At 33.7% G+C, this 57,671-nt stretch carries 43 protein-coding genes and 1 tRNA gene (2 of these 44 running past the window's edge); 30 read left to right on the plus strand and 14 right to left on the minus strand.

Translation table 11 applies throughout. The features are described from left to right. The 3 genes from HNP35_RS21065 to HNP35_RS21075 form a co-directional block, all read right to left on the minus strand. Window positions 1–1,974 carry the 5' portion of a protein-disulfide reductase DsbD family protein gene (locus HNP35_RS21065; protein ID WP_184166924.1) on the minus strand. The gene continues 108 nt to the left of window position 1, outside the view, so only the first 1,974 of its 2,082 coding nucleotides appear in the window; the start codon lies at window positions 1,972–1,974; its stop codon lies beyond the left edge, outside the window. Next, window positions 1,974–3,284: a tRNA lysidine(34) synthetase TilS gene (gene tilS / locus HNP35_RS21070; RefSeq protein ID WP_184166940.1), complete on the minus strand. Its 1,311-nt coding sequence runs from the start codon at window positions 3,282–3,284 to the stop codon at window positions 1,974–1,976. Before tilS ends, HNP35_RS21065 begins: the two co-directional genes overlap by 1 nt. A gap of 160 nt (window positions 3,285–3,444) precedes the next feature. Then, window positions 3,445–4,731 carry an anthranilate synthase component I family protein gene (locus HNP35_RS21075; protein WP_184166943.1) on the minus strand — a complete coding sequence of 429 codons (1,287 nt, stop codon included), beginning with the start codon at window positions 4,729–4,731 and terminating at the stop codon, window positions 3,445–3,447. Window positions 4,732–5,007: 276 nt separating this feature from the next. Here HNP35_RS21075 and HNP35_RS21080 point away from each other — a divergent pair, with 276 nt between their 5' ends. Next, the gene (locus HNP35_RS21080) at window positions 5,008–5,382 is read left to right on the plus strand and encodes a DoxX family membrane protein (RefSeq protein WP_184166946.1); all 375 of its coding nucleotides are present in this window, start codon (window positions 5,008–5,010) and stop codon (window positions 5,380–5,382) included. A 57-nt stretch (window positions 5,383–5,439) separates the two neighbouring features. Here HNP35_RS21080 and HNP35_RS21085 read toward each other — a convergent pair whose 3' ends face one another. After that, window positions 5,440–5,982 (minus strand): lipocalin family protein, encoded by a 543-nt coding sequence (locus HNP35_RS21085; protein WP_184166949.1) that lies wholly within the window; start codon window positions 5,980–5,982, stop codon window positions 5,440–5,442. A gap of 176 nt (window positions 5,983–6,158) precedes the next feature. Between HNP35_RS21085 and HNP35_RS21090 the strand changes: the two genes are divergently transcribed. Then, window positions 6,159–6,812, plus strand: coding sequence for a hypothetical protein (locus tag HNP35_RS21090; protein ID WP_184166952.1), 654 nt, complete (start codon window positions 6,159–6,161; stop codon window positions 6,810–6,812). A gap of 52 nt (window positions 6,813–6,864) precedes the next feature. Here HNP35_RS21090 and lpdA read toward each other — a convergent pair whose 3' ends face one another. Next, window positions 6,865–8,268 (minus strand): dihydrolipoyl dehydrogenase, encoded by a 1,404-nt coding sequence (gene lpdA, locus HNP35_RS21095; RefSeq protein ID WP_184166955.1) that lies wholly within the window; start codon window positions 8,266–8,268, stop codon window positions 6,865–6,867. A gap of 388 nt (window positions 8,269–8,656) precedes the next feature. Continuing rightward, window positions 8,657–9,115: an Lrp/AsnC family transcriptional regulator gene (locus tag HNP35_RS21100; RefSeq protein ID WP_012024199.1), complete on the minus strand. Its 459-nt coding sequence runs from the start codon at window positions 9,113–9,115 to the stop codon at window positions 8,657–8,659. A gap of 316 nt (window positions 9,116–9,431) precedes the next feature. On the opposite strand from HNP35_RS21100, the gene HNP35_RS21105 reads away from it, so the two are divergent. Then, window positions 9,432–10,664 carry an aminotransferase class I/II-fold pyridoxal phosphate-dependent enzyme gene (locus HNP35_RS21105; protein ID WP_184166959.1) on the plus strand — a complete coding sequence of 411 codons (1,233 nt, stop codon included), beginning with the start codon at window positions 9,432–9,434 and terminating at the stop codon, window positions 10,662–10,664. 102 nt (window positions 10,665–10,766) lie between these two features. Here the strand turns inward: HNP35_RS21105 and HNP35_RS21110 are convergent, their stop codons facing one another. Continuing rightward, window positions 10,767–12,701 carry an amino acid permease gene (locus HNP35_RS21110; RefSeq protein ID WP_184166962.1) on the minus strand — a complete coding sequence of 645 codons (1,935 nt, stop codon included), beginning with the start codon at window positions 12,699–12,701 and terminating at the stop codon, window positions 10,767–10,769. A gap of 390 nt (window positions 12,702–13,091) precedes the next feature. Here HNP35_RS21110 and HNP35_RS21115 point away from each other — a divergent pair, with 390 nt between their 5' ends. Beyond that, complete coding sequence (locus HNP35_RS21115) at window positions 13,092–14,252, plus strand: Gfo/Idh/MocA family protein (RefSeq protein ID WP_184166965.1); 1,161 nt, start codon at window positions 13,092–13,094, stop codon at window positions 14,250–14,252. A 125-nt stretch (window positions 14,253–14,377) separates the two neighbouring features. Here the strand turns inward: HNP35_RS21115 and HNP35_RS21120 are convergent, their stop codons facing one another. The 6 genes from HNP35_RS21120 to HNP35_RS21145 all read right to left on the minus strand — a co-directional run bounded on the left by HNP35_RS21120 (window position 14,378) and on the right by HNP35_RS21145 (window position 24,420). After that, window positions 14,378–17,281, minus strand: a complete 2,904-nt coding sequence (locus tag HNP35_RS21120) for an FAD-binding and (Fe-S)-binding domain-containing protein (protein ID WP_221433485.1) — start codon at window positions 17,279–17,281, stop codon at window positions 14,378–14,380. 245 nt (window positions 17,282–17,526) lie between these two features. Continuing rightward, window positions 17,527–18,822 carry a serine hydrolase domain-containing protein gene (locus tag HNP35_RS21125; RefSeq protein WP_184166968.1) on the minus strand — a complete coding sequence of 432 codons (1,296 nt, stop codon included), beginning with the start codon at window positions 18,820–18,822 and terminating at the stop codon, window positions 17,527–17,529. Window positions 18,823–18,832: 10 nt separating this feature from the next. Continuing rightward, window positions 18,833–20,314: a glycoside hydrolase family 10 protein gene (locus HNP35_RS21130; protein ID WP_184166971.1), complete on the minus strand. Its 1,482-nt coding sequence runs from the start codon at window positions 20,312–20,314 to the stop codon at window positions 18,833–18,835. Window positions 20,315–20,516: 202 nt separating this feature from the next. After that, window positions 20,517–22,352: a PQQ-binding-like beta-propeller repeat protein gene (locus HNP35_RS21135; protein WP_184166976.1), complete on the minus strand. Its 1,836-nt coding sequence runs from the start codon at window positions 22,350–22,352 to the stop codon at window positions 20,517–20,519. 295 nt (window positions 22,353–22,647) lie between these two features. Continuing rightward, window positions 22,648–23,544 carry an alpha/beta hydrolase gene (locus tag HNP35_RS21140; RefSeq protein ID WP_184166979.1) on the minus strand — a complete coding sequence of 299 codons (897 nt, stop codon included), beginning with the start codon at window positions 23,542–23,544 and terminating at the stop codon, window positions 22,648–22,650. 126 nt (window positions 23,545–23,670) lie between these two features. Further along, on the minus strand, window positions 23,671–24,420 hold the full coding sequence (locus HNP35_RS21145) for a DeoR/GlpR family DNA-binding transcription regulator (RefSeq protein WP_184166982.1): 750 nt from the start codon (window positions 24,418–24,420) through the stop codon (window positions 23,671–23,673). 247 nt (window positions 24,421–24,667) lie between these two features. On the opposite strand from HNP35_RS21145, the gene HNP35_RS21150 reads away from it, so the two are divergent. The 26 genes from HNP35_RS21150 (at window position 24,668) to HNP35_RS21275 (ending at window position 56,948) form a co-directional block, all read left to right on the plus strand. Next, window positions 24,668–27,946, plus strand: a complete 3,279-nt coding sequence (locus tag HNP35_RS21150; RefSeq protein ID WP_184166984.1) for a SusC/RagA family TonB-linked outer membrane protein — start codon at window positions 24,668–24,670, stop codon at window positions 27,944–27,946. A gap of 32 nt (window positions 27,947–27,978) precedes the next feature. Continuing rightward, a complete protein-coding gene (locus HNP35_RS21155) occupies window positions 27,979–29,715 on the plus strand; it encodes a RagB/SusD family nutrient uptake outer membrane protein (RefSeq protein WP_184166987.1) in 1,737 nt (578 codons plus the stop codon). Between the two features lie 238 nt (window positions 29,716–29,953). Continuing rightward, complete coding sequence (locus HNP35_RS21160) at window positions 29,954–31,153, plus strand: exo-beta-N-acetylmuramidase NamZ family protein (protein WP_184166989.1); 1,200 nt, start codon at window positions 29,954–29,956, stop codon at window positions 31,151–31,153. Window positions 31,154–31,284: 131 nt separating this feature from the next. Further along, window positions 31,285–32,106, plus strand: a complete 822-nt coding sequence (gene murQ, locus HNP35_RS21165) for an N-acetylmuramic acid 6-phosphate etherase (protein ID WP_184166993.1) — start codon at window positions 31,285–31,287, stop codon at window positions 32,104–32,106. A gap of 24 nt (window positions 32,107–32,130) precedes the next feature. Then, complete coding sequence (locus HNP35_RS21170; RefSeq protein ID WP_184166996.1) at window positions 32,131–33,636, plus strand: sodium:solute symporter; 1,506 nt, start codon at window positions 32,131–32,133, stop codon at window positions 33,634–33,636. Window positions 33,637–33,687: 51 nt separating this feature from the next. Further along, window positions 33,688–36,687 (plus strand): glycoside hydrolase family 3 N-terminal domain-containing protein, encoded by a 3,000-nt coding sequence (locus HNP35_RS21175; RefSeq protein WP_184166999.1) that lies wholly within the window; start codon window positions 33,688–33,690, stop codon window positions 36,685–36,687. A 210-nt stretch (window positions 36,688–36,897) separates the two neighbouring features. Beyond that, the gene (locus HNP35_RS21180; RefSeq protein WP_184167002.1) at window positions 36,898–38,103 is read left to right on the plus strand and encodes an anhydro-N-acetylmuramic acid kinase; all 1,206 of its coding nucleotides are present in this window, start codon (window positions 36,898–36,900) and stop codon (window positions 38,101–38,103) included. A gap of 39 nt (window positions 38,104–38,142) precedes the next feature. Further along, window positions 38,143–39,414, plus strand: coding sequence for an acyltransferase family protein (locus HNP35_RS21185; RefSeq protein ID WP_184167005.1), 1,272 nt, complete (start codon window positions 38,143–38,145; stop codon window positions 39,412–39,414). Between the two features lie 93 nt (window positions 39,415–39,507). Then, window positions 39,508–41,076 carry a glycoside hydrolase family 10 protein gene (locus tag HNP35_RS21190; RefSeq protein WP_184167008.1) on the plus strand — a complete coding sequence of 523 codons (1,569 nt, stop codon included), beginning with the start codon at window positions 39,508–39,510 and terminating at the stop codon, window positions 41,074–41,076. Next, window positions 41,063–42,376 (plus strand): MFS transporter, encoded by a 1,314-nt coding sequence (locus HNP35_RS21195; protein WP_184167011.1) that lies wholly within the window; start codon window positions 41,063–41,065, stop codon window positions 42,374–42,376. The genes HNP35_RS21190 and HNP35_RS21195 overlap by 14 nt, the downstream gene beginning before the upstream one ends. Before the next feature lie 30 nt (window positions 42,377–42,406). Beyond that, complete coding sequence (locus tag HNP35_RS21200; protein ID WP_184167014.1) at window positions 42,407–42,748, plus strand: hypothetical protein; 342 nt, start codon at window positions 42,407–42,409, stop codon at window positions 42,746–42,748. 151 nt (window positions 42,749–42,899) lie between these two features. After that, window positions 42,900–43,349: a GNAT family N-acetyltransferase gene (locus HNP35_RS21205; protein WP_184167017.1), complete on the plus strand. Its 450-nt coding sequence runs from the start codon at window positions 42,900–42,902 to the stop codon at window positions 43,347–43,349. Between the two features lie 2 nt (window positions 43,350–43,351). Continuing rightward, window positions 43,352–44,965 (plus strand): glycoside hydrolase family 3 protein, encoded by a 1,614-nt coding sequence (locus HNP35_RS21210; RefSeq protein ID WP_184167020.1) that lies wholly within the window; start codon window positions 43,352–43,354, stop codon window positions 44,963–44,965. Window positions 44,966–45,090: 125 nt separating this feature from the next. Beyond that, entirely contained in the window at window positions 45,091–45,729 is a 639-nt protein-coding gene (locus HNP35_RS21215; RefSeq protein ID WP_012024184.1) for a peroxiredoxin, read from the plus strand. 187 nt (window positions 45,730–45,916) lie between these two features. Then, the gene (locus HNP35_RS21220; protein ID WP_007805605.1) at window positions 45,917–46,225 is read left to right on the plus strand and encodes a thioredoxin family protein; all 309 of its coding nucleotides are present in this window, start codon (window positions 45,917–45,919) and stop codon (window positions 46,223–46,225) included. Window positions 46,226–46,248: 23 nt separating this feature from the next. Continuing rightward, window positions 46,249–46,506, plus strand: coding sequence for a DUF6952 family protein (locus tag HNP35_RS21225; protein ID WP_008462029.1), 258 nt, complete (start codon window positions 46,249–46,251; stop codon window positions 46,504–46,506). Window positions 46,507–47,158: 652 nt separating this feature from the next. Next, complete coding sequence (tpx, locus tag HNP35_RS21230; RefSeq protein ID WP_184167023.1) at window positions 47,159–47,656, plus strand: thiol peroxidase; 498 nt, start codon at window positions 47,159–47,161, stop codon at window positions 47,654–47,656. 14 nt (window positions 47,657–47,670) lie between these two features. After that, window positions 47,671–48,045, plus strand: coding sequence for a diacylglycerol kinase (locus HNP35_RS21235; protein ID WP_184167027.1), 375 nt, complete (start codon window positions 47,671–47,673; stop codon window positions 48,043–48,045). An 18-nt stretch (window positions 48,046–48,063) separates the two neighbouring features. Continuing rightward, window positions 48,064–50,520 (plus strand): DNA translocase FtsK, encoded by a 2,457-nt coding sequence (locus HNP35_RS21240; protein ID WP_184167030.1) that lies wholly within the window; start codon window positions 48,064–48,066, stop codon window positions 50,518–50,520. 7 nt (window positions 50,521–50,527) lie between these two features. Next, window positions 50,528–51,220, plus strand: a complete 693-nt coding sequence (locus HNP35_RS21245) for a LolA family protein (RefSeq protein ID WP_246453630.1) — start codon at window positions 50,528–50,530, stop codon at window positions 51,218–51,220. Window positions 51,221–51,228: 8 nt separating this feature from the next. Further along, window positions 51,229–52,683: an LptF/LptG family permease gene (locus tag HNP35_RS21250; protein ID WP_184167033.1), complete on the plus strand. Its 1,455-nt coding sequence runs from the start codon at window positions 51,229–51,231 to the stop codon at window positions 52,681–52,683. 2 nt (window positions 52,684–52,685) lie between these two features. Continuing rightward, the gene (gene ribB / locus HNP35_RS21255; RefSeq protein ID WP_184167036.1) at window positions 52,686–53,819 is read left to right on the plus strand and encodes a 3,4-dihydroxy-2-butanone-4-phosphate synthase; all 1,134 of its coding nucleotides are present in this window, start codon (window positions 52,686–52,688) and stop codon (window positions 53,817–53,819) included. A 1-nt stretch (window position 53,820) separates the two neighbouring features. After that, window positions 53,821–54,219 carry an acyl-CoA thioesterase gene (locus tag HNP35_RS21260; protein WP_184167062.1) on the plus strand — a complete coding sequence of 133 codons (399 nt, stop codon included), beginning with the start codon at window positions 53,821–53,823 and terminating at the stop codon, window positions 54,217–54,219. A 151-nt stretch (window positions 54,220–54,370) separates the two neighbouring features. Continuing rightward, window positions 54,371–54,458: transfer RNA gene (locus HNP35_RS21265), tRNA-Ser, on the plus strand. A 260-nt stretch (window positions 54,459–54,718) separates the two neighbouring features. Continuing rightward, complete coding sequence (locus HNP35_RS21270; RefSeq protein ID WP_184167039.1) at window positions 54,719–55,942, plus strand: site-specific integrase; 1,224 nt, start codon at window positions 54,719–54,721, stop codon at window positions 55,940–55,942. Window positions 55,943–55,961: 19 nt separating this feature from the next. Continuing rightward, on the plus strand, window positions 55,962–56,948 hold the full coding sequence (locus HNP35_RS21275; RefSeq protein ID WP_184167042.1) for a PDDEXK nuclease domain-containing protein: 987 nt from the start codon (window positions 55,962–55,964) through the stop codon (window positions 56,946–56,948). Between the two features lie 334 nt (window positions 56,949–57,282). Here HNP35_RS21275 and HNP35_RS21280 read toward each other — a convergent pair whose 3' ends face one another. Further along, window positions 57,283–57,671, minus strand: the 3' portion of a protein-coding gene (locus HNP35_RS21280; protein WP_184167045.1) for a hypothetical protein. 547 nt of this gene lie beyond the right edge of the window; only the last 389 of its 936 coding nucleotides appear in the window; its start codon lies beyond the right edge, outside the window; its stop codon occupies window positions 57,283–57,285.

Raw genomic sequence — 57,671 nt, forward strand, 5'->3', positions numbered from 1 at the left:
AATTACGTATAAAGGCTGTGTATTCGTTTTATATTTTGAAATCATAAAGTCTGTCCATTTATCGCCAGTCGTAATGATTTTGTCACCTGAAGCTGTTGTAAATTGCTCTTCTTTTGGTAATTCACGTTTATCATCAACATAAAGAGAAATCAAAACGACATCATTTTTTAGAATCGGTAAAATCGCTGGCTCAGACCAAACGTTGTTTTCCATTTTTCTACAATTTACACAAGCATAACCTGTAAAATCAAGCATAATTGGCTTCTTAATTTCTTTCGCGTAAGCCAAACCATCTTCATAATCGTGGAAAACCATAATTCCATGCGGACCTAATTCTGCTCCTTTTGGAAGACCTTTTCCTGCTTCTGAAGAAACAGCTCCGTTTCCAGATCCTCCAACTCCAAATGGACTTTCACTATATGTTGGAGGCGGCGGGAATGCACTAATTAATTTTAAAGGCGCTCCCCATAAACCAGGAATTAAATACATTGTAAACACCAAAGTTAATAAACCTAAATAAAGTCTTCCAACAGAAATATGATGCGTAGGACTATCATGAGGCAATGTTATTTTTCCAAATAAATACAAAGTCATAGCCGCAAAAATAGCAATCCAGATTGCGATAAACACTTCTCTTTCTAAAAAGTGAAGCTGTAAAACTAAATCGGCATTCGATAAAAATTTAAAAGCAAATGCTAATTCTAAAAATCCTAAAACAACTTTTACCGTATTTAACCAGCCTCCAGATTTTGGCAATGAATTCAACCAGCCTGGAAACATAGCAAACAACATAAACGGAAGCGCCAATGCAGTAGAAAACCCTAACATTCCAACAGCTGGAGCAATACCTCCATTTGTTGCAGCTTCAACCAGAATTGTTCCTACAATTGGCCCAGTACATGAAAAAGAGACAATTGCCAATGCCAATGCCATAAATAATATACCGATAATTCCACCTTTATCAGCTTGTTCGTCTGCTTTATTTGCCCATGAATTTGGAAGCATAATTTCGAATGCGCCTAAAAATGAAGTAGCAAAAACAACCAAAATCACAAAGAAAATAAGATTAAACCAAACATCTGTAGACAAAGCATTTAAAGCATCTGCACCAAATATTTTAGTAACAATTAACCCTAGACCAACATAAATTACAATAATAGAAACACCATAAATAATGGCATTTCTTATTCCTGCAGCTCGCGTTTTGCTTTGTTTTGTAAAGAAGCTTACTGTCATCGGAATCATTGGGAAAACACAAGGTGTTAATAATGCAGTAAATCCAAATAAGAAGGCTACAAAAAAGATAGACCACAAACTTCTAGATGATGCAGCAGCGGGAATTTCTTCTTTTGCTACTGTTGCAGTTTTCTCAACTTTAGCTTGAGTTGGTTCTTCTTTTTTAACCGTATCTACTGCAATACCTTCTACTTTTGTTTCGTCAGCTTTTGCTTCTGCAACAACAGGAACTTCCTCTATTTTAAAAGTTGAAGGAACGGCGATTGAAAACTTTTTACTTGAGTTGATACAAACTTCTTTACAAACTTGAAAATCAAAGTCTACATCGACTGTTTTTAAGTTTGGATTTATAATTTTAATCTCTTGTTCGATATGTGCTTTTCCTTCAAAGAAAGTTTCATTTACTTCAAAAACATCGTTATAAGCTGTCCTTGTTTTTCCTTCTTTTGCTTTTCCAATCAGCTCATAATTTCCTTTTTGATTCTTAAAAGAAATTTCTAACGCCAATGGTCCGCCTTCTGGCGTAAACTGCGAATACATATGCCAATCTTTTTCGATAACGGCATCAAAAATTAAAACGGCATTACTTCCTTTTTTTTCAATTTTAGAAGTCCATTTTACTGGTTCTAAAATTTGTGCATTTCCTTTTGCAAAAGCAAAGAAAAACAAGAAAAGTAACAGTAATTTAGTCCAAATATTTCTTGACAAACTTGTCTGAGGATTTTGAGTAAAGTTCATTATTGTAATTCTATTTTATATATTTTATTTGTGGCTTTTTCTATTTTAAAACGTTCATCTTGCCTAATTCCAGCGACCCAAACAATTTGATCGTCCGAACACAAAATCCATGTTTTTTCTTTTTCTATTAATGATAGTTTTTCGTCTTTAAAAAGTTTGCTTACTTTTTTTGACTTTCCATGCATTCCAAATGGCTGAAAACTATCACCTTCTTTCCATTTACGCAATAGCAAAGGAAAACGGATTTTATCAGCGTCGACAAATATAACTCTATTTGAATCATAAGTTGTGTGACCTACGTTACAAAGACTTATTTTTAAGGGAAAATTAACTTCTGTATCGTTTTCATTGATCTGATATTCTTCCTTTTCTGGCGTTTCAGAAAACGGACTTAAAATTAAAGTTTCTCTGTTTTTCAACAATCTAAACTCTTCAGCAAATACTTGTTTTCCAGATTGCCCTTCAACCAAATCGTAAATATCATTCCAAGCCGAAAAACCAAATTCATTTAACCATTGATATAAATAAGACTTGTAATTGGGAAGTTTTTTTAATTGATTTAAATCGAAATGAATATCTTCTCCAACTTCTTTCGCTACTTGCTGATAAATCATAATCGAAGCATCTTCAACCATTTCTTTTGATTCTTGAAGAAAAGATTGCGTTTTTCTAAAAGCATCAATAAAATTCGGATTGATTTCTTTTAAAACCGGAACCAAATTATGGCGAATTTTATTTCTCAAATATTTTGTCGAAGCATTGCTGCTATCTTCTCTCCAATCTATTTTATTTTCTTCTGCATATTTCAGAATTTCTTCTCTCGAAAAAGGCAGAAGCGGACGAATAATTTTATCGTTTTGTTCTGGAATTCCCGTTAAACCTTCTAAACCAGTTCCGCGAGTTAAATTGATAATGAAAGTTTCCAGATTATCATCGGCATGATGAGCGGTTAAAATATAATCGAAGTTTTTTTCTTCTAAAAGCTCGTAAAACCAATTATATCGAAGTTCTCTTGCTGCTACTTGAGTAGACAATTTAAAATCTTTAGCGAAAGCTTCAGTGTCAAAATGAGTAGAAAAAACAGGAATATTATTTTGGCCGCAATAATTCTGAACAAAATCTTGATCTCCAAAACTTTCCAATCCTCGAAGTTGAAAATTACAGTGCAAAACCGCAATTTCATAAGGTAATTGATGAAGCAAATGAAGCAAAACCATACTATCAATTCCACCGCTAACAGCCAGAAAAAGTTTTTTTTCTGCTAAGAAAGGAAATCTAGAAACGATATGATTTTGAAATTTTGAAAACATTTTATAAAAGTAAAAAATTAAATCCGATCTATTTTTAAACGAAATGTTAAGCATCTTTTTTCGCCACGAATTCACGAATTATCTCTGCGAAACAGATTAAAATAAATTCGTGGCTCGAACGATAGCGAACAGGCGAAGCAAATTCGTGGCAAAAAAGAAATTATCTCAAAACTTCGTGCATTGCTTTGGCTTTCAACAAACATTCTTCGTATTCTTTTTCTGGAATTGAAAGCGCTGTAATGGCGCTTCCAACCGAAAAAGAAACATATTTATTTTCCTGATTGTACAAAATACTTCTAATTACGACATTAAAATCAAAATCTCCATCGGGTGTAAAATAACCAATTGCGCCGCTGTATAAGCCTCTTTTCGTTTCTTCCAAATTCTCCACAATTTCCATTACAGAAATCTTCGGTGCGCCCGTCATACTTCCCATCGGAAAAGTTGTTTTCAAAACATCTACAGCAGAATATTGAGGATCTAATTTTGAAGTTACTGTCGAAATCATTTGATGGACCTGCAAAAACGAATATATAGCGCAAAGCTCTTCAACTTCTACAGAGCCTTTTTGTGCGGTATGCGACAAATCATTTCGAACTAAATCAGTTATCATGATATTTTCTGCACGTTCTTTTTCGTCAGAAAGCAAATAGGCTTTCGATTTTTCATCTTCAACAGGATCAGCAAATCGTTTTGAAGTTCCTTTTATTGGCTGTGAAATAATTTTATCTCCAACTTTTGTCAAATAACGCTCTGGCGATGCAGAAAGCAGATATTGTTTGTTATTTTTAAAGAAAACTGTGAATGGCGCTTGCGAAATCTCGTTCAGTTTCTGAAATTTCTCTAACGGATTTATAACCGCATTTTCTGCATAGAATTCCATACAGAAATTGGCCTCATACATATCACCAACGTGAATATGCTCAAGCATTTTATTCACTTTTTGAATATACAATTCTTTAGAAATTCGTTGTTCAATTTCTAAAGATTGATGACTTTCGACTTTTGACTTTCGACTTTCGACTATTGTATTAAAATCTTCTTCAACTTCATCATCACACATCATTAAATATTGGATTTCAAGTTGATTCCCTTTCAAAATAAAAATCTTTTTAGGTTGAAAGAAAAACAAATCAGGAAAATTTAAACCGTCAAAATTATTAGAATTAAGCTTTTCGATATCATTTTTCAAATCGTAAGAAAGATATCCAAAAAGCCAATCTTTTGTATTTTGCTGATACTGTTTTAAATCTTCAAAAGCATTGTAATAATCTGTTTTTAAAGAAGTAAAAGCATCTACAGCCAATACACAGTCAAAGTTGGAATAGTGTTGCGGATATGAATTGCTATCTAAAAAAATGACTTCGCGAAACTGTTGCGCCCAACTTAAAAGCTGCTCTCTAAACAGTTTTGGATTGGCAATATTTTTATGAATGGAAACTCTCAAAAATGGTAATTTTAAACGTCAAAATTACGACAAAATTTTTGGATAAGATGATCCCATAAAAATTATTAAAACTGTTAAAAACTCAACTGTTTAATAAGAAAAAATTCGTTATATTTGATATACAATTAGTTTAATCCCAAAATTGATTTAATTTGATTGTAGAATTCTCAAAAACAGTCTCGGAAATTTGAATTATTTTCCTCATTAGAATCTGTAGAATTGCATCTTTTCCAATAGCTTAATTATATTTTTTAACCTTAAAAAATCCTAAGTATTATGAAAATTGCCACAATTATTGTCCGCGTTTTAGTTGGTCTTTTGTTACTTTTTGCTTCTATCAGTTACTTTTTTCATTTAATGCCAGAGCCTGAAACTACAGGAAATTTCAAAGCTTTTAATGTTGGTTTAATGGCTTCAACTTATTTAATGCCTTTAGCAAAATCTATTGAGTTGCTTTGCGGAATTGCATTTGTAACTGGGCGTTATGTAACTTTAGCAAATATTTTGATCTTACCGATTACGGTAAACATCTTGTTCATCAATTATTTTCTTGCCCCAGAAGGACTGCCGATTGCAATTTTATTATTTCTGGCAAACTTATTCTTGATTTACAGATATTGGAATAATTACAAAAGTGTATTTACAGCATAATTTATTTTCAATTTAGAAATAAAAAACCCGATAGTTTTATAACTATCGGGTTTTTCTTTAATTCATTTTATCGTGTTTTACCCAAACTAAATCGGTTACATTATAACCGATTTCCTGAGCTTTAATCAGAAAATCTGCTTTGACACTTTCTGGAATTGTTTTCTCTCTAGAAAGTATCCACATATACTTTAAGCTTTCACCGGCAACAAGCGCGTACTTATAATCAGCATCGATTGCTACGACATTATAACCAGAATAAAAAGGACCAAAAAATGAGACCTTAAGCATACCAATATTGTCTTTTTTGACAAATTTAGCTTTCCCGATACTTTCCTCCCATTTGTCTTTTCTGACATTATAGCCCTTATTATCGACTTTTATAGTTTTATCTTCGTTTAAAGAATATTCTGCTGTTACGTTATTCAAATCTCTTTCCCATTTGTAATCCAATCTAGCGATTTCATACCATTTTCCGAGATATTTTTTGCTGTCAAAGTTTGTTACAGCTTTTGCTTTATCTGGAATTCCTCCTCCGCATGAGTATAGCGCGATTCCGATTCCTGCTCCAATCAAAACTGGAACTATATATCTACTTTTCATAATACTATCTTTTTAATTATCATAAAGATAGCTCCTGAAATACTAATCTAATTTACAAAATTATTTTGAATGTTTACATATTTTTCTCCAATAAAAAAAAACAAAAAATAGAAAAAGAAAACATAACAATGTTCGTACTAAAAATTATATTTGACAAACCGATTCACAACTTATCAATGAAAACAAACCTATTTTTAATTCTTTTCTTTTTAACCCTATTTTCCAGATCTCAAACGGTAAAGTCTGTAGATTCGTTAAATATTGAAATATGCAAAGCGTTAGTTCAAAATAAAAATTTAAATAATGAGATCAGAGTCAATACGATTACCAACTCTTACATCATTCCATACATGAAAAAATTTGGAGATTCAATTACTCGCCAAAAAGCTTTCGAATTGATATTCTTTAGATTACAAAAGAACTGCAACGAATTTGTAGCTCTTTTTCCGCAATCAAAAGAAGCTGATGGGTGGGCAATACAATATGAAAAACCTGTAGAAAAAACTACAAAAGAACAATGTAATCAGCTCACTAAAAATTCAAAATATCATTATTTTGAAAATGATGGAAATAAAGTAGAAGTCACTTTATCTAATAATACATGGACAGAAAAATTTAGTGATAATACTACTTCAAAATTACATTTTAAACAAAAAGGCAATTGTGAGTTTGAATTAGAATTTATTGAAAGTGATAATATCTCCCGAAAAAATATGAGCATTAAAGGCGATAAATATCTTTATAAAATTTATGACGAAGATGCTGAGTGTTACAGAGTTTATTTAAAAAACAAAGAGACTTATTATACTTTTAAACTGTTGAAACAATAAAAAAACCGTCAGATTAAATCTGACGGTTTTTTTTAATGTTCTCTACGTAAAATTATACGTGTAAAGCTCTATTTTCAGTAGCTGCTAATGCTGCTTCTTTTACCGCTTCCGCGAAAGTTGGATGTGCGTGGCTCATTCTAGAAATATCTTCAGCAGACGCTTTGAATTCCATTGCAGTAACCGCTTCAGCAATTAAATCTGCTGTACGTGCACCAATCATGTGAACTCCTAAAACCTCATCTGTTTTTTCATCAGCAAGGATTTTTACAAATCCGTCTAAGTCAGCACTTGCTCTTGCACGTCCTAAAGCTTTGAATGGGAAACTTCCTGATTTGTATTTTACTCCAGCAGCTTTCAATTGCTCTTCAGTTTGTCCAACTGCAGCAACCTCTGGCCAAGTATAAACAACACCAGGAATTAAATTGTAATCGATATGTGGTTTTTGACCTGCTAAAATTTCAGCAACCATTACTCCTTCTTCCTCTGCTTTGTGCGCTAACATTGCTCCACGAACAACGTCACCAATTGCATAGATATTAGGAACGCTAGTTTGTAAATGATCGTTTACTTCAACTTGTCCTCTATCAGAAATTTTAACTCCTGCTTTGTCAGCGTTTAATCCGTCTGTGTAAGGACGACGACCAACAGAAACTAATGAATAATCTCCTTCAAGAGTGATAGTTTCTCCTTTTGCGTTTTCAGCCTGAACAGTAACAGCATCACCGTTTCTTTCAACTGATTTTACTTTGTGAGAAACGTAGAATTTCATTCCTTGTTTTTTCAATACTTTCGTCAATTCTTTAGAAAGAGCTCCGTCCATTCCAGGAATGATTCTGTCCATGAATTCCACTACAGAAACCTGAGCTCCAAGACGTAAGTAAACTTGTCCAAGCTCGATTCCGATAACTCCACCACCAATAATTACTAAGTGCTTTGGAACTTCTTTTAAAGCTAAAGCTTCAGTAGAAGTGATGATTCTTTCTTTATCGATTTTGATGAATGGTAAAGAAGATGGTTTTGAACCTGTAGCAATTACAGTATATTTTGCTTCGATAGTCTCTGATGTTCCATCAGCTTTTGCAACAGCAATGTGAGTTGCATCTACAAACGAACCTAAACCATTGAAAACAGTAATTTTATTTTTATCCATTAAATAATTGATTCCGCCTACAGTTTGATCAACTACAGCTTGTTTGCGGGCAATCATTTTCTCTAAATTGATTTTTACATCTCCAGAAACTTCGATTCCGTGATCTGCGAAATGAGCGATTTCTGAATAATGGTGTGAAGATGATAATAATGCTTTTGAAGGAATACAACCTACGTTAAGGCAAGTTCCACCTAATGAATTATATTTTTCTACAATTGCAGTTTTGAAACCTAATTGTGCGCAACGAATTGCTGATACATATCCTCCAGGACCTGAACCTATAATGACTACGTCAAATGAACTCATAGTATTTTGTTTTTATTTTAGCGGTTACAAAATTAAGGAATAAAGTTCTGTTTAAAGTTTAATTTTCAATGTTTTTTGCGTGAAATTTTGGGTTGGGGTTTTACCGCTAAGAGCGCTAAGATTTACGCAAAGGTTCGCTAAGATTTGTTTCTATTGGGCTGAAGATTTGCTCGCAAAGACGCTAAGGCACAAAGTATTTAATAATGATGAGTTTCGCACTATTTGTCATTTCCACGAAGGAGAAATCTCCGCAAGAAGCTCGACAAAGATTGGTGATTCTCTTTGCGGAGTTACTTGTGGAGATTTCTCCTTCGTCGAAATGACATAAAATTGTGTGAAAAAATTAAGCATATAATAAAAAACCTTAGAACCTCAGCAACTTAGAACCTTAAAAAGAAATCACCGTAGAATTCTTCACTTCACTGATCATAAACATACTTTGCGTACTTCCGATATGCTGTAACGAAGTAAGTTTAGTTACCAAAAATTCTCTATACGCTTCCATATCTTTTACTAAGACTTTTAAGATATAATCATAATCGCCGCTTACGTGATGGCATTCTAAAACTTCATTAAGTTTTATGACTTCGCTTTCGAATTTAGTTAAGAATTCTTTAGTGTGCTGAATGAGTTTTAAATGACAAAAAACCACAAATCCTTTTTCGATTTTAGATTTATCGACCAATGCGACGTAGTTTTTTATTATGCCTTCGCGTTCCAGCTTTTTGATTCGTTCGTAAACTGCTGTTACAGAAAGATCAAGTTTTAGTGATAATTCTTTTGTTGTTTTTTTACTGTCAGTTTGTAATAAAACCAAGAGTTTTTTATCTGTAGCATCTAAAGTCATTTTTGTTGGTTTTAAGAAATGAATTAAAATCTATTTTTTTGATTTTATTCATTCAAATTTAGATTAAAAATCATTACAAATGTATTTTAATAGTTTTAAAATCTGATTTAAAAACTACTTGTTGATTTTTTTTCTAAATCAATCTTACTTTGAATAATATTTCTTTTGAAAACGAGTGCCCTAGCCCTGATAGAAGCGGCATCCTTTTATGGTGGGGTTCACCATAAAAGATACAGCGGATAGCAGGAAATAGCTCCTAATCCCTACAATAAGAACTTGAAACTTGAAACAAATAAAAACTTGAAACTAACTAAATATGAAAAACTTCAACCCAGCAGATAACATTCAGGATTTGCAATACTTTGGTGAATTTGGCGGTGTGAATCCGTCAATTTCTGATTCTTCGACTTATACTTTTCTTTCGGCTAAAACTATGTTTGACACTTTTGAAGGAAATATGGAAGGCTGTTATTTGTATTCGCGCCATTCGTCTCCGAGTAATTTATATTTGGATCAGGCTTTGGCGGCGATGGAAGGAACGGAAACTGCAAACGTTTCGGCTTCGGGAATGGGAGCGATTACGCCTACTCTATTGCAATTGTGCGGCGCGGGCGATCACATTGTTTCAAGCCGAACGATTTATGGCGGAACTTACGCTTTCTTGAAAAATTTCACACCGAGATTCGGAATTGAAACGAGCTTTGTGGATATTACTAAACTTGATGTTGTTGAAGCTTCTATCACTCCTAAAACGAAAGTTTTGTATTGCGAAACGGTCAGTAATCCGTTATTAGAAGTTGCTGACATTTCCGGTTTAGCGAAAATTGCTAAAAAGCATAATTTGAAATTGGTTGTTGATAATACATTTTCACCATTATCGGTTTCTCCGGCAAAATTGGGTGCTGATATTGTGATTCATAGCTTGACGAAATACATTAACGGAAGCAGCGATACAGTTGGCGGTGTTACGTGCGCTTCAAAAGAATTTATCAATTCGCTGAAAAATGTAAATTCGGGTGCGAGTATGCTTTTAGGGCCAACAATGGACAGTTTGCGTTCAGCTTCAGTAATGAAAAACCTTAGAACGCTTCATATCCGAATTAAACAACACAGCCATAATGCACACTATTTGGCTGATCAATTTGAAAAAGATGGTTTAAAAACAGTTTATCCGGGATTGAAAAGTCATCCAAGTCATGAATTGTACAAAACGATGATTAATCCTGAATATGGTTTTGGCGGAATGCTGACAATCGACGTTGGTTCTTTGGAAAAAGCGAATGAATTAATGGAATTGATGCAAGAAAGAAATCTTGGTTATCTGGCAGTAAGTTTAGGTTTTTACAAAACGTTATTCAGCGCTCCAGGAACTTCGACTTCTAGTGAGATTCCGTTGGAAGAACAAAAAGAAATGGGGTTAACCGATGGTTTGATTCGTTTTTCTATCGGTTTGGATAATGATATTGAGCGTACTTACGAAATGATGAAAGCTTGTATGGCAGAAGTTGGAGTTTTGAAATTGAAAATGCAACACGCTTCTCAAATTTAACTTCTTTTTTGTCATTTCGACGTAAGGAGAAATGACAAAAAACTGAAAAAAGCCGTTTTGAAATAATTTTCAGAACGGCTTTTCATATATAACTTTTTACATCTAACTTATAACTTCGGTATTCAGTTTACTGTTTTTTCGGCTGTAGCCAAAATAAATCAGAAGTCCAATTATTAACCAAACCGTGAAATAAATCCAATTCCAAACGCTTAATTCTGCCATCATATAAAGACAACAAATCAATCCTAAAAGTGGAATTAGCGAAAGATTTTTTCTGAATGCCCACACCGCTAATCCAACTAAAACGAATAAGAAAATCCACATTGGAATTTTGTGTTTGAATAAACTAAATCCTGACTCATATTTATCAGAATCTGCGATTGGCAATCCTTTTACAACTTCTGCATATTTTGTTTCGTCGTCTTGGTATTGTCCTAACAAATGCTCTAAATCTGATGTTTCAGCTGTTTTATTATTCACTTCGATACTCTCTAAATACTTGAAAACTTTTTCAGATTCTTCTTTATTTAGAGATGTTACAATTGAAGTCGCATCGTAAATCTGTGGTTCATTATTGATAAATTCCATTGTAGCTTTGTTGTTGAAAGCAAAAGCATAATACAATCCCGCAATCATTAATACTGGTAAAATGAATTTTGAATTTACATAAGGTGTTTTGAATTTTCCTCTTGGAATTTCTGGTTTGTTTTGCAATACCAAAACTCCTGCACAAACTAAAACAAAGGCAAATAAAGTTCCGATACTGCATAAATCGGTTACCATTGTTAAATTCAAGAATAAAGCCGGAACCGCAACCACAAAACCTGTCACAATAGTTGCAAAAGATGGTGTTTTGAATTTTGGGTGAACAGTTGAGAATTTCTTTGGCAGTAAACCATCACGGCTCATACTCATCCAGATTCTTGGTTGTCCCATTTGAAAAACCAGTAAAACACTTGCCATTGCTACTACAGCACTCACGGCAATAATTCCTGACATCCATTTTAAATCTAATTTATCGAATACAAATGCCAAAGGATCTCCAACATTTAATTCGTGATATTTTACCATTCCCGTTAAAACTAAAGCAATAGCAATGTATAAAATAGTACAGATAATAATCGCCCACATCATACCCCGTGGTAAATCTCTCTGAGGATTTTTACATTCTTCGGCAGTTGTAGAAATCGCATCAAAACCAATGTAAGCAAAGAATACTGCTGAAACTCCTTTTAAAACTCCTCCAACTCCATTTGGAGCAAAAGGATTCCAATTTGCTGTATCTACATAAAATACACCAACTGCGATTACCAGAAGAACTACACAAAGTTTAACCACAACCATTAAGTTACTCGCGTTACGAGATTCTTTCATTCCTCTGTAAACTAAAGCTGTAATCAAAATAATGATAAACAAAGCTGGTAAATCAGTAACAAAATGGAAAGATCCAATTGTTGGCGCTGTTGTCCAAGCTGTGTGCGCTTGTTGCAATGCAGTACTTAAATTTTCGAAAGATTTTCCGCCTCGCATTAAAGCTTCGGCATCTTTAAATCCGTTTGAAGCGGTTAGGTAATCCATTTGAATCCATTGCGGTAAATGAATACCACCACTCTGGAGCAGTCCCGTAAAATAATCACTCCACGATATGGCAACCGTTATATTTCCTACGGCATATTCCATAATTAATGCCCAACCAATAATCCAGGCAATTAATTCTCCAAAAGCTACATACGAATAGGTATAAGCACTTCCTGAAACCGGAACCATCGAAGCAAATTCCGCGTAAGCGAAAGCAGCAAAACTACAAGCCAAAGCTGTAAATAAGAATAAAAAGATTACAGCTGGACCACCATCTGCACTGGCTTTTCCAATCGTACTGAAAATTCCTGCTCCCACAATAGCCGCTATACCGAAAGCTGTTAAATCTCTGGTCGTCAAATGCTTTCCTAATGCATTATGACCGTCTGTTTCATTCTGAGCAACTTGCTTCAGAATATCCTGCACTGTTTTCTTTCGGAATAAACTTGAAAATGCCATATATGTTTTGCTGTTATAAAATTAATTTAATTCAGTCGTTTTTGTTTTATTTTGCAAATAATGCAAATTTAATCGTTAAATCAAATATATAAAACGTGATTTTTTTTCCGCCACGAATTCACGAATTATTTTTTCTAATGCATTTTTTTTATCTGGGGCGATTTTCTAACGCAGATTTGGCAGATTGAACAGATTTATTTAAAAAAAAATTGCACAAATCTTTCAATACAATATAGATTTGCTCAATCTGCCAAATCTGCGTGAAATAAAATCTTTGCGAACTTTGCGCAATTCTTTGTGTTCTTTGCGGTTAAATTGAAACTACAAATGTAACATTTCTCAAAAGGAGCTTACTAATTAAGTAGTATTTAATTTTTAAAGAATCATTTTATGGAAAAAATTTCAAGACGTTCTTTTGTAAACAAATTTGGACTGGGCGTTGGAGCTTCGGTTGTAATGACTTCGCTTCCTTCTTTTATCACCCAGACAGAAAAAACACAAATTCCTTACACTGGAAAAAAATTAAATATTGCTTTATGCGGCTTAGGAAACTACGCCTCTCTTTTGGCCGAAGGACTTCAGGTTTCTGAATATTGCCAACTTGCGGGAATCGTTACCGGAACACCTTCTAAAGCCGAAACATGGAAGAAAAAGTATAATATTCCTGAAAAGAACATTTACAACTACGAAAATTTCGATACAATCATAAAAAACAAAGATATTGACTTAGTTTATGTTGTAACTCCAAATGCGCTTCATAAAGAGTTTACTGTTCGTGCTGCAAAAGCTGGAAAACATGTTATTGTAGAAAAACCTATGGCGATTACTGCCGAAGATTGCGAAGAAATGATTAAAGTCTGCAACGAAAATAATGTACAATTGGCAATGGGTTATCGTCTGCATTACGAACCAAATCATTTAGAAATAAAACGATTGGGACAAGAAAAAGTTATGGGACAAGTTCGTTACATTGAAACTGGTTTAGGTTATAGTACTTATGATGTTCGTGACATAAATAAACCTGTAGATCTAAACGCCCGCAATGAATGGAGACAGAATAAAAAATTGGCTGGCGGCGGTTGTTTGATTAATTTAGGAATTTATTGTATTCAGGTTTCACGCTATGTTTTAGGCGAAGAACCAATCGCGGTTACAGCACAATTTGGACATGTAAATTACAAAAACAAATTTTCTCAAGTTGAAGAAAACATTACTTGGCAAATGGAATTTCCGAGTGGTGCTGTTGCAAATTGCAGCAGTTCGTGTGGTTTTGGAATTGACAGATTTTATGCTGCTGCAGATGAAGGTTTCTTCGAAATGAGTCCTGCTGTAAGCTACGGCCCTTTTATAGGCAAAAGATCTGACGGAAAGCCGTTTAATTTTCCGGTTATCAATCAACAGCAAACCCAAATGGATGAGATTTCTAAGGTCATTTTAGCAAATCAAAAACTTCCTAATCATATTACTGGGGAAGAAGGTATTAAAGATGTTAGAATCATAAATGCTATTTATGAGGCTGCCAAAACTGGAAAGAAAGTAAGCTTGAAATAGTTTTATTTTTCACGCAGATTTAAAATGATTTGAACAGATAAAAGCAGATTTTGTTTATTTAAATCTAAAATAAAATCTGCTCAAATCTGCAAAATCTGCGTGAAACAAAACTCTTTTCGGTTAAATTATTTCAAGCAATTTCTCAAAATACTAACAGGATGCTGCGCTTCACGTTTTGTTCCATCATAAATTTGATGACGACAGCTCGTTCCTGCAGCGGCGATTTTTACATTTTCAGCCGTATTTCTCACTTTTGGAAATAAAGTATCTTCTCCCATTTGCATACTCACCTGATAATGCTCTTTTTCATAACCAAAAGAACCCGCCATTCCGCAACAACCTGAGTTGTAAATTGTAACTGTATTATTTTTAGGAAGATTCAGCATAGCAAAAGTCGCTTCAACAGAACTCAACGATTTTTGATGGCAATGTCCGTGAATTTTAATTTCTTTGGTTTCTTCAGAGAAAGAATCTGGCGTAATTTTTCCGTCGATGATTTCTTTTTTGAAGAATTCTTCGATGGTGAAAGCATTTCGAGATAGTTTTTCTGCAGCATCTTTATCATCAGCTAAACGAAGATATTCATCCCTGAAAGTTAAAATTGCTGAAGGCTCAATTCCAATCAAAGGAGCATTAGCTAAAATCAAATCTTTAAAAACATTTACGTTATGATTCGCGATTTTCTTCGCTTCTTCCAAAAATCCTTTTGAAAGATAGGTTCTTCCACTTTCTTCGTGATCGATAACCAAAACCTGATAACCTAATTTCGTCAATAATTCGAAAGCATCGATTCCAATATTTACATCATAATAATTCGTAAATTCATCTACAAACAAATACAATTTCCCATTTGGAAAATCTGATGTTGCAGGTTTATTATTTTGATACCATTTTCTAAAAGTCTTTTTCGCTAAAAGCGGAACTTGTCTTTCTGGAGCAATTCCCATAGATTTTTTGACCAACGACTGATTCGAAATAAAATTCGTAATCGTCGGGAATTTGCTTCCCATTTTATTCAATTTGGCGTTGTTCGCGAAAATCTTGTTTCGGGTTGAGAATCCGTTGGCTTTTTGATATTGGTATAAAAATTCTGCTTTTAAAGTAGCTACGTCAACATTACTCGGACATTCACTTGCGCAGGCTTTACAGCTTACACATAACTCAAAAACTTCGTATAATTCTTTCTGGTCAAATTTGTTTTCTTTTTCAGAATAGGTCAAATACTCACGTAAAGCATTTGCACGAGCACGAGTTGTTTCTTTTTCATTTCGCGTCGCACGATAACTCGGACACATTGCTCCTCCTGCCGATGGCATTTTTCTACAGTCTCCAGAACCGTTGCATTTTTCAGCCGCACGCAAAATTCCTAAACTGTCTGAGAAATCTTGGAAAGTTTTAATATCCGGTTCTACTCTTCCTGAAATTACACGATGATTTTCGTCCATTTTCAAAGCGTTGACAATCTTTCCGATATTTAAAACCGAATTTGGATCAAAAGCTAATTTTAATCTTTTCAGCAATTCGTAGTTTTTATCGCCAATCATAAACGGAATAAATTCTCCGCGCACAATTCCGTCACCATGTTCACCACTCAACGAACCTCTGTATTTTTTTACCAAATGCGCTACTTCTGTCGCAATGGTTCTGAATAATTTTAAATCGGATGTTTTCTTCAAATTCAAAACAGGACGAAGGTGCAATTCTCCCGCTCCGGCATGAGCGTAATAAATCGCTTCCTGTCCGTGGCTTAACATCATTGCCGAAAATTCTGCGATATATGCTGGTAAATCGCTTAATTCTACTGCTGTATCTTCGATAGAATCGGCTGCTTTGTCATCGCCTACAATACTTCCTAAAAGACCTAAACCGGCTTTTCTAAGTTCGTTGGCTTTATCAATATCTGGTCCGAATAATTTAACGCTGGCGTATCCAAAATTATGTTTCTCTAAATCTGCAATTAAAGCGTTTGCTTGATTTTCGGCATCTTCTAAAGTATGAGAAGCAACTTCAAACAACATAATTGCTTTAGGTTCTCCAACTAAAAAGAAACGGTTTTTAATGTGTTCACGATTTGTTTTAGTACAATCCAAAATCGTGTCGTCAATCATTTCGCAAGTGTACAAATGATGTTTCATCGCCACAACCACAGACTCCAAAGATTCCTGAATCGTATGATAATGCGCCACAACCATAATATTATGTGCAGGCGGTAAATCGTCAACTTTTAAAGTGACTTCAGTTGTAAAAGCCAAAGTTCCTTCACTTCCGCAAAGTAATTTTCCTAGATTGACTGTCGGTTCTGTTCCACCAAATAATTCTGATTGTAGCAGAATATCAACAGCGTAACCTGTATTTCGTCTGTGAATTTCTGGTTTTGGAAATTCTTTTATAATTTCTTCCTGATTTTCTTTTACTGAAAGTTCGTCGTAAACGCTTTTGTAGATTTTATTTTCTAAAGAATCACCTTTTGTTTTTTCAATAAATTCAGCAGAAGTCAGTTCGCCAAAAGCCACTTCGGTTCCGTCACTTAAAATCGTTTTTACCTCAACAATTTTATCACGAGTTACACCATAACGAATCGAAGTTGTTCCTGAGGAATTATTTCCCACCATTCCACCAATCATCGCTCGGTTTGAAGTCGAAGTAATTGGGGCGAAGAAAACATTATAAGGTTTTAGATACAAATTCAATTCATCGCGAATCACACCTGGCTGAACAGTTACCGTTTTCTTCTCCGCGTTATAAGCCAATATTTTGGTAAAATGTTTCGAAACATCAATCACCAATCCGTCACCAACTGCCTGACCTGCTAACGAAGTTCCTGCTGTTCTTGGCGTAACCGAAATATTATGTTTTGCGGCAAAGCGAATTAACTTACTGATGTCTGCCGTTGTTTTCGGCAACGCCACAGCATTTGGCCTAATTCTGTACACCGATGCATCAGTAGAATAAAGTGTTTTATGAAGATCATCATATAAAAGTGTTCCTTCTAATGATTCGGATAACTGCTGTAACTCTTGGTTTGACATTATATTCTAATTTGTTGTCTAAAACTGATTTTATTTCTTTTTGCTGAGATTACAAAATTACTGTAATTTCAATAGTTATGATTCTTTTTTTGCAACAGATTTAAAGGATTATTTTTTATTTCACACAGATTTAAAAAGATTTAAGCAGATATTGCAGATTCTTTTTTTATCTAAAATAAATCTGCCGAAATCTGCTGAATCTGCGTGAAAAATTCTTTTTAATTCTTTAAATCTGTAGCAACCTTTTACTTATTAATTTGCTTCCAGATTTTTGCCATAAAATCATCTTTATACATTAATCTGTTCGTTCTTGTTGGATTCACACGATTGGTTAAAACAATGAGAAATCTATTGTTGTCTGGATTCATAAAGAAAAAAGTTCCTGTAAATCCCGTGTGTCCAAAGTCATCTGCTTTAAAAAATTCGTCTGGTTTTCTTTTGTCAAAACCAAGTCCACGGTAGATGCCGCCTTTTGTTAAAGGCGATTGCGTAAACTCTTTTACCACTTTTGCTTTTAGAATTTGTTTTCCCTGAAATTTTCCTTCATTTAGTAACATTTGGCAGATAACTGAAATGGATTGGGCATTTGCAAATAAACCCGCATTTCCAGAAACACCTCCAAAAATAGCCGCCGCTTCATCGTGAACATATCCTCTAATAGTATCTTTTCTAAAGAAATTATCCAATTCTGTAGGCATTACATTATCAATAGAAGTCCATTTTAAAGGATTGTATCCTATTTTAGAAATTCCTAATTCCTTATAAATTTCGTTTGCCAATTGATCAAGTTTTTTTCCTGTTTTGGCTTCAATCATTTCCTTTACCAAAAGTAAATTCAAATCGCTGTAAACGTATTTGCCACGCTGATTCACTTTGGCATTGGCAATCTGCTCATAAACTTTTTTATAAAAATCAGGATTCATCCACATGTTTTTATAAACCTGAATCCAGTTTTCTTTTGGTGTAAACGAAAGATAATTAGCATCATAAACTATATTTTTGTTCACATACATGGTATCAAACAATTCTGGATATTCTGCTGATTTTTTATCACTCAAAAGTGGCGAACCGTCGGGTGTTGAAAGCATATCTTGGTAGAAAGTAATACTAGCTTTTAATCCCGAAGTGTGAGTTAATAATTCAAACAACGTTAAGTCTGCAATTGGCGTGTTTTTAAAAAAAGGAACTACATCGCCCACTTGATTTGTAAGTTTCATTTTATCCTCACCCACCAAACGCATGGTTACTATTGTCGCCCCTAAAACTTTAGACATAGAAGCCAAATCGTAAACATCATCATTTTTTACGGGCTGTTTTTTAGAGTAGTCTTGAAAGCCATAATTTTTGGATATGAAAACAGCATCTTTACTTCCAACAATAACCTCAGCTCCAGGAAAAAATCCTTTTTCAAGTGCGTTTGTCATCATCGAATCGATATAAACTTCATTTCGTTTTACATCAAAAGATTTTTTCTGAGCATAACTATTGATTCCGAATAGAATCAAAAATGCGAATACAATTTTAGACGTTCTATTTTTCATAATTGTATTTTTATTTTGTCGTAAATTCTATTGGAGCACTTTCCGTTTGGGTCTGACTCAGAGCAGAAATTGCATAAACCGTATTCTCTAAGTCAGCATTTGGAATTTCCAATTTTGTAAGTGTCGTTACATAATAGATATTTGCCGAATTAGAAAAATCTGTAATTTTTCCTTTTGGGAATCTGTAAATCACAAATTTCTTATCATACATTTCAGATTTCCAGCTTAACACTGCTTTATCACCTTTCTTAGTAATTAAAGCATTGGTTGGTGCTTGCGGTTTTACTCTTGTAATTCTGTTTGCTTCTGGAGTTAGGGCAATATACTTATATGGTTTTTCGATAAGAGCATTTCTTAAGGTATCTCCTTTTTTGAAGAATGAGTTTGCTGTAAAATGCATAGAACCATCAATTTGAGGTATTTTACGAATCATTTCTATTTGTTTTACAATTTGATCTGGACTTCTCCATTCTGGTTCTTTGGCCGTATTTGAAATTTTATAATCGCCGTGACCAACATAAACATTTGCACCATATTTATGATCTGCCCACCATTTTGCCAAAACTTCAAAATTGGCTCTGTCAAAACCAATGTGCCAGTACAATTGTGGCGTTACATAATCAATCCAGTTTTCTTTTTGCCATTTTAGGATATTAGCATATAAATCGTCATAATTAGTTGCTCCTGCCTTTGTATTAGAACCTTGAGAATCTTTAGCAATATTTCTCCAAACTCCAAAAGGTGAAATTCCGAATTCGACTTCTGGTTTATTAGCAATGATTGTATCTCTGATTTGTTTGATAATTAAATCAACATTATCTCTTCGCCAATCGTCTTTATCTTTAAACTGTCGCGGTTCTTTAGCGAAAGCTTTTTCATCTGGAAATTCCTGTCCTTCTATTTTATAAGGATAAAAATAATCATCCATATGAACAGCCTGAATATCATAATTTCGAACAATTTCGCCTACTACAGAAGAAACAAAATCTCTGGTTTCTTTGTAACCCGGATTAAAATATCTTGATTTTCCGTAGGTTAAAAACAATTCTGGTTTCTTAAAAAACAAATGCGTTTTTGTCAAAACATCTTTTACGGTATCTTTTTGTACGCGGTACGGATTCAGCCAAACATGTACATTCATTCCTCTTTTTCCTGCTTCGTCAATCATCATTTGAAGCGGATCAAACCCTGGAGCAACGCCTTGAGTTCCTGTTATCCAATGCGAAGCTGGTTCTTTTGTTGATTTGTAATAAGCATCTGCAGTTGGGCGAATTTGAAAAATTACTGTATTCAAATTATTAGATCTTAAATTATCTAAAATAGAAATCATTTCCGCTTTCATCTGTTTATCTGACAATCCCGGTTTTGATGGCCAGTCGATATTATCTACGGTAGAAATCCATGCTGCACGCATTTCTCTTTTCGGTGATTCTTGACTGAAAAGTTTTGTTTGAAACAGCAGTATTAGGATTATGAATTTTAGTTTTTTCATAAGATTGTATTTTTGATTCGTTAATGTTGCAGGGATTAACCGCAAAGATCGCGAAGACTTACGCAAGGTTCGCAAAATTTTCTTTTTAATCTCGCAAAGTCGCAGAGTCGCAAAGCTTTTTTTAAGCTTTTTAATAATGCTTTGCGACTCTGCGACTTTGCGAGCAATTTCACATATTAAAGAAAAAAATCTCTTAAAAAAATTATTCTAGTAAAAAGATTCCTCCTTCGATTAGTGATGCCCAAACTTGTCCTTTATCATCAATCGTAAATCCGTTGATGCTTGAACTTCCTAAATTAATTTGCTTTATGATTTCAAATTTGGCAGCATCAACAACAATTACTTCCCCTTTTCGGCTTCCTATGTAAATTTTATTTTTGTTTTCAAGTATTCCAGCCGGATTGTGTTCGTATCCCAGTTTTAAATCCAAAACTTTACTTTGGGCAGCTACGTTTTCTTCCGTTAATTCCATCTCATCATTAAGTGGCACTCTCAACAAAAGACCATCCATTGTTTTACCATAAAACCATTTTCCATCCTGACTTTTCCCCATTGACTCTCTAATTTTCCATTTAGAAGTTCTCAAAAGCGTTTTTCCTGTTTCAATATCCAAAACAGTTAAAAAACGCTGAGGCGTAACAAAATATAGTCTGTTTTTTGTTGAAACCATATTGACATTTCCGGCAGAATACAGGATTTGTTTGTCGTTACCATTATTCCATTTCCAGATTAGATTTCCTGTGTTTTTATTCAAACAATAAATATACGAATCCCAAACTCCAAAAATTATTTTATCACCCTGTATTAAAGGAGTTCCTTGCGAATAGGACATTGGTAAATTATTCTGCCAGATTACTTTGCCAGTAACGGCATCTGCACAAATAAAAGCTGTAGAACTTGCCGTGTAAATTTTATTATTTTCTGCAACTGGCGAACCTACCAAAACACCTCCAACAGGAATTGTCCATTTTTGTTTTCCAGATTGTGTATCAAGTCCTAATAAGTTTCCTTCTATTGTACCAATAACCAAATTATTTTTTACAATGATTGGCGAGAAATAAATCGAATTACCCGTTTCCGTTTTCCAGTTTTGGCTTTTATTTTTCAGATTAATCGATTTTATTTCGCCAATTGAATTAGTAAAATAAAGATTTTTTTTGTCGAATGCAGGAAGGCTGTAAATTGACGCAATATCTTTTAGAAAAGGCGTTTGCATTGTTACACTATCTTTCGGAATTGTAATTTTAGAAGGCTTTGACGGAACCGAAAATTTAAAAACTCCCGGTTTATCAATTTCCTTTTGATAGATACTGATACTGTCTTTACTTATAATTACCTGATTATAACTTTGTGTTTTTCCGTCAAGCGAAGTTATGGAAGTCCCCATTAAACCGCTTAAACCAGAGAAATCATATTTTCTTAGAGTATGTCCGTGCCCGCAAAAGGATGCTACAGTGGGATATTTTTCTAAAACAGCAAGTACTTCTTTATAATTACTAACGCTATTATCTAATGGATAATGAGCAAAATTCAGTACTTTTTTATTGCTGTTTTTAAGATTATCTTTTAGTGTTTTATCCAACCAAAGCACATTTTCGTGTTTTACAAATCCGTCACCCATCTTCATATAAGGTCCGCATGGAAATCCGATAAAAACATAATCTCCTTTCGAAAACACAAAACGATCCTCTCCAAATATTTTTTTATACGTTAAACCAGCGCTTTCACTCCAGTTTGTTTCATGGTTTCCCGAAATTACATAATAAGGTTTTTTCAATTTTGATAATATTGAATGAACTTGTTCCAATTCGTCATTGGCACCACGATTGGTTAAATCTCCAGTTACAACTACAAATTCGAAATCAGAATTATTAATTTCTTTTACGATATTCTGCAATAGAAAATCATTGTCATTTCCTACTGAAACGTGCAAATCGGTAAGTTGTATAAATTTGATATTTTCTGATTTTTCTGCATTTTGAGAAAAACAGGATATCGTTATAAAAAATAATAGTATTCTTAAAAATAGATGTTTCATGGGGAATTTTATTTTATTGAACTTTTATTAAAATAATATTGAGACAGATTGTGTTAGACGCACTGCGGTGCGTCTCTACAGTACATGTATGTATTTTTTTCACGCAGATTTCGCAGATTCAACAGATTTATTTCAGCAATTAACTATCTTGTGTTGCGGAAAAAATCTTTTAGATCAATTTAATCTGTGGGTTAAAAAATACCTAACAGGTTTTGAAAACCTGTTAGGACTAGGTAACCAACCAAAATTTATGCATTCCTTTTTATGGGTAAAATGGCAACACACAATTACTTATCTAATTTTTTATTTTGTCGTTGAAGAAATTATGAAAGAATAACAACTGAAATTTCAAGGAGTTTTCCCAATACTTAAGATCATGTTTTCCAGGTCGTTCGATATAATCGTGATTAATTTTTAGGGCTAACATTTTAGCATGAAGCTGTCTGTTTACATCCATAAAAAAATCATCAAAACCGCAATCGATAATGAGTTTCAAATTATTGCTTTCTACTAACGAAAGCATATTCGTTACTGTATTTTTTTCCCAATTGTCTGGGAATTCAGTTATAGAACCAAGACGTTTTTTAATATCCCAGTTATCTGGAAAAGGTCTAATATCAACTCCACCGCTCATACTTCCAGCAGCACCAAATATATCTTGATGCTTAAAAGACAAATACAAAGCTCCATGCCCGCCCATACTTAAGCCTGAAATAGCTCGATTTTCACGATTAGCGATAGTTTTGTATTTTTTGTCTATATAAGGAACCAATTCATTGACAACGTAAGTTTCGTACTTAAAACTAGGATCAATCGGACTGTCAAAATACCAGCTTGAATAATTTCCGTCTACACCAACTACAATAAAATTATACTGATCTACCTGACTTTTAAGTTCTTTAAAATCTTTCGCCCAAGAACCATAATTTCCGCTATATCCGTGAAGCAAATAAACTACTGGAAATTTTTTATCATTCTTTTTATAACTTTCTGGAAATATCACGCAGCTTTTTATATTCTTATTCATCGAAGGACTAAAAACCTGAATTGTATCAACAGTAGCTGCTTTTGCAGAAAAAAAGAAGAATACTATATATAAGGTATAAAGTGATTTTAACTTATGGTTATTTCGAAATGAGGTTTCCCTACTATTTTGAAGTCTATTTTTAGCAGAGAAAATATAGTTTTTCATATAATACGGTTTTGTTAGAAAATAGTTTTAACAAATATATACAAAAAACAAACAAAATACATTATTTTGCGTTATTTAACAAAATAAAAGATAAATAACGCAAAAACACGCAGAAATTATTTTTATTTAAAGAATAAATACACCAGATTTCCTATATTCTTCTAGACTTGGATCTTCTGGATTTAGATTAGTAACTATAGTATCCAATTGTTTTAAATCACAAACCACGTGAGGCATTTTAGTATCCAACTTATCAGAAGAAAACATTGAAACTACTCTATCTGAAGCCTCTATCATTGCTTTTTTGACAATTGAGATTTCATAACCAATCTCGGTCAAACCTTGTTTTATATTAATACTACTTGCTCCGATGAAACAAATATCTGCTTTAATTTTAGAAACAACCTGAATTACATCCATACCTATTGTTACCATTGCATTTTTCTGCATCTTTCCTCCAATAAAAATTAAATCAATATTAGGATGTTGTGAAAGCTGCATTGCAATTGGAAGGCTATACGTATAAATAGTAGCTTTTAAATCGGCTGGGATTAGCTTTGCGAAAACTAAATTTGTGCTTCCTCCACTCATTATAATAACCTGATCATCATGAAGCAAAGACAAAGCTTTTGTTACAATCTTTTTCTTTTCGTCTTCATCAGAAATATTTATATTAAAAATATCAGTAGCTTTTTCTGTTACCAATACAGCACCGCCATAAACCTTTTCTAACAGTTTTTTATTATCTAGCTCGTTTAAATCTCTCCTAATTGTATCCTCAGACAAATCCAGGACCAAAGCCAAATCGGTAGTAACAACCTTCTGTTCTTCAACAAGTTTGGTCATGATAAATTTATGTCTTTCGGCTTTCAGCATTTTATTAAAAGTTTAAGTTCGGCACAAATATATCAAATAATTCTAATGAAATTAACAAGCCTTGACAAGAATTGCAATAGTTTGCATGTTTTGTGTAAAAAAAGGAAAAGCGAAAAATTACTCAATCAAAAATTGCGTTATTTTGCGTTATTCAAAAGATTTTAAAAAAATATTAACACAAAAAATGCATTTGTATGCAAAAATTAAATATATTTGCTTAACAACCATAAAAAAAAACCAAGTAATCATGAAAAAACTATTTCTTATTTCATTGTTGGTTTTGTTCATTCAAGCAACATTTGGGCAAACAAAAACAATCACTGGAACGGTAAAAAACAAAGCGGATGGTTTCCCCATACCTGGAGTCAGCGTAATGATTCAGGGAACCTCCAATGGAACCTCAACTGATTTTGACGGAAACTACAGCATCAGCATCGCACCTGGACGAAGCCTTAGTTTCAGCTACATGGGTTTTGAAACCGTAGCAATCAAAATTGAAGGACAGCAAAAAGTAAATGTTGATCTTTCTCCAAGCACTTCAAAATTGGACGAAGTAGTTGTAGTAGGATTCGCTTCTCAGAAAAAAGTAAATCTTACTGGAGCAGTTGCAAAGGTAGATGTTAAAAAAGCCTTGGGAAGTATTCCTGTTACTGACATTACAAAAGGTTTACAGGGAACTACTCCTGGACTTAATATTACTAGTAACTCAGGTAACTTAGGCAAACAATCAAATATTAATATTCGTGGTATGGGAACTATTGTAAATGGAGAAGCTTCTGGATCTCCACTTATTTTAGTTGATGGTGTTCCAGGCGATTTATCCATGCTAAATGCAGAAGACGTAGAATCGATGTCTGTACTTAAAGATGCTGCTTCTGCTTCTATTTATGGTGCTCGTGCTGCATTTGGAGTTATCTTAATTACTACTAAAAGCGGTAAAAATTCTAAAGGCAAAGTAAGATTTGCTTACAGTAATAATACAGGTTGGAGCAATCCAATTTCTTTGGTTCAATTTAATGATCCTACTGTAGAACTTCCTGCAATGATCGAGGCACAAGCTAGAGCTGGAAATGCAAATCCGGAATCTTTTGGTATGAACTACAAAACATTATTGCCAGGAATCATCAACTGGAAGGAAAAATATGCTGCAACTAGAAACCCTAATGATAAAAACATGATCTTGGGAGAAGATTTTGATATTATTGGAGGAAAAGAATATTTCTACAGAATTTGGAATCCGCATGATGAAATGTTAAAAAAGAATGCGGTACAAACACTTCATAATTTATCTGCTCAAGGTTCTTTGAGTGACAAAAGTTCGTTTATTGTTTCGTTAGGTCTTGCTAATCAAGAAGGTGTAATGAAAATTAACAACGAAACCAACCAAAGATTCAACCTTAATCTTGGTCTTACTACAGAATTAGCAAGCTGGCTTACTGGAGATTTTAAAGTTTTAGGAACTTTCCAAGAATATGATTCTCCATTTAACTACTATAACAATGGTATTGATACTGCTGGTAACGGTTATTTTGGTTACTATATGCGTTGGGGTTCTTATTTCCCTTATGGTACTTATAATGGCACTTACTTTAGACATGCGCCAGGTTATATGGCAAATGCATCTCAAAATGAAAGCAAGTCTAATGATATGAGGATAAGCGGAAAACTTACTGCTCAAGTCACAAAAGACTTTAATATTATTGGAGAATATAGTTTTAATACTAATTTTTCAAGTTTAAAAATGAACGGTGGTCAAGTGCCTCTTTGGGACTTTTGGACAGGTGCAGCTGACTTAGTTTCAGGAAAACCAACTTCGATGGAAGTGGCTAATGATTTTGTTGCGCAATCTAAATCATCTTTTACAAGAAATGTAGCCAATTTTTATGCTAATTACACTAAAACATTAGGAGAAAACCATAACTTTAAAGTATTAGGAGGTTTAAACTCAGAATGGTATGATTTTGAGAGAACGTACGCTCGTAGAAATACACTTTTAGACAAAAGCAAGCCAGAGTTTAATTTAGCAATTGGTGATCAATTTACTTCGCCTCTTGTTGCAAATACTACTTTAAATCCAGGTTTATCAAGATATGCTATTGCCGGATTTTTTGCGCGTGTAAATTACGATTACAAAGGAAAATATTTACTGGAATTAAACGGACGTTATGACGGTTCGTCAAAATTCCCTACTAATGAGCAATGGGGATTCTTCCCTTCTGCTTCTGTTGGGTATAGAATTTCTGAAGAAAGTTTCATGGAAGGAACAAGAAGCTGGTTAAATGATTTGAAAATTCGTGGTTCTGTTGGTTCAATTGGAAATCAAAACATCGCTAACAATGCCTTTTTACCAGTTATGACTAACGTTACTACTAATCCTAATCCATATTGGATAGGTAGCGGTACGACAGTTAATCCAACTGTTAATCAGCCTTCAAATGTTGACCCGAATTTAACTTGGGAAAAAGTAACTACTCAGGATATTGGTATTGATATTCGTATCTTTAATATGTTAGGTTTAACATTTGATTACTATCAACGTGATACTAAAGGAATGTTAGCACCAGGAAAAACACTTCCAGGTTCATTTGGTCAGGCTGCTGCCAATACAAACTCTGGAAACTTAAGAACAAAAGGTTGGGAACTTGCACTTAATTTTAATAAGCAAATAAACAAAGACATCAACGTTTATGCAGATCTTACACTTTCTGATAATACTACTGAAGTAACGGAATGGAATAACTCTTCTAAACTTTTAGGATCTTTTTATGCAGGTCAAAAATTAGGTGAAATCTGGGGATTAGAAACAGACCGATTAATTCAAACAACAGATCAAGTTGATGCTACAGGACTAATAGTAAACGGTGTTGATTATAAAAATGTAAGAACTGGTGCTTTTAGATACGGTGCAGGAGATGTAATGTATAAAGATTTAGACGGAGACGGAGTAATCTCTAGAGGAGATGGAACAGCTCTTAAACCAGGAGATTTAAAAGTTATCGGAAATACTACACCTCGTTACCAATATGGAGTTCGTCTAGGTGGTGCTTTATACGGATTTGATATTGATGCATTCTTTCAAGGGGTTGGTAAACGTGAATTCTGGACAACTTCAGACTTAGTGTTACCATTCTACAACAGAACGGATGCCATGTATGCAAGTATGAATGATTACTGGACACCGGAAAATACAGATGCGTATTTCCCTAACCCATATCCTGGACACGCTACGAATGCTTTTGGAACTTATGCACCTGGATCAAACAATTTTGTTGCGCAGTCACGTTATTTATTAGATATGTCTTATTTACGTTTAAAATCTATGACTCTTGGATATACTTTCCCGAAAAGTATTTCTCAAAAGGCTGGATTTGACAAAATCAGACCGTATGTTTCAGGTTTCAACTTAGCTACTTGGAAAAGCAGCAAATTACCTGTAGATCCTGAAATTAATGAAACTGAAGCAGTATGGGGAAGAACTTTCCCTTACTCTAAAACATGGTCAGTTGGTATACAACTTGCGTTTTAATAAATGTATTTAAAAATCAAAAATTAAGTAAAATGAGAAAATTAATCATAAACTCTAAGATAAAACTATCAGTTGTCTTGCTTGCTTTTGCAGGTCTAACTGCTAGCTGTTCAGATTTTTTGGATACACCTCCTGAGGATGTATTTACAGATGACAATTTTTGGACTTCAGAAAATAACGTAAAAACATTCTCTTGGTTGAACTATAATACGTTTAACGGGTATGGAAATAACGCAGGTACTACTGCTGATTTCTACTTTCATGCTTCGTCTACTGGATTAATAGATGACAACTTAGCAATGAACGTTTTCACAAACTTTCTAACCGCTCCAAATGCTACCAATACCAACTGGAACGAGTATTACACTTTGATTCGTCGTTGCAATCTTATGTTAGAAAGAGTGCCAAATGTTCCTATGGATCAAGCGAAGAAAAACCATTACATTGGTGTTGCAAAATTCTTCAGAGCTCATACTTATTTTCGTTTAGCACAGCAATTTGGCGATGTGCCTTATACAGATAAATATTTAGCTCAAAGCGATGCTAATGTCTATAAACCAGCTTTATCAAGAGCAGAAGTGATAGACAATGTTATTAAAGATTTAGAAGAAGCAATTCCAATGTTACTAAATGTTGATGACAGCAATGTTACTGTAAATAAATATACTGCTTATGCATTGTTAAGCCGAGTATGTTTAGGTGAAGGTACTTATAGAAAATACAATTTAGCACAAAATGGAAGTGTTTATCTTCAAAAAGCTAAAGAAGCTGCTTTAGCCGTGATGAATAACAACTCTTTCAAACTAAATGCAGATTGGAAAGCACTTTACAACTCTGTTGAGTTAATGAACAATACTGAGGTAATTTTAACTAAAAGATATATTAAAGGTGTTTTAGGAAATTCGGTACAAGCTTATACCAATACTTCTACTGTTCAAAACGGATTGACAAAATTTGCTGCAGAAAGTTATGTAACTACAAATGGATTGCCAATCAAACAAGCTGGAAACGCTCAGTTTTTAGGTGATGCTACTATTGCTAATACTTTTGCTAACAGAGATCCAAGATTTGCTAAAGCGTTCAGCAATGCAGATTATGCTTACTCTGACAAACCTTACAATGGTTTAACTTCTATCACAGGTTATGTATTCCAATTGTATAATAATCCTGCTACAACGGGTACAGACGTTTCAACAATTGGACAAAATCAAATTGATGCTCCAGTTTTCACATTAAGCGAAGTGTATTTAAATTATGCTGAAGCATGTGCAGAATTAGGAACAATTACTAATGTTGATCTTGATTTATCACTTAACAAAGTTCGTACGCGTGCAGGAATTGCAACTTTAACTACAGATGGTACAAACGCAGCTGCTGGTGGAGTACAAATAAACGATCCGCAAAGAACAACGGCATTAGAACAAATTTCTGGAATTGTAAATCCGATTATTTGGGAGATTCGTCGTGAGCGTAGAATCGAGTTTATGGCTTGGACGACAATGAGAAAAGAAGATCTTATGCGTTGGAAAAAAGGAGATTATTTAGATACCAATTCAAATCCTGATGTTGTTTTAGGAGCTAGAATACCTGCTTTGATAGGAGGAACTACTAAAACAAGAGTAAACGCACAAGGATATGTAATTCCTTATGCAGCAGGTGTATCAAGATTATTTGTATCTCCAAAAAATTACTTGAATGCAATTCCAACAAATGATATCAATTTATACGCTGCAGAAGGTGTAGAATTGAAACAGAACCCAGGTTGGTAATTCAATTCATATTATAAAAAATTTGCCCCCATAAAATAAAACTGCCTCTGGAAGTAATCGAACCAGAGGCAGTATTTAAAAAAGCTTTATTTCATTCTTTTTACAGTGAAAAAAAGCTAAAAAATTTCAATCTGAATTTTCAGATCATCATTCCCATCATCAATCACAAACAACAACCAATCAAATAATAGCTTAATTTTATTAGTCATTTTTTGCCTAACTATTAATTGTAATTAAAATGATAAAATTCATCTCAAAAAGTGTCCTAATTGCAGTTTCTCTGTTTGTAACGTCTTTATATTCTAATTCGTTTTCAAAAGTTACAGCATTCGGTACATCAGAAATAAATCCTCCGGTGATTAAAACTGGAGCAGATAATTACGAGAAATATTTACCGCTTTTAAAAGACAAAAAAATAGGAATTGTAACGAATCAAACAGGAATTTTATCTGACAAAACACATCTAGTTGACTTTTTATTAGAGAAAAAAATTACCGTTCAAACCATATTTGCACCAGAACACGGTTTTAGAGGAACTGCCGATGCAGGAGAACATGTTGTTGACGGAAAAGATCCTAAAACTGGTTTGTCCATCATTTCTCTTTACGGAGATAATAAAAAACCAAAACCTGCTCAATTAAACGGAATCGACATTATGGTTTTCGATTTACAAGACGTTGGAGCTCGTTTTTACACTTATATTTCTTCATTGCATTATGTAATGGAGGCTTGCGCCGAAAATAATTTGCCGCTTATAATTTTAGACAGACCGAATCCAAATGGAAGTATTGTTGATGGTCCACTTTTGGAAAAAGAGTTTACTAGTTTTGTCGGTATGCACCCTATTCCACTGCTTCACGGAATGACAATTGGAGAATACGCTCAAATGATTAACGGCCAAAAATGGCTAAAAAATGGAACGCAATGCAAATTGACTGTTATTCCTTGTTCTAATTATAAACGCACAATGGAATACAGTTTATTGGTAAAACCTTCTCCAAATTTACCAAACGACCAATCTATAAATCTCTATGCAAGTTTATGTCTTTTTGAAGGAACAAATGTGAGCATGGGACGCGGAACGGAAAAACAATTCCAAATTTACGGTTCCCCATATTTAACCAAAACTAACTTCAGTTTTACGCCAAAACCAAATTTCGGAGCCAAAGATCCGCTTTATAATGGAAAAGAATGTTTTGGAGAAGATTTAACTTCCTACCCAAGACTCAAACAATTAGAATTAAAATGGTTATTAAAAGCCTATCAAAATACCAGCGACAAATCGAAATTTTTTAATGCCTTTTTTACCAAACTTGCCGGAACAAAGAAACTGCAACAGCAAATTGAATCTGGGGTTTCAGAAAAGGACATTCGCGCAAGCTGGAAAAAAGATTTAACTGCCTTCCAAACGATGAGAAAACCTTATTTACTCTACTAAATAAAGCGTTTTTCAAAAACTAAAATTTCCAAAATTGACTATTTTTTATAAAAATAGAGAATCCTTATACAAATAATCGAACTCATAAATATCAAAATCAGCTGTTTCAAAACCAAAAAAAGAAAAGAAAAATGAAGAATAAAAATCCTGAAACCGAACAAGAATCTTTGTACAAAGATTTAGACCAAATGACCGTAAAAGAACTTTTGACAAATATTAATACAGAAGATCGAAAAGTTCCACAGATTATAGAAGGACAAATTCCTAAAATCGAAAAACTGGTCAAAGCAATTGTTAAAAAAATGCAGTTGGGCGGACGATTATTTTATATTGGGGCTGGAACTTCTGGCCGTATTGGAATTTTAGATGCTTCTGAATGTCCGCCAACATTTGGTGTGCCGCATGATATGATTATAGGAATTATTGCCGGAGGAGATACTGCAATTCGTAAAGCTGTCGAAAATGCAGAAGACGATACTGAACAAGCATGGAAAGATTTAGCTAAATTTGAGATTTCAAGCTTAGATTTTATTATCGGAATTGCAGCTTCTGGAAATACGCCATATGTTTTAGGCGCATTGAAAAAAGCTAAAGAACACAATATTAAAACAGGAAGTATTTCGTGCATTAGCAACGGACTTATCGCTCAAGAAGCCGATTATCCGATTGAAGTAATTGTCGGGCCTGAATTCTTAACTGGAAGTACGAGAATGAAAGCAGGAACAGCTCAAAAACTGACCTTGAACATGATCTCGACATCTGTAATGATCAAACTTGGAAAAGTAAAAGGCAACAAAATGGTAGACATGCAGTTGTCTAACGAAAAACTGGTAAAACGAGGCATCAAAATGATTATGGAAGAATTGGGAATTGAATATGATTTAGCCGAAGAATTACTGCAAAAACATAAAAGTGTACGCGCTGTTTTGTTAGATCATAACAGCAAAAAATAACCTAATTTATAAAGCTAAACCAAAATGTCTTCTACTACAATTCTCATTTTCATCTTTGTTTATTTTGGTCTTTTATTGTTTATCTCAAACGTAATCAGTAAAAAAGGACAGGACAATGATTCTTTTTTTAAAGCAAATAAAAATTCCAAATGGTACCTTGTTGCCTTTGGGATGATTGGAACAGCGCTTTCTGGCGTAACTTTTATTTCTGTTCCTGGAGAAGTAGGTTCGCCAAACGGAGAACAATTCAAATACTTCCAGTTTGTTTTAGGAAATGCAATCGGATTTATCATTATTGCAAAAGTCCTGCTTCCACTCTATTACAGAATGAATCTGACTTCGATTTACAGCTATATCGAACACAGAATGGGAATTAGAAGTTACAAAACAGCAGCTTCTATATTTTTAGTAAGCAGAACCATTAGTTCAGCTTTTAGATTGTATCTGGTTGTCATTGTTTTACAGCGATATGTTTTCAATGATTTTCATATACCCTTTCCGGTAACGGTACTTTTGGCTTTGGCGCTTATCTTTTTATACACTTTTAGAAGCGGCTTAAAAACCATTATTATTACCGATACCCTACAAACGTTTTTTTTAGTTAGTTCAGTGTTTATAACCATTTATTTTGTTTGTGACAGTCTTAACCTGACTGTTCTTGAGTCGATTTCAACCATTCAAAAAAGTAATTATTCAAAAATATTTTTCTTTGATGATTTCTTTACGAGCAAGTACCACTTTGTAAAGCAAATTTTAGGAGGAATGTTTGTTACTATTGCAATGGTTGGACTCGATCAAGATTTAATGCAGAAAAATCTAAGCTGTAAAAACATTGGCGAAGCACAAAAAAACATGTTTACGTTTACAGGAATTTTTGTTTTAATCAATATTATTTTCCTGAGTTTAGGCGCTTTATTGTACATCTACGCTGCAAAAAATAATGTTGAAATCCCATTAGATTTAGCAAGCGGAAAACCAAGAACCGATTTACTTTTCCCAGAAATTGCTCTAAATCATTTGTCAATTGTTCCGGCTTTTGTTTTCCTTTTGGGAATTATCGCGGCTACTTTTGCCACAACAGATTCGGCTTTAACGGCTTTAACAACTTCATTTTGTGTTGATTTTCTAGGAATGGACAAATCTGAAAATCTGGACAACAACAAAAATGTCAAAATAAGACATTGGGTACATTTTGCATTTTCAATCTTGCTTTTCTTAGTTATTATAATCCTGAATTCATTTAACGATGCTTCTGTAGTCGCATTAATTTTCAGGGCTGCATCTTACACTTATGGACCGTTATTAGGATTATATGCTTTCGGATTATTACAAAAATCAAGATTAGTAAACGATAAATTGATTCCGATTATCTGTATCATTTCGCCAATATTTACGTATTTCTTAAGCGAAAACTCAGCACAATTATTCGGATATACTTTTGACAATGAATTAATCATAATCAATGGATTATTTACTTACATCGGAATTTATTTAACAAGTAAACGCACAGAAGAAAAAATCTCTTTCTAAAAGCCAAAATATAGCAAACCAGATTTTATCTGAATGCAAAAAAATGATTTCATGAAAAATACAATTATAAAAATAGGTTTGCTTACCGCTGTTCTTTTTTTAATCATCAATTGTGGTGTTTCTAAAAAAAGCAAAACTGCTGTTGACAAAAACGAACCTATTTCGACAGAAAACAAAGAAGTTTACGTTCCAAAAGCCAAATCAGAAAAGAAACCTTTTGTTCCCGATTGTGATGCCGAAAATCGCTGGACAGACAGCATTTACAGCAAAATGACGCTGGACGAAAAATTGGGACAACTATTTTTTGCAAATGCTTATTCTAATAAAGATTCTGTACATGTTAACAAAGTAAAAGAACTGGTTTCTAAATACAATATTGGTGGAATTATTTTCTTTCAGGGCGGGCCAGTTCGTCAAGCGAAATTGACTAATATTTATCAATCCAAAGCCAAAGTGCCGCTGTTTATTGGGCTTGATGCAGAATGGGGATTAAGCATGCGTTTAGACTCCACTTACGCTTATCCTTGGAATATGACTTTAGGCGCGATTCAGGATTTAGACCTTATTGAAAAAGTTGGGAAACAAATGGGAAGCGAATGCAAAAGAATGGGAATTCATTTCAACTTTGCTCCTGTTTTAGACATTAATACCAATCCGCTGAATCCAATTATTGGAAATCGTTCTTTTGGCGAAAGCAAAACTAATGTTGCTGATCGCGCTTCGGCAATTATGAAAGGCATTCAAAGCCAAGGCGTTTTGTGTACAGGAAAACATTTCCCTGGACATGGCGATACCGCTGTCGATTCGCACAAAGCGCTTCCTACTGTTGCTTACACAAAAGAACATATGGATGAAGTCGAATTATATCCGTACAAAAAACTCTTTGACGAAGGTCTGGCTTCTGTAATGGTCGCGCATCTTAATATTCCTAGTTTAGAACCAAAAGAAAACGTTCCTTCTTCTGCTTCTTACAATGTTGTTACTGAATTACTTCAAAAACAATTAGGCTTTGACGGACTTATTTTTACGGATGGTTTAGGCATGAAAGGCGCCAGCAACTTTAAACCTGTCGGAGATTTAGAATTAGCTGTTTTACAAGCAGGAAATGATATTTTCCTTTGCCCGGACGATGTCCCAGCAGCTTTAGAAAAATTAAAAGTCTTTTATGCAAATGGACAAATTACTGAAGAACGTTTGGCGCATTCGGTTAAAAAAATCCTGCATTATAAATTCAAAGCAGGATTAAACAAATACAAACCTGTTGATCTAAAAAATCTTCAAAAGGATTTAACAAGCCCTGATAAAGATGCACTTCAGTACAATTTATTTGAAAATGCCACTACGGTTTTAAAAAACAAAAAAGACATTCTTCCTATCAAAAATCTGAATCAGAAAATTGCTTATGTAAAACTGGGAGAAGATGTAAACAGCGCTTTTGTTTCGACCTTAAAAAAATATACTGAAATAACAGAGGTTTCCAACACAAACGTAGATTCTTTAAACGCTGAATTAAAGAAATACGATTTGGTTATTGTAAGCTATCATAAAGTAAACAAAGCTTGGGAAAAGCATGATTTTTCTTCAAACGAATTGTTTTTCCTGAATAAAATTGCCGAAAATAATAAGGTTATTTTAGATGTTTTTACAAAACCATATTCGCTTCTTTCCATTAAAAATTTTGATGATATCGAAGGATTGATGGTTTCGTACCAAAACTCAACAATTTCTCAGATTGTTTCTGCCGAAATTTTATTTGGAGCTAAAGGCGCTAAAGGAAAATTACCCGTTTCAATCAATGAAAATTTCAAAGTAAATGACGGAATTGATACGGAGAAAATCGATCGTTTAGGTTTTGAAACACCTGAAAATGTTGGAATGAATTCGAATATTCTTTATAAAATTGATGCGATTGCCCAAAAAGCAATTGACGGAAAAATGGCTCCAGGAATGCAGATTTTAGTTGCAAGAAAAGGAAGCGTTGTTTTTCAGAAATCATACGGATATCAAACTTACGATAACAAAGTAAAAGTTTCAAATACCGATTTATACGATGTTGCTTCGATTTCAAAAATGATTTCTACGCTTCCAAACGTGATGCAATTGTACGATAAAAACAAAGTTGAATTAGATACAAAACTGGGAACAATGCTTCCGATGTTTAATAAATCAAACAAAAAAGACATTTCGTTTAAAGATTTATTAAACCATTATGCTGGATTGATTGCGTGGAGTCCGTTTTATAAATCAACTTTAGACGCTAAAGGTTTTCCATCTGATCAATATTATCGAAAAATGCCAGAGAAAAATTTCACAACTAAAGTAGCTTATAATCTTTTCATTAGAAATGATTATCATGACACGATTATGAAATTTATTGCCGACTCTCCTATTTCATTAAAAAAAGAATACAAATACAGTGATTTTACTTTTATCATTTTAAAAGAATATTTGGAAAGAGCTACACACAAAAAACTGGAAGATTTAAGTCAGGAAAACTTCTTCAATTCGTTAGGAATGAATTATACCACTTACAATCCGCTATTGAAATTTGACAAAAATGTAATTGCTCCAACAGAAATCGATAATTATTTTAGACATCAATTAATTCAAGGTTACGTACACGATATGGCAGCTGCGATGGAAGGCGGAGTTGCAGGTCACGCAGGAATTTTTTCGAATGCAATGGATGTTGCCAAAATGATGCAACTTTTTCTTCAAAAAGGAAGTTATGGCGGTGAACGTTATTTTTCGGAAGCTACTTTTGATACTTTTAATACTTGCTTCTATTGTGATCAAGGCGTAGAAAGAGGTTTAGGTTTCGATAAAAGATTAGGAAAAGACGGTCCAACTTGCCAATGTGCTTCTAAATCAAGTTTTGGTCACACTGGTTTTACAGGAAATATGGCTTGGGTTGATCCTGAAAACGAAACAGTTTATGTGTTTTTATCAAATAGAACATATCCTGAAGTTGGCGAAGAAGGCAATAAATTAGCGAAAGAAAAAATTCGTGAAGATATTCAGAAGATAATTTATGAATCTATAATAAAATAATTTTGCCCATTTTTTTTAACACATAGAAACATAGGTTTTATACTGAATTAAAAAAAGATTATCAAAAGAAACTAGTTTCTAACACATAGCGCTATGTTTGTTTAAGACAAGTGAAACGCCTTTTCTAAAAAATCTAAATCTATGTTTCTATGTGTTTAGAATTAATTGCTCGCAACTGATTAACTTTAGCTGCAATTTAAACGAATTTTCATGAACAAAAATATTGAGGCACTTTATCAAATTGCTCAAAAAGAAACGAAACGTATCATTGGACTGATGTCGGGAACTTCTCTCGACGGATTAGATATTGCTTTATGCGAAATTTCAGGATCTGGCGTAAACACCAATGTAAAGCTGGCTCAATTTAAAACGATTAGTTATTCAGAAGAAATCAAAACAGAAATTCGTAAAGTCTTTGCTAAGAAAAACATCGATTTTCAGCATTTGGTTTTGCTCAACGAATGGATTGGTTTGCTTCATGCAGAAATGATAAATGATGCTTTAAAAAAATGGAATATCCCCGCTTCAGAAATTGATTTAATTGCGTCTCACGGACAAACGGTTTTACATGCGCCAAAGTTTTTGCATCAACAGGAAAAATTTCCAAATGCGACTTTGCAGATTGGAGATGGCGATCATATTGCAGTAAAAACGGGAATTATTACTTTATCTGATTTTAGACAAAAACATGTTGCAGCAGGTGGCGAAGGTGCTCCGTTAGCCGTTTACGGTGATTATTTTTTATTTGGAAAAGAAGGCGAAAACAGAATCATGCTAAACATTGGCGGAATTGCCAATTTTACTTATCTGCCTTCAGCCATAAAAACTGAAGACACTTTTGTAACCGATACGGGAACAGGAAATACTTTAATCGATCTTTTTGTAAAGAAGTATTTCTTAGATAAAAGCTACGATAAAGATGCTGAAATAGCCAAACAAGGAACTGTAAATCAGGACTTATTGGACAATTTGAAAGACAATTCTTTTTTCAAAAAAGGTTTTCCAAAAACAATTGGACAAGAATTATTCAATGCTGAATATGTAGAATTAGCACTTTCAAAAAGCAATCTCACCAATATTTCAGCCCCTGATTTACTGGCAACTTTAACACGTTTTACAGCCGAAACTATTGCCGAAGCGATTTTATTTGCTGTTGAAAATTCTTCTTTTAAAATTGAAGACTTTAAAATTTATCTTTCTGGCGGAGGAGCCAATAATCCTTTAATTGTAAAATGGTTAAAAGAATTACTGCCTTGTCCTTTCTTTAAAAGCAATGATTTAGGAATTAACAGTGATGCCAAAGAAGCCATTCTTTTTGCTGTTTTAGCCAATGAAACTGTTGCCGGAGGAGATTTCAAATTTAATTCTGTAAAAATTCCATCCGTAACTATGGGGAAAATTTCATTTCCTGATTAATCTCAAAACCAACCACAAACTATTAACAAACCAAAAACCATGACAAAAGAACGTTTAACCTCACTGGACGTATTTAGAGGATTTACTATTTTTCTAATGACAATAGTTAACAATCCCGGAAGCTGGTCTTCTATCTATCCGCCATTAGAACATGCAGAATGGCACGGATGTACTCCAACCGATTTAGTTTTCCCATTTTTTGTTTTTATCATGGGAACAGCAATCCCTTTTGCTATGCCGGTTAAACATCTTGATGGTGCTGTTTTTAATAAGATTTTAGTTCGATCACTGCGCATTTTCTGCTTAGGATTTTCTTTAGCTTTTTTCGGAAGAATACATTTATTTGGTTTGGAAGGATTTCCTCTTTTAGCCATAAGACTTATTATTTTCTTCGGAATCGCCTATGCGCTTTTGGGGAATTTCAGCCTAAAACTCAAAACGTATCTTGTTTTCGGAATCTTAATTGTATTATTATCCTTAGCCTACAGCGGTTTAGAACACTTTGAAGACACCAGAATTCCAGGCGTTTTACAGCGAATTGGAATCGTTTATTTCTTTACATCTCTTTTGTATTTAAAAACCAATTTAAAAACGCAAATTATAACGGCGGTTTCAATTCTGGTTGGATATTATCTTCTAATGGCTTTTGTTCCTGTTCCGGGAGTTGGAGAAGCTAATTTTGAAAAAGGCACTAATCTGGCTGCATGGCTTGATAATTTACTTTTAAACGGACACCTTTGGAGCGTTTCTAAAACTTGGGATCCAGAAGGAATTTTAAGTACTTTGCCAGCCATAGCAACTGGAATTACAGGAATGTTTATCGGACAAATTTTAAATTTATCTACTGACAAAATCGAAATTGTAAAAAAACTGGCAATCGCTGGAATCGTGCTGTTGATTTCTGGATTACTTTGGAATATTATTTTCCCGATTAACAAATCACTTTGGACAAGTTCTTATGTTTTGTATACAGGCGGAATTGCTACTCTAAGTTTGACTTTTCTGTATTACATTATCGATGTAGCTAATTATAAAAAATGGGCTAAATTATTTTTAATCTGGGGTGTAAACCCAATGATTGTCTTCTATTTTTCAGGAATAATTCCGAGGGTAATGAGTTCTATAAAAATGCAGAATCCAGAAATTGGAGGTGACGAAATTGGCTTTCAAGCTTACATTTATGAATATGGAATTGTGCCAGTTTTTGAAAATCCTTTAAATGCATCATTGGCTTATGCACTGGCTTATGCCCTTTTCTGGTCGATTATTTTATGGATTTTGTATAAAAGAAAACTAATATTCAAAGTTTAGCGTTTCAGAAAGAATGGTATTATTATTGCGAAATTTAAATTTCCTTTAATCATCTAAAAAAACTATTTTTGGTTTTTGTTAAAAAACATTGAAATGCATAAAAATCAGTATCTAATATTCTCTTTTCTACTTCTATTTTTCGTTTCGACGATTGCTGCACAGCAAAATACAATGCATCCTAAAAACGAATTTAGAGGTGTTTGGATTGCCACCGTTGTGAATATTGACTGGCCAAAAACAAGCATCGATAATGTAGAAAAAGAAAAAGCTGATTACCTCGAAATTTTAGAAGCCTATAAAAAATTAAATTATAATGCTGTAATTGTTCAGGTTCGAAGTGTTGGTGATGCCATTTATCCTTCTGAATTCGCACCTTGGTCTCGTTTTTTAACTGGAAAAGAAGGTTTAGCGCCAAATCCATATTATGACGCTTTAGAATGGATGATCGAACAAGCACACAATCGCGGATTTGAATTCCACGCTTGGCTGAATCCTTATCGTGCGACTTTTGATTTGAATAAAAATCTTTTAAGTCCTGGACACGATCTTTTTAAACATCCTGAATGGATGATCGAATACGGCGGAAAATATTATTACGATCCTGCTTTACCGGAAGTTCAGGCGCATTTAACGAAAGTAGTTAAAGAAGTAGTGGATAAATACGATATCGATGCGATTCATTTTGATGATTATTTTTATCCGTACGCTGTTCCTGGAAAAGTATTTAACGACAACGCTTCCTACCAAAAATATGGTGCCGGTTTAAGCAGAGCCGATTGGCGTCGTGCGAATGTGAGCAATTTTGTACATACGATTTCAACAACTATAAAAGCCAGCAAACCTTGGGTTCAGTTTGGAATTAGTCCATTTGGAGTTTGGCGAAATAAATCACAAGATCCAAGAGGTTCTGAAACGCAGTCAACTTCAAATTATGACGATTTATATGCTGATCCAATGCTTTGGATGGATCAAAAATGGATTGATTATATTCTGCCTCAATTGTATTGGAGTATGAATAATACGAGAGCATCTTATTCTAAATTGGTAAAATGGTGGTCTGAAAATTCTAACAATACGGCAGTTTACATTGGTCATGCTTCTTATAAAATTAGAGGCGACTCAGATAAAAGTTGGAATTTTGTAACCGAAATTCCCACTCAGATTGATTTTCTAAGAACTTTTAAAAATGTTTCTGGAAGTGCTTATTTCAGCTCGAAATGGTTTATGGGCAAAAACTTTGATGTTGTTCGTCATTTAGAAGAAAACCAATATAAATATCCTGCGATTCCAGCAGCTGTCCCGAATTTAAGACATGTTATAATTGATACACCAAAAGTGATTGAATATAACAAAGATAGCATTCGTTATAACTTCACTTTCAAAAGTCCATTAAACACAAAAGTCCGTTATATGGTCGTTTACGGAGGTGAACATATTTCAAAAATCGATATTAATGACGCTACTAAAATTGTAGAAAAAGTAACCGTAAAAGAAATCGATGGCAAAATTACTTTCGCAATTGCAGCCGGAAAACTAAACCTTTATAAAGCTTGTGCTGTAACTTTTATTGACTATTATGCTAATGAAAGTACGCCAACTGCCATAGATTTAAAAAAACCATTTAAAAACTATATACCTGCTCAACCAAATGAAAATAGATAATAAACCTTGGTTCTGGATTCCGCTTCTAAACTTTGCATCTGGATTACCGTATGCCATAATCATTTCGGTTTCGGTAATTATGTACAAAAATTTAGGAATTTCAAATAAAGACATTGGAGTCTGGACAAGTTTATTGTATCTACCTTGGGTCGTAAAACCGCTTTGGAGTCCGCTTATTGAATTAGTCGGAACCAAAAGAAAATGGTTTTTATGGATGCAGCTCATCATTTCGATTGCCTTTTTACTTGTCGGATTAACAATTCCAGCAAATGGATTTTTCTATGCAACATTAGCCATATTCTGGGTTGCTGCTTTTGCTTCAGCTTCAAATGATATAGCGACCGACGGTTTTTATTTATTGGTTTTACCAGAAGATAAACAATCTTTCTTTATCGGAATCAGAAGTACTTTCTACAGACTTTCAATGTTGGCAGGAAACGGATTAGTGGTGCTTTTTGCAGGATATTTAGAACATAAATATGGAGACAATACAAAAGCATGGTCGTACACCATGATTTGTGTTGGTTTATTGATGACTTTTATTACGGTTTACAACTTTATTTTCACACCAAAGAATGAAATAAATGTAGTAGAAGGCAACAAAGAAACTCCACACCAAAACTTCGGAACTATATTTATCAGTTTCTTCAAGAAAAAACAAATCGGATTAATCCTGGCTTTTATTTTAGTATTCAGATTAGGAGAATCTCAATTGTTAAAAATGTTAAGTCCGTTCCTTCTTGATAAAAGAGAATTAGGCGGAATGGGATTAGACACAGAAGCTGTTGGAATTATTTACGGGACACTGGGAATTTTTGCCCTTACAATAGGTGGTATTTTAGGAGGTATCGCTATTTCTAAACATGGACTTACGAAATGGATGCTTCCAATGTTTTTAGCAATGCATCTTCCAATTCTTGGTTTTATTGGTTTAGCTCATTTCCAGCCGCAAGAATTATTTCATCTTCACATAAATTTATATTTTTTTGAAATTGATTCTCCATTAAATCTTTATACTTGTATTACCGTTGTTTTAGAACAATTTGGTTACGGCTTTGGATTTACTGGTTTTATGATGTATTTAATTCATGTTGCCGAAGGAGAATCAAAAACAGCACATTATGCATTGGCAACTGGATTTATGGCATTAGGAATGATGCTGCCAGGAATGTTGAGCGGTTTTATACAACAATATTTAGGCTACCAAAACTTCTTCGTTTGGGTTTTGATTGCTACAATTCCAGGTCTTATTTTATCACGTTTTTTAACTTTCCCGAAAGATTTTGGGAAAAAATCATAAGAAGTTTAATCCCAAATCAAACTCTTACATATGGAAATCAATGAAAATTTGCAGGCTGAACGAAATCTGAAAGGAGCTGAGTTCGAAAAAAATGGAAATCTTGAAAAAGCAATTGAGTTGTATGAAGAAAATGTCGTAGAAAGCTTTAAAGGAAATCATCCTTATGATCGACTGGCAACAATCTACAAAAACCAAAACGATCTCGGCAACGAAATTAGGGTTTTAGAAAAAGCCATTTTGGTTTACGAAGAAATCACAATTGAAGACCGATTGGAAGGTCTTCCAAAACTTTTTAGATTCAAAAACCGACTGGAAAAAGCCATTGAAACCCAAAAACAATTAGCTAAACAAAAGAAAGCAAAATTGAAATAGTTTTTTAAACACATAGAAACATAGATTTATTTTATTCAAAAAGAGAAAAAAAGAAAAACTAGTTTCTCCAAACATAGCTATGCCTCAACTGCTCTAAAACTATTTCTATTTTTTTCAAAAATTAACACAAAAACAAAAAAGCTATAAAATCATGATTCACATAAAACGAACAAACTCAGATGATATTGATTTTATAAATCTAGTGGCTTTATTAGATAAAGATTTAGCCATTAGAGATGGAGACGATCATGCGTTTTATAATCAGTTTAATAAAACTGATAAAATAAAACATACTATCGTTTATTACGAAAATGATATTCCAGTTGGATGCGGCGCTTTTCGCGAAAAAGAAAGCGACAAAACTGAAATCAAAAGAATGTATGTTCATCCTGATTACAGAAAAAAAGGAATTGCTTCTGCCGTTTTAAAAGAACTGGAAATTTGGGCGAAAGAAGTAGGTTATACTTATACCATTTTAGAAACCGGAAAAAATCAGCCGGAAGCCATCAACTTATATCAAAAATTAAATTATACCATCATTCCGAATTATCCACCTTATGAAGAAATGGATAACAGCGTTTGCATGAAAAAGACTTTATAATAATGAAAATCACAGCAGAAGCTTTACGTCAAAAAATCGGGCAATTCTTTTTCCCAGCCGTTTTTATGAACGACACCGAAGAAAACATCCAAGAAATGGAACGTTTTATAAAAGAGTATAATATTGGAGGATTAACCTTTTTTCACAGTCGTGCGAGCGCTGCAACGAATTATGAAAGCAAGAAAAAAGTTGTTTTTAATGATGATAGCTACGAAAAAATTAAAGCTTTAATCGTTCGTTATCAAAAAGCCGCTTCTACTCCACTTTTGATCAGTATTGATGCAGAATGGGGATTGGCAATGCGTATCGAAAAAACGCCTCAATATCCGTATGCGATTACGCTTGGCGCTTTGCCGGAAAACAAATCAAAATTGGTTTACGAAGTTGGAAAACAAATTGGTTTAGACTTAAAAGCAGCTGGAATACAGTACAATTTATCGCCTTTGGCGGATATTAATAATAATCCAAATAATCCGGTTATTGGTTACCGCTCTTTTGGCGAAAACAAAGAAAAAGTAGCCAATTTTGCTGTTGAATATTTAAACGGAATGTCTGAAGTTGGCGTTTTAGGCTGTTTAAAACACTTTCCTGGACATGGAAATACGAATGTTGATTCGCATTTAGGTCTTCCGGTTTTAAAGGAAACTTTAGAAGAATTAATGCAAAACGAATTATATCCTTTCATTAAAGGAATCGAAAACAATGTCGATTCTATTATGATTGGACATTTGGCTGTTCCAAGTTTGAATGACGGAAAAGATACTTCTGCAACATTATCAAAAGCGGTTATTCAGGATCTTTTACGCAATAAATTAGGTTATGATGGTTTAGTAATTTCGGATGCTTTAAATATGCACAGCGTTTCTAAATTATACGAAACCAAAGGACAATTAGAATGGGAAGCTTTTAATGCAGGAAATGATGTCTTATGTTTCGCCGAAAATGTTCCTGAAGGAATTGAAGCCATCTATAAAAATGCTTCTCCAGACCGTATTTTCGAAAGTTATAACCGAATTATGAAAGCTAAAGAAAAAGCGGGAATTCTTTCTGGAAACACAGCTGTTTCGGGCGAATTAGATTTCGAAAGAACATCAAAATTAAATCTGGAAATTGCTCAAAATGCGATTACAACAATTATCGATAACTCGAGCGCAGAATTAGCTTTTGAAGCTCAGAAAAACAACAAATTAGCCAAACTGAGTTTATATAAAAATACTGAAAACACATTCTTCAAAACTTTAAATTCAAAACTCTCTTCACCGGAATTTGCTTTTGAAAATTTAGAAATTTCGGATATTTCATCCGTCAAAAAAGAATTAGAAGATTTTGAAACTATTTTGATTTCATTATTTGTTCCAAAGGCAAAACCATTGAACAATTTTGAGATTGACAGTGAAGTTTTAGAATTGCTTTCTGATTTGCTTCAAACCAAAAAATGCATCATTTACGTTTTCGGGAATCCGTATTCTTTACCATTAATTCCAAATCTTAAAAAGGCTTCAGGGCTAGTTGAAACGTATCAGGATTTTGAAGAATTTCAAAAAACAGCAGGAATTCAATTTTTAGAAAAAAATAGTTCAAATGGCGGTTTACCAGTAAATATTGATATTCAATAAGTTAAAACACTAAATAATCAAAATTTATCAACTTATAAATATTAATAATCACATCTTATTGTAAAAACCTGCACTTGTACCCTACTTTTGCACCAGAAATAAATATTTAACGTAAATCAGAAATTATGTCTTTAGTAGGAAAAAAATTCCCAAGTATTGCAGTAGATGCTATCTCAGAAATGGGTGACAATTTAAAAATCAACATTTTTGAAGAAGCAGTAAACAACAATAAAAAAGTACTTTTATTTTGGTACCCAAAAGATTTTACTTTTGTATGTCCAACAGAATTACACGCCTTTCAAGCTGCATTACCAGAATTTGAAAAAAGAAATACTATCGTAATTGGTGCTTCTTGTGATACAAACGAAGTTCACTTTGCTTGGTTAAATACTCCAAAAAACAATGGTGGAATCGAAGGTGTTACTTACCCAATCTTAGCTGATACAAACCGTAACTTGGCTAACATTTTAGGTATTCTTGATATCGAATCTACAAGCTACAGCGAAGATACTGACTCAGTTATCATCGAAGGTTCAAACGTAACTTACAGAGCTACTTACCTAATCGACGAAACTGGAAAAATCTTCCACGAAAGCGTAAACGATATGCCATTAGGACGTAACGTAAACGAATACTTAAGAATGGTTGACGCTTACACTCACATCCAGACTAAAGGTGAAGTTTGTCCTGCAAACTGGGAAGCTGGTAAAGAAGCTATGTCTGCTGACAGAATCAGTACTGCTGAATACTTAAGCGCAAACTAATTTTTAATTAGTTTCTAAGATACTAAGATGCTAAGGTTCTAAGATTTCATTCTTAAACCTTAGTAACTTAGAAATCAATCTTCTCTCAAAAAATCTCAAAAAAATTATAGTTGCTAAAATCCATAAAGGTTCAAAAAACTTAGAACCTTAGAGTCTTAGCACCTTAGAATCTCAAAAAATAAAACTTATGTTAATTGACTTAAACGAAGATACGTTAGCAGATTTAGTTGCTAAAAACGAAAAAGTAGTAGTACAATATTCAGCTTCATGGTGTGGAAATTGCCGTATTATGAAACCAAAATTCAAAAAATTAGCAACAGAAAATGAAGCTATCACTTTTGTTTTGGTTGATGCAGAAAATTCTCCAGAGTCAAGAAAATTAGCTAATGTGAGCAACTTGCCAACATTCGCAACTTTCGTAAACGGACAATTAGTTGGTGAAACACAAACTAACAAACAAGAAGTTTTAATTGATCTTGTAAACGCAATTGCTTAATTCATCATTTAAAACTCCACAACATGAAATTACCAGTAATTAAGCATTTAACACAATTCATCGAAGAAAACGATCAGGATTATATCATTGAAACGATTGAAGTTCTGGAAGCGATGACCGAAATTCCTTCTCTTAAAGACGAAGAATTAGATGTTATCGGCGAATTGATTTCAAATATGTACGGTGCTCTTGAAGTGCAAAAATTAGTTGCTCAGGGAACTGACAAAAAAGAAGCTTTAAATACGTTCATGAAGCGTGTTTTAGGTTCAATCGATAAATAAATTCAAGCCTCTTTTTCAAAGAAAAAAACAAAAAACATGACGAAGAAAGCGTTTCTATTTTAGGGACGCTTTTTTTAGTTTACAGTGGTCAGTTTTTTAGTATTCAGCGTAGTCTCAGTTTTCAGTCGCAGTCCCAGTTTCACGCAATCTTTGTCAGGCTTAGCGATCCCGAAGCTTCGGAAGAAGCCCACACAAAGTAAAACAAATCTAAAATCTACCCTCAAAAATCTAAAATTAATTAGGGCGAGACAGTATTTGAAAAAGTGGGCAAACATACTTTGTCTTTATTCGCCCACTTTCCCAAATACTGTCGGGCTATCCGCGCTACTTCGGTAGCTAGCTTCTATCCCTCTCGCATCCCGTTTTCAATTTACGTTTCATAGTTATTGACAAAGAATTGTCAGGCTGAGCGAAGTCGAAGCCCACGCAAAGTAATTCTACAAAGATTAACTATTTATATTTTGGAACTACGTACTCGGGCTTCGACTTCGCTCAGCCTGACAACAGCAATAAATCTAAAATCATTAGATAAATTCGTGAATTCGTGGCCATCCAAAAACCACTCTTAATCTCTCCTTAAACCCATAACAAATACTTTTAGATTCAAATTTTAATCCTTACTTTTGAACCTCATTAATTTTAAACAAAAATCATGGCATCTATCACATTAGGAGGAAATCCAGTTCATACATCAGGTGAATTACCAGCAGTTGGAACACAATTAGCTGATTTCGCTTTAGTTCAAAACGATTTATCAGTTGCTTCATTAAGCACTTTTGCAGGTAAAAAATTAGTTTTAAATATCTTCCCAAGTGTTGATACAGGAACTTGTGCAACATCTGTTAGAACTTTCAATGCAAGCGCAAGCGGATTAGAAAACACTGTTGTTTTATGTATTTCAAGAGATTTGCCATTCGCTCAAAAACGTTTTTGTGGTGCTGAAGGTTTAGAAAATGTAGTAAACTTATCAGATTTTCAAGAAGGTGCTTTTGGTAAAGCAAACGGATTAGAAATCGTTGACGGACCATTAAAAGGTTTGCATTCAAGAGCAATCATTGTTGTTGATGCTAATGGAAAAATCGTTCACACAGAACAAGTTGCTGAAATCGCAAACGAACCAAATTACGAAGCTGCTTTAGCTGCATTATAATAAATATACTCTAAATGGAGTTTCAAAAAGACAATACTTTTGTTACAGGGCGATTAAAAAGTGTAACTTATGCTTTTAAAGGCGCTGTAAAATTGATAAAAACAGAACACAGTGTTATGGTTCAATTCTCTTTAGGAATTATCATGACAATTGCTGGGTTCTATTTTCATATTTCACAAACCGAATGGCTATGTCAGACATTAGCCATTGGTTTGGTTTTAAGCATTGAAGGATTGAATACAGCAGTTGAAAAAATTGCTGATTTCATCCATCCGGATTACAGCAAACGAATCGGATTTATTAAAGATATTGCTGCCGGAGCGGTATTTTTTGCCGCATTGACTGCAATAGCAATAGGCTTGATTATTTATATTCCAAAATTTATTTAGGCAAAGGAAAACGCAAGAATGGCAAAAAATAAAAAAGAAACTGTAGATAAAAAAAACGAAAAACAAGAAGGAAATAAAAGATCTTTTAAGATGTCTAAGCAACAAAAATTTGTTCTAGGCTGTCTTTTAGTTCTATTTTCAATTGCATTATTGGTTGCATTTATTTCTTTTTATGTTAATGGGCAATGGCAAAATGACCAAAGTGTAGTAAACCAACTTGGAGATCGTAGCGAGGTTGTTGAAAATTGGCTTGGAAAATTCGGAGCCTATTTATCCGATTTAGTAATCTACAGAGGTTTTGGACTTGCTTCTTTTTTATTTGTGCGCCTATTTTTCCTTACCGGAATGTTTTTAGCGTTAGAACTATCTACTCAAAAGCTTAAAAATACATGGTTTTGGGATATTTTTGCCATCATTATTGTTTCTATTTTGTTTGGCTTTTTTGCCACCTCAGCACCAGAACTAGGAGGTACAATTGGTTATGAACTGAATTTATTTCTACAAGATTACATTGGAAAAACAGGTACTTTATTGACGTTGCTTTTCGGTTTAATTGTGTACCTTATTTTTAAAATCAAATTATCTCCAGAAAAAATACAAACGTATTTTGATTCTACTAAAAAAGATTTCAAATCAGAATTAGAGAAGTTAAAACCAGCTGTAAATCAACCTGAGAGCGCTTATAACTTAGAAGAATTTGCTATTAAAGAAGAAGTGACAGAAAGCGATCCTGAGCTAGATGACATTCACTTAAAAACTGTTGATTCTCAATTCGAAATCAATAAAGAGGCATTAAAACCAACTATTTCTCATGCTTCTGAAATTGAATTGAATCCGATTTTAAAGCCAATTCCGCCAAAACAAGAACTTCCTTTAGTTTCTCCTGATGAAGCTTTTGTCATTGAAAAAGCGGAAGAAGAAGATATTATAGAAGAAAATTTAGCTTCGCGATTAGTAGCCGATTTTGGATTATTTGATCCAACTCTGGATTTATCCAATTACAAATTCCCAACTATCGATTTATTAAAAGAATATTCGACTGGAGGAATTACAATTAATCAAGAAGAACTAGAAGAAAACAAAAACAGAATTGTAGATACTCTTCGTAACTACAAGATAGAAATTGCTCAAATTAAAGCAACTGTCGGGCCATCAGTTACTTTATATGAAATCGTTCCTGAAGCCGGAATCAGAATTTCAAAAATTAAGAGTTTAGAAGATGATATTGCATTATCATTGTCTGCACTAGGAATTCGTATTATTGCGCCAATTCCAGGAAAAGGTACTATCGGTATTGAGGTTCCGAACAAAAACCCAACTATGGTTTCTATGAAAAGCGTGATTGGAGCTGCTAAGTTCCAAGAAGCTGAAATGGAACTTCCAATTGCTTTAGGAAAAACCATCTCAAACGAAACATTTGTTGTCGATCTTGCTAAAATGCCTCACTTATTAATGGCTGGAGCAACAGGACAAGGTAAATCTGTTGGGTTAAATGCTGTTTTAACTTCGTTGTTATACAAAAAACATCCTGCAGAAGTAAAATTCGTTTTAGTCGATCCAAAAAAAGTAGAACTTACGCTGTTCAACAAAATAGAACGTCATTATTTAGCAAAACTTCCAGATACAGAAGACGCTATTATTACTGACAATGCTAAAGTAGTCAATACTTTAAATTCGCTTTGTGTGGAGATGGATAATCGTTATTCTTTATTAAAAGATGCGATGGTTCGTAATATTAAAGAATACAACGAAAAATTCAAATCTAGAAAATTAAATCCCGAAGCTGGCCATCGATTTTTGCCTTATATCGTTTTGGTTGTCGATGAGTTTGCCGATTTGATTATGACAGCTGGAAAAGAAGTCGAGGTTCCAATTGCTCGTTTGGCTCAGTTGGCTCGTGCGATTGGTATTCACTTAATTATTGCAACGCAAAGACCTTCTGTTAACGTAATTACAGGTTTGATTAAAGCCAATTTCCCTGCGAGAATCGCGTTTAGAGTAACTTCGAAAATCGACTCTAGAACGATTTTAGATACGCAAGGAGCTGATCAATTGATTGGGCGTGGGGATTTATTATACACAAATGGAAATGATGTAATACGTGTTCAGTGTGCTTTTATTGATACTCCCGAAGTTGAAAAAATTACAGATTTTATTGGCGCACAAAAAGCATATGCCACCGCATATTTGCTTCCAGAGTTTGTCGGAGAAGAAACTGGCATTAATCTTGATATAGATATTTCTGAAAGAGATACTTTATTTAGAGAAGCTGCTGAGATTATTGTCAATGCACAGCAAGGTTCTGCTTCTTTATTGCAGCGAAAATTAAAATTAGGATACAACAGAGCAGGTCGATTAATCGATCAACTTGAGGCAGCAGGTATTGTTGGTCCATTCGAAGGCAGTAAAGCTAGAAGCGTCAATATTCTAGATTTAAGTGCTCTTGATCAATTTTTTAATAATGAACAAAATTAATCCAATCATGAAAGCAAAAATTCAAGAAATCAACCAAAATCCTATCATAAACATGACTAAAAAGTGTTTTCAAATGGCAATTATTTTGCTTTTGAGCTTCACTTCTATTCAAGCTCAAGATAAGAAAGCAAAAGATCTATTGAACGAAGTAACTTCTAAAATAAAAAGCTACGATAATATTGTAATTGATTTTAAATATTCTTTAAACAATACTAAAGAAAACATCAATCAAGACAGTAAAGGAAATGTAACCATGAAAGGCAATCAATATGTTTTGAATTTTATGGGCGTTACCAAAATTTTTGACGGACAGAAAACTTATACAATCGTTCCTGAAGACGAAGAAGTTACCATTTCTAAAGTTAACGAAAAAGATGACAGCGCTATTACACCTTCAAAAATGCTTACTTTCTTCAATTCTGGCTATAAATACAATATGGACATTGTTCAAAATGTAAAAGGACGAAAAATTCAGTATATAAAATTAGTTCCTACAAGTGGAAAAGATCAGAGAAAAGAAATTCTTTTAGGTATTGACAGCCAAACAAAACACATCTATAACTTGATTGAAACTGGAAAAAACGGAACAAAAACAACTTTAACCGTTAATTCTTTTAAAACCAATCAGCCATTGTCAAAAAATCAATTTACATTTGTAGCGAGTAAATACCCGAAATACTACATTAATAAATTAGATTAATTACAAGGTTGAAAATTTTAGACAAATACTTACTAAAAACTTTTCTGATTACATTTGCTACGGTATTTGTAATCCTTTTTTTTATATTCATACTACAAACCGTATGGCTGTTTATTTCCGAGCTTGCTGGTAAAGATTTAGATTTAATTCTAGTGGTTAAATTCTTGCTTTTCTCAATGCCGAGAATTATTCCGCTGGTATTGCCTTTATCGGTTTTATTGGCTTCGATTATGACTTTTGGAAATTTGGCCGAAAATTACGAATTCGCTGCCATGAAATCTTCTGGCATATCACTGCAAAGAGCCATGCGCGTTTTGATTATTTTTATTTTCGTTTTAAGTATTGTCGCATTTTGGTTTGCCAATAATGTTATTCCGTATGCCGAATTTAAATTTGTCAACTTTAGAAAAAATATCGCTCAGGCTAAACCCGCAATGGCTATTGCTGAAGGTCAGTTTAACGATGTGGGCTTCTATAATATAAAGGTCAATAAAAAATCTGGCGAAAATGGAAATCATCTTACAGGAGTAACGATTCACGAAAAGCCTAATAGTATGGGTGAAAACAAAACTGTTATTAAATCTAAAACCGGAGAATTGATTAGTAGTGAAAAATCAAGCATCCTTCAATTAGTTTTGAATGACGGCTACTACTATCAGGATGTTACTCCAAAAAAATATGAAGATCGTGCCAAATTGCCTTTTATAAAAGGAAAATTTAAGAAACAGATTATCAATATTGATTTAGCTGAATTAAACAAAGTTGACGACAGTAAAGAAAGTATTGCTGGTACAAATGCAATGCTAAATGTTAATGAATTACGCTACACACTAGATTCTTTGAATAAGAATTTAGATAACGAGATTGTCTCTTTTTCAGAAAACATTAACCAACGAGTTGGAATTAGAAGAGGTCCGCAAAATGTAAATAAACAAATTAAGAAAAAACCACTTCCAAACAACTTGTTGTCATTGTATTCCAACAAAGATCAAGTAGATATTTTAAAAATGGCAGGAAGTAATATCACCAGTAATATTTATTCAATTGATACAACTCAAAAAGATCTAAAAGACAAACAAAGAGAAATTAACAAGCATTTGAATGCATTGTATGAAAAGTTTGTCATTGCATTTGCTTGTTTTTTAATGTTTTTCATCGGAGCTCCACTTGGTGCAATTATTAGAAAAGGTGGACTTGGATTGCCAATTGTATTTGCTGTTTTAATCTTTATTACTTTCCATTTCATTAATACTTTTGGAAAAAGACTTTCACAAGAAGGAGGTATGTCTCCATTTTTAGGTTCATGGATGTCATCTTTTATCCTGTCGCCGTTAGCCGTTCTTTTAACGTATCGTGCAACAAACGACAACGGGTTAATTAATTTTGATGCAATTACAACTCCAATTTCGCAACTATTTCAGAAAATTTCCGAGCGGTTTTTTCCAGCTCAAAAGCAAGAATAATTATGTCAACAACAAAAATACAACTAAATACCATTGAAGAAGCTATTGAAGATATTCGTCAAGGTAAAGTAATCATTGTAGTCGATGATGAAGATCGTGAAAACGAAGGTGATTTTTTGGCCGCAGCTGAAAAGGTAACACCTGAAATGATCAATTTTATGGCTACCCACGGTCGCGGTCTAATTTGTACGCCACTTACAGAAAGCAGATGCAAAGAATTGGATTTGCGTGCTATGGTTACCAATAATACAGATCATATGGAAACCGCTTTTACTGTTTCTGTTGATTTAAAAGGCAACGGTGTTACAACTGGAATTTCTGCCGCAGATCGTTCTAAAACTGTTGAAGCATTAGTTGACCCAAATACAAAACCTCACGATTTAGCTCGCCCTGGACATATTTTTCCTTTAATTGCCAAACAAGGAGGCGTTTTAAGAAGAACTGGACATACTGAAGCGGCTATTGATTTTGCGCGTTTAGCAGGATTTAAGCCAGCCGGAGTTATCTGTGAAATCTTAAATGAAGACGGTACAATGTCTCGTCTTCCTGAATTGATAAAAGTGGCAAAAAAATTCAATTTGAAATTAGTTTCAATTGAAGATTTAGTTGCATACAGAATGCAACATGATAGTCTGATCGTTAAAAAAGAAGATTTTGATATAGAAACTCGTTTCGGAACTTTCAGACTGAGAGCTTACGAGCAAACAACCAATAAACAGATTCATATTGCTTTAACAAAAGGAACATGGAATTCTGGTGAACCTATCTTGACTAGAATACACTCTTCACAAGTTAATAATGATTTACTTGGAACATTGACCAATAATGCTGAACAGCAATTGGATGATATGTTTAAAGTAATCAATGAGAACGGAAAAGGTGCTGTTATTTTTATTAATCAAGATATGACGGCTGTAAATCTTTTAAATAGAATTTCAGAGCTAAAAACTTTGCAATCTAATGGAACTTTAAAAGCACCTAAAGTTATTATTGACAGTAAAGATTACGGAATTGGAGCTCAAATTCTTCATGATATTGATATTTCTAAAATCAGATTGGTTTCGAATACTGAACAAACAAAACGTGTAGGTATGATTGGTTATGGACTTGAAATTACAGAATACGTTAATTACTAATATGGGAACAGTAGAAGAAAGAATCCAAAAATCTGAAACGCGTATTTTCAAGGCCGTTTTTCCGAGTACAACAAATCATTACGACACTTTATTTGGAGGAACTGCTCTTCACCTTATGGATGAAGTAGCGTTTATTTGCGCAACACGTTTTAGCAGAAAAAAAGTTGTTACGATTTCCACAGGTCAAATTGACTTTAAAAAAGCAATTCCGGCTGGAACTTTAATCGAATTGGTAGCAAAAGTTGATAGTGTAGGAAGAACAAGCTGTAAAATTCACGTAGATATTTTCATGGAACAAATGTATTCGGAACTTAGAGAAACGGTTGTTTCAGGAACTTTTTCGTTTGTTGCAGTTGATGAAAACAAAAAACCAACGCCAATTTTAGACGATTTAGAATAATTTTTAAAAAAATATCTTTTTCGGAAATACTGATAATTAGACACTTGAAAATTATCTCAAAAAACTTTAAAAAAAAGTCCGAAAAAAGTTTTTATAACCGAAAAACCGTCTTATATTTGCACCCGCAATCAGATAATGAGAGCGACATACTGGAGAAATGGCAGAGCGGTCGAATGCGGCAGTCTTGAAAACTGTTGACTGTAACAGGTCCGGGGGTTCGAATCCCTCTTTCTCCGCCAGATGAAGTTTCAAAAGAAACTTTAAAAATCAAAAGCCTTTAAACACTAGTGTTTAAAGGCTTTTTCGATTTTACACACTTTTCAAAAAGCACATGTTTTATCAAAGAATGGTGGCACAATCAGTGTCCCACTTTTTTTGAGATCTTTTTTCTCAAAATTGGACCACTAAAACAAAAGAATTCCCCGGGAATTCCCTACTGTTAATGAGCTCTCTTAAAATTATTAATTCAATTTGATTATTAATTTTAAAATTAGATAACATGTTAAAAACAATTTTTCTGCTAAAATCCGGCAGAGTTAATCGAGATGGAGAAAGCTCTATTATTCTAAGGCTTTCTTATAAAACCAAAACAATTACAATCGCCTCGGGAAAATATATTTCGAAAGAAAAATGGATCCAGACAAACCATCTGAAAAATACACTGAAGGCGGAAAAAGAAAAGGTAATCAAAAGCTCTCTTGATCTTATGCAGCTTAATGCCGAAAAGAAGTTTACAGAACTTTTCCGAATTGATCCTGAAGTTGATCTGGAATTGCTAAAAGCCGAACTTACAGGAAAAGCCAAAATCGGCCAGCCTCAAGGTCCTTCCATAATTTCAATTATGGAAACATACAATATATTCTTCACCAAAAGAGTCAATTCTGGAGAACGCGCAGCCGCTTCACTGCAGAAGTACAAAAGAGCGAAGGATTTACTTTTGGATTTTATCACGAAAGCCTACAAAAAGGAAGATATGTCAGCATCTGAAATATCAAGCTCATTTGTGTTTAAACTGGAACAATTCCTTAAATACGAGAGCAGTTTTAAAGACCAGACAGGCATCAAAAACAATTCGGTGGTAAAGTACATGAAAATGTATAAAACTGCCTGCAATTATGCCATTAAAATGGATTTGATCATTAAAAATCCATTCAACGTTTATGATGGAAGGCTAAGCGTAAAAGATGCTGTTTTCCTAACACAGCTAGAACTGAATACGATCGAGAATAAAATATTTTCAACACCCCGTCTTGAAAAGGTCAAAGATATATTCCTTTTCAGCTGCTACACAGGATATGCACCTGTCGATGCAATGGATCTGACCGAAAGAAACTTATCCGAAGATTCAAATGGAAATTTATGGATTATGACAAGCAGAGCCAAAACTGCAATTAGAGCAAATGTGCCCGTATTACCAACCATTGAGAAAATTATTTCAAAATATAAAAATCAGCAAAAAGGTCTTATCCCGAAAATATCGAATCAGAAAATGAATGCCTATCTTAAGGAAATAGCTGATGCCTGCAGCATAGACAAACATCTTACATGGTATGTTGCCAGACATACATTTGCAACCACCGTAACCTTGGGAAACGGAGTAAGACTCGAAAATGTTTCTGCAATGATGGGACATACCAATACTAAGCAGACACAGCATTATGCAAAAGTTTTGGATGTTAATATAATGGAAGATATGGAGAAACTGAAATCTAAATTTAGATAGTAACTTTAAATTTCAGGCTATGCTTCAAAACCAATTTATAGATATCTTAAATCTTATTAAGAAATCAAGATTCAAAGCTTTAAAAGCAGTCAATACAGAATTAATAGACCTTTACTGGAACGTTGGTGAATACATCAGTCAAAGACTAGAATCTGAAGAGTGGGGTCTTTCTGTTGTTGATGAATTATCAAATTATCTGCTTTTAAATGAACCGATGTTAAAAGGATTTTCAAATAAAAATATTTGGAGAATGAAACAATTCTATCAGCAATATAAAGATTATCCAAATCTCTCAACACTGTTGAGAGAAATCAGTTGGTCACACAATCTTGCTATTTTTTCCAGATGCAAAAGTATAGAAGAAAAGGAGTTTTACCTTAAAATTACTAAAGAGGAAAACTACAGCTTTAGAGAACTTGAAAGGCAAATTTCCTCTGGTCTTTTTGAACGTACCATGCTCGGAAATGCAAAACTCTCAACAGTGTTGAGAGAAATACATCCTAAAATAATCAATTCACTCAAAGACAGCTACATTTTTGATTTTTTAAATCTCTCTGAGCCCCACAATGAAAAAGATCTCAAGAAAGGACTTATCAAACAGATGAAAGATTTTATTCTTGAGCTGGGTAAAGACTTTCTGTATGTAGGCGAAGAATATAAAGTTCAAGTCGGAAGCAGTGACTTCTATATTGATTTATTATTTTATCACAGGGTACTGCAGTGCCTTGTTGCTTTTGAATTGAAAGCAGATAAGTTTAAGCCAGAACATATAGGTCAGATTAATTTTTATCTAGAAGCCCTTGACAGAGATGTAAAAAAAGAGAACGAAAATTCAAGTATCGGAATTTTACTTTGTAAAGATAAAGATAGTGAAGTTGTAGAATATGCTTTAAGCCGAACTCTTTCTCCTACTATGGTAGCCGAATATAAAACGCACCTACCAGATAAAAATATACTCCAGCAAAAAATCCATGAATTGTTCAACAGCAATTTAGAAATTGAATAAATCTATTCTTTCTAAACATTTCCAATTGCGTCCGTACTGCGGACGCAATTGACATGAACGCAAAAGCATATTCATTTTTAACAGGACATGTTTACTAATTGAACTGTAGGGAAAAGAAAGAGCGAACTATGTCACTTAATTAAATATCTTGCGGAAGAATTATAGACATAAGTACAAAACTGGACTTTCATATCGAAAATTAAATTGGTATCGAAAATTTTACTAAACATTTTCAATTGTATCCGCACCGTGGACATAATTGAACTGGTTACAATTTAAGTTTCTACTATTTTCAATTAAGTCAATCGGCTAGAAGCTGTTAGCTGTAATTTATTTACCAATCTTTATATAGAAAATCCGCAATTTCTTTCGTTGTTTTATGTTTTAACATTGACATATACTCTAAACTAATATCCGGTGAAATCTTTTCGATTTCTGCAATTCGATTATTGTGCAGATTGAATTTTTCAACATTTTCAGCATTCTCCGTTATTGTAAGCTGAATTACTTCTTTCGTTTCAGCATCTATCGCCTTTAACCCTTTCTCATTAATCTCTACATTTTCTAATTTTAAAATTAATGAAGAAGGAAAATCATTTACCTGTTGTATAATCTTATTACCTGTAATAGGAATAAAAACCCATAGAGATTTACCCAAGTTATTTATAATTCCAGTTGAAAAAGGTCTTGCTCCAGATAGTAATATTTTTGTGTTTTTGTAAT

Source organism: Flavobacterium notoginsengisoli (assembly GCF_014207905.1).
GTDB lineage: Bacteria > Bacteroidota > Bacteroidia > Flavobacteriales > Flavobacteriaceae > Flavobacterium > Flavobacterium notoginsengisoli_A.

What these genes read in the sequence shown, in the direction of transcription:
- HNP35_RS21235 (WP_184167027.1), top strand. Translation starts at nt 47,671, where the DNA reads ATGGAGTTTCAAAAAGACAATACTTTTGTTACAGGGCGATTAAAAAGT.
- HNP35_RS21180 (WP_184167002.1), top strand. Translation starts at nt 36,898, where the DNA reads ATGAACAAAAATATTGAGGCACTTTATCAAATTGCTCAAAAAGAAACG.
- HNP35_RS21245 (WP_246453630.1), top strand. Translation starts at nt 50,528, where the DNA reads ATGAAAGCAAAAATTCAAGAAATCAACCAAAATCCTATCATAAACATG.
- HNP35_RS21125 (WP_184166968.1), bottom strand. Translation starts at nt 18,822, where the DNA reads ATGAAAAATAGAACGTCTAAAATTGTATTCGCATTTTTGATTCTATTC.
- HNP35_RS21220 (WP_007805605.1), top strand. Translation starts at nt 45,917, where the DNA reads ATGTTAATTGACTTAAACGAAGATACGTTAGCAGATTTAGTTGCTAAA.
- HNP35_RS21115 (WP_184166965.1), top strand. Translation starts at nt 13,092, where the DNA reads ATGGAAAAAATTTCAAGACGTTCTTTTGTAAACAAATTTGGACTGGGC.
- HNP35_RS21120 (WP_221433485.1), bottom strand. Translation starts at nt 17,281, where the DNA reads ATGTCAAACCAAGAGTTACAGCAGTTATCCGAATCATTAGAAGGAACA.
- HNP35_RS21185 (WP_184167005.1), top strand. Translation starts at nt 38,143, where the DNA reads ATGACAAAAGAACGTTTAACCTCACTGGACGTATTTAGAGGATTTACT.
- HNP35_RS21110 (WP_184166962.1), bottom strand. Translation starts at nt 12,701, where the DNA reads ATGGCATTTTCAAGTTTATTCCGAAAGAAAACAGTGCAGGATATTCTG.
- HNP35_RS21200 (WP_184167014.1), top strand. Translation starts at nt 42,407, where the DNA reads ATGGAAATCAATGAAAATTTGCAGGCTGAACGAAATCTGAAAGGAGCT.
- HNP35_RS21150 (WP_184166984.1), top strand. Translation starts at nt 24,668, where the DNA reads ATGAAAAAACTATTTCTTATTTCATTGTTGGTTTTGTTCATTCAAGCA.
- tpx (WP_184167023.1), top strand. Translation starts at nt 47,159, where the DNA reads ATGGCATCTATCACATTAGGAGGAAATCCAGTTCATACATCAGGTGAA.
- murQ (WP_184166993.1), top strand. Translation starts at nt 31,285, where the DNA reads ATGAAGAATAAAAATCCTGAAACCGAACAAGAATCTTTGTACAAAGAT.
- HNP35_RS21145 (WP_184166982.1), bottom strand. Translation starts at nt 24,420, where the DNA reads ATGCTGAAAGCCGAAAGACATAAATTTATCATGACCAAACTTGTTGAA.
- HNP35_RS21175 (WP_184166999.1), top strand. Translation starts at nt 33,688, where the DNA reads ATGAAAAATACAATTATAAAAATAGGTTTGCTTACCGCTGTTCTTTTT.
- ribB (WP_184167036.1), top strand. Translation starts at nt 52,686, where the DNA reads ATGTCAACAACAAAAATACAACTAAATACCATTGAAGAAGCTATTGAA.
- HNP35_RS21090 (WP_184166952.1), top strand. Translation starts at nt 6,159, where the DNA reads ATGAAAACAAACCTATTTTTAATTCTTTTCTTTTTAACCCTATTTTCC.
- HNP35_RS21080 (WP_184166946.1), top strand. Translation starts at nt 5,008, where the DNA reads ATGAAAATTGCCACAATTATTGTCCGCGTTTTAGTTGGTCTTTTGTTA.
- HNP35_RS21160 (WP_184166989.1), top strand. Translation starts at nt 29,954, where the DNA reads ATGATAAAATTCATCTCAAAAAGTGTCCTAATTGCAGTTTCTCTGTTT.
- HNP35_RS21135 (WP_184166976.1), bottom strand. Translation starts at nt 22,352, where the DNA reads ATGAAACATCTATTTTTAAGAATACTATTATTTTTTATAACGATATCC.
- HNP35_RS21275 (WP_184167042.1), top strand. Translation starts at nt 55,962, where the DNA reads ATGCTTCAAAACCAATTTATAGATATCTTAAATCTTATTAAGAAATCA.
- HNP35_RS21240 (WP_184167030.1), top strand. Translation starts at nt 48,064, where the DNA reads ATGGCAAAAAATAAAAAAGAAACTGTAGATAAAAAAAACGAAAAACAA.
- HNP35_RS21155 (WP_184166987.1), top strand. Translation starts at nt 27,979, where the DNA reads ATGAGAAAATTAATCATAAACTCTAAGATAAAACTATCAGTTGTCTTG.
- HNP35_RS21270 (WP_184167039.1), top strand. Translation starts at nt 54,719, where the DNA reads ATGTTAAAAACAATTTTTCTGCTAAAATCCGGCAGAGTTAATCGAGAT.
- HNP35_RS21170 (WP_184166996.1), top strand. Translation starts at nt 32,131, where the DNA reads ATGTCTTCTACTACAATTCTCATTTTCATCTTTGTTTATTTTGGTCTT.
- HNP35_RS21205 (WP_184167017.1), top strand. Translation starts at nt 42,900, where the DNA reads ATGATTCACATAAAACGAACAAACTCAGATGATATTGATTTTATAAAT.
- HNP35_RS21130 (WP_184166971.1), bottom strand. Translation starts at nt 20,314, where the DNA reads ATGAAAAAACTAAAATTCATAATCCTAATACTGCTGTTTCAAACAAAA.
- HNP35_RS21225 (WP_008462029.1), top strand. Translation starts at nt 46,249, where the DNA reads ATGAAATTACCAGTAATTAAGCATTTAACACAATTCATCGAAGAAAAC.
- HNP35_RS21215 (WP_012024184.1), top strand. Translation starts at nt 45,091, where the DNA reads ATGTCTTTAGTAGGAAAAAAATTCCCAAGTATTGCAGTAGATGCTATC.
- HNP35_RS21105 (WP_184166959.1), top strand. Translation starts at nt 9,432, where the DNA reads ATGAAAAACTTCAACCCAGCAGATAACATTCAGGATTTGCAATACTTT.
- HNP35_RS21100 (WP_012024199.1), bottom strand. Translation starts at nt 9,115, where the DNA reads ATGACTTTAGATGCTACAGATAAAAAACTCTTGGTTTTATTACAAACT.
- HNP35_RS21140 (WP_184166979.1), bottom strand. Translation starts at nt 23,544, where the DNA reads ATGAAAAACTATATTTTCTCTGCTAAAAATAGACTTCAAAATAGTAGG.
- HNP35_RS21210 (WP_184167020.1), top strand. Translation starts at nt 43,352, where the DNA reads ATGAAAATCACAGCAGAAGCTTTACGTCAAAAAATCGGGCAATTCTTT.
- HNP35_RS21190 (WP_184167008.1), top strand. Translation starts at nt 39,508, where the DNA reads ATGCATAAAAATCAGTATCTAATATTCTCTTTTCTACTTCTATTTTTC.
- HNP35_RS21260 (WP_184167062.1), top strand. Translation starts at nt 53,821, where the DNA reads ATGGGAACAGTAGAAGAAAGAATCCAAAAATCTGAAACGCGTATTTTC.
- tilS (WP_184166940.1), bottom strand. Translation starts at nt 3,284, where the DNA reads ATGTTTTCAAAATTTCAAAATCATATCGTTTCTAGATTTCCTTTCTTA.
- HNP35_RS21195 (WP_184167011.1), top strand. Translation starts at nt 41,063, where the DNA reads ATGAAAATAGATAATAAACCTTGGTTCTGGATTCCGCTTCTAAACTTT.
- HNP35_RS21085 (WP_184166949.1), bottom strand. Translation starts at nt 5,982, where the DNA reads ATGAAAAGTAGATATATAGTTCCAGTTTTGATTGGAGCAGGAATCGGA.
- lpdA (WP_184166955.1), bottom strand. Translation starts at nt 8,268, where the DNA reads ATGAGTTCATTTGACGTAGTCATTATAGGTTCAGGTCCTGGAGGATAT.